Source organism: Variovorax soli (assembly GCF_031454625.1).
In the GTDB taxonomy this organism is placed as follows: domain Bacteria; phylum Pseudomonadota; class Gammaproteobacteria; order Burkholderiales; family Burkholderiaceae_C; genus Variovorax; species Variovorax soli_A.
Map to the genome: position 1 here is coordinate 54175 of NZ_JAVDRF010000009.1, position 56382 is coordinate 110556.

At 66.7% G+C, this 56382-nt stretch carries 53 protein-coding genes and 1 other RNA gene (2 of these 54 cut by a window edge); 29 read left to right on the forward strand and 25 right to left on the reverse strand.

All coding sequences use genetic code 11. The features are described 5' to 3' along the window. The 7 genes from rpsA to gyrA form a co-directional block, all read right to left on the reverse strand. Positions 1-912: the 5' portion of a 30S ribosomal protein S1 gene (gene rpsA, locus J2739_RS19320; protein ID WP_309904576.1), read on the reverse strand. 777 nt of this gene lie to the left of the window's left edge; 912 of the gene's 1689 nt are visible here — the first part of the coding sequence; it begins with the start codon at positions 910-912; the stop codon falls past the left edge of the window. 158 nt (positions 913-1070) lie between these two features. Then, positions 1071-3098, reverse strand: a complete 2028-nt coding sequence (locus J2739_RS19325) for a bifunctional 3-phosphoshikimate 1-carboxyvinyltransferase/cytidylate kinase (RefSeq protein ID WP_309904577.1) — start codon at positions 3096-3098, stop codon at positions 1071-1073. A gap of 3 nt (positions 3099-3101) precedes the next feature. Further along, positions 3102-3980 (reverse strand): prephenate dehydrogenase, encoded by an 879-nt coding sequence (locus tag J2739_RS19330; RefSeq protein WP_309904579.1) that lies wholly within the window; start codon positions 3978-3980, stop codon positions 3102-3104. 9 nt (positions 3981-3989) lie between these two features. Then, positions 3990-5108, reverse strand: coding sequence for a prephenate dehydratase (gene pheA / locus J2739_RS19335; RefSeq protein WP_309904581.1), 1119 nt, complete (start codon positions 5106-5108; stop codon positions 3990-3992). A gap of 20 nt (positions 5109-5128) precedes the next feature. Continuing rightward, complete coding sequence (gene serC, locus J2739_RS19340; RefSeq protein WP_309904878.1) at positions 5129-6196, reverse strand: 3-phosphoserine/phosphohydroxythreonine transaminase; 1068 nt, start codon at positions 6194-6196, stop codon at positions 5129-5131. 50 nt (positions 6197-6246) lie between these two features. After that, positions 6247-6822 (reverse strand): DUF2059 domain-containing protein, encoded by a 576-nt coding sequence (locus J2739_RS19345; protein ID WP_309904583.1) that lies wholly within the window; start codon positions 6820-6822, stop codon positions 6247-6249. Further along, positions 6819-9467: a DNA gyrase subunit A gene (gyrA, locus tag J2739_RS19350; RefSeq protein WP_309904585.1), complete on the reverse strand. Its 2649-nt coding sequence runs from the start codon at positions 9465-9467 to the stop codon at positions 6819-6821. Before gyrA ends, J2739_RS19345 begins: the two co-directional genes overlap by 4 nt. 225 nt (positions 9468-9692) lie before the next feature. Here gyrA and ompA point away from each other — a divergent pair, with 225 nt between their 5' ends. From ompA to ntrC, 18 genes are all read left to right on the forward strand, one after another. After that, a complete protein-coding gene (gene ompA / locus J2739_RS19355) occupies positions 9693-10349 on the forward strand; it encodes an outer membrane protein OmpA (RefSeq protein WP_309904587.1) in 657 nt (218 codons plus the stop codon). 115 nt (positions 10350-10464) lie between these two features. Next, positions 10465-11187, forward strand: a complete 723-nt coding sequence (ubiG, locus tag J2739_RS19360) for a bifunctional 2-polyprenyl-6-hydroxyphenol methylase/3-demethylubiquinol 3-O-methyltransferase UbiG (protein ID WP_309904589.1) — start codon at positions 10465-10467, stop codon at positions 11185-11187. Continuing rightward, positions 11184-11852 (forward strand): HAD-IA family hydrolase, encoded by a 669-nt coding sequence (locus tag J2739_RS19365; RefSeq protein ID WP_309904591.1) that lies wholly within the window; start codon positions 11184-11186, stop codon positions 11850-11852. Before ubiG ends, J2739_RS19365 begins: the two co-directional genes overlap by 4 nt. A gap of 13 nt (positions 11853-11865) precedes the next feature. Continuing rightward, positions 11866-12251: a transfer-messenger RNA gene (gene ssrA / locus J2739_RS19370) on the forward strand. Between the two features lie 168 nt (positions 12252-12419). Next, positions 12420-13232, forward strand: a complete 813-nt coding sequence (locus J2739_RS19375; protein ID WP_309904593.1) for a phytanoyl-CoA dioxygenase family protein — start codon at positions 12420-12422, stop codon at positions 13230-13232. Further along, positions 13192-13368: a hypothetical protein gene (locus tag J2739_RS19380; RefSeq protein ID WP_309904595.1), complete on the forward strand. Its 177-nt coding sequence runs from the start codon at positions 13192-13194 to the stop codon at positions 13366-13368. The genes J2739_RS19375 and J2739_RS19380 overlap by 41 nt, the downstream gene beginning before the upstream one ends. A 162-nt stretch (positions 13369-13530) precedes the next feature. Continuing rightward, a complete protein-coding gene (locus J2739_RS19385) occupies positions 13531-15135 on the forward strand; it encodes a methyltransferase regulatory domain-containing protein (protein ID WP_309904597.1) in 1605 nt (534 codons plus the stop codon). Between the two features lie 73 nt (positions 15136-15208). After that, the gene (gene ggt / locus J2739_RS19390; RefSeq protein WP_309904880.1) at positions 15209-16900 is read left to right on the forward strand and encodes a gamma-glutamyltransferase; all 1692 of its coding nucleotides are present in this window, start codon (positions 15209-15211) and stop codon (positions 16898-16900) included. Next, on the forward strand, positions 16900-17658 hold the full coding sequence (locus tag J2739_RS19395) for a pseudouridine synthase (protein WP_309904600.1): 759 nt from the start codon (positions 16900-16902) through the stop codon (positions 17656-17658). The genes ggt and J2739_RS19395 overlap by 1 nt, the downstream gene beginning before the upstream one ends. Before the next feature lie 29 nt (positions 17659-17687). Beyond that, entirely contained in the window at positions 17688-18674 is a 987-nt protein-coding gene (locus J2739_RS19400; RefSeq protein ID WP_309904602.1) for a YVTN family beta-propeller repeat protein, read from the forward strand. Next, positions 18661-19461 (forward strand): polysaccharide deacetylase family protein, encoded by an 801-nt coding sequence (locus tag J2739_RS19405; protein WP_309904604.1) that lies wholly within the window; start codon positions 18661-18663, stop codon positions 19459-19461. Before J2739_RS19400 ends, J2739_RS19405 begins: the two co-directional genes overlap by 14 nt. Positions 19462-19480: 19 nt before the next feature. Continuing rightward, positions 19481-20452: a sterol desaturase family protein gene (locus tag J2739_RS19410; protein WP_309904606.1), complete on the forward strand. Its 972-nt coding sequence runs from the start codon at positions 19481-19483 to the stop codon at positions 20450-20452. A gap of 65 nt (positions 20453-20517) precedes the next feature. Next, positions 20518-21390, forward strand: a complete 873-nt coding sequence (locus J2739_RS19415; RefSeq protein WP_309904608.1) for an EI24 domain-containing protein — start codon at positions 20518-20520, stop codon at positions 21388-21390. Beyond that, entirely contained in the window at positions 21387-22187 is an 801-nt protein-coding gene (locus tag J2739_RS19420; protein WP_309904610.1) for a competence/damage-inducible protein A, read from the forward strand. Before J2739_RS19415 ends, J2739_RS19420 begins: the two co-directional genes overlap by 4 nt. A 149-nt stretch (positions 22188-22336) precedes the next feature. Continuing rightward, positions 22337-23752: a type I glutamate--ammonia ligase gene (glnA, locus tag J2739_RS19425; protein ID WP_309904612.1), complete on the forward strand. Its 1416-nt coding sequence runs from the start codon at positions 22337-22339 to the stop codon at positions 23750-23752. 141 nt (positions 23753-23893) lie between these two features. Further along, positions 23894-24400 (forward strand): hypothetical protein, encoded by a 507-nt coding sequence (locus tag J2739_RS19430; protein WP_309904614.1) that lies wholly within the window; start codon positions 23894-23896, stop codon positions 24398-24400. Next, a complete protein-coding gene (gene glnL / locus J2739_RS19435) occupies positions 24400-25476 on the forward strand; it encodes a nitrogen regulation protein NR(II) (protein WP_309904615.1) in 1077 nt (358 codons plus the stop codon). Before J2739_RS19430 ends, glnL begins: the two co-directional genes overlap by 1 nt. Before the next feature lie 20 nt (positions 25477-25496). Then, complete coding sequence (gene ntrC, locus J2739_RS19440) at positions 25497-27020, forward strand: nitrogen regulation protein NR(I) (protein ID WP_309904617.1); 1524 nt, start codon at positions 25497-25499, stop codon at positions 27018-27020. Positions 27021-27050: 30 nt separating this feature from the next. Here the strand turns inward: ntrC and J2739_RS19445 are convergent, their stop codons facing one another. The 6 genes from J2739_RS19445 to J2739_RS19470 all read right to left on the reverse strand — a co-directional run bounded on the left by J2739_RS19445 (position 27051) and on the right by J2739_RS19470 (position 31793). Next, complete coding sequence (locus J2739_RS19445) at positions 27051-27569, reverse strand: hypothetical protein (RefSeq protein ID WP_309904619.1); 519 nt, start codon at positions 27567-27569, stop codon at positions 27051-27053. After that, the gene (xth, locus tag J2739_RS19450) at positions 27566-28345 is read right to left on the reverse strand and encodes an exodeoxyribonuclease III (protein WP_309904621.1); all 780 of its coding nucleotides are present in this window, start codon (positions 28343-28345) and stop codon (positions 27566-27568) included. Before xth ends, J2739_RS19445 begins: the two co-directional genes overlap by 4 nt. Positions 28346-28459: 114 nt before the next feature. Continuing rightward, entirely contained in the window at positions 28460-28960 is a 501-nt protein-coding gene (locus tag J2739_RS19455) for a dihydrofolate reductase (protein WP_309904623.1), read from the reverse strand. 12 nt (positions 28961-28972) lie between these two features. Continuing rightward, positions 28973-29806 carry a thymidylate synthase gene (locus J2739_RS19460; RefSeq protein WP_309904624.1) on the reverse strand — a complete coding sequence of 278 codons (834 nt, stop codon included), beginning with the start codon at positions 29804-29806 and terminating at the stop codon, positions 28973-28975. 116 nt (positions 29807-29922) lie between these two features. Next, entirely contained in the window at positions 29923-31347 is a 1425-nt protein-coding gene (locus tag J2739_RS19465; protein ID WP_309904626.1) for an FAD-binding oxidoreductase, read from the reverse strand. Continuing rightward, positions 31344-31793: a DUF2069 domain-containing protein gene (locus J2739_RS19470; protein WP_405053914.1), complete on the reverse strand. Its 450-nt coding sequence runs from the start codon at positions 31791-31793 to the stop codon at positions 31344-31346. Before J2739_RS19470 ends, J2739_RS19465 begins: the two co-directional genes overlap by 4 nt. Between J2739_RS19470 and J2739_RS19475 the strand changes: the two genes are divergently transcribed. Further along, on the forward strand, positions 31792-33009 hold the full coding sequence (locus J2739_RS19475; RefSeq protein ID WP_309904630.1) for a YihY family inner membrane protein: 1218 nt from the start codon (positions 31792-31794) through the stop codon (positions 33007-33009). The genes J2739_RS19470 and J2739_RS19475 overlap by 2 nt on opposite strands. A gap of 36 nt (positions 33010-33045) precedes the next feature. Beyond that, on the forward strand, positions 33046-33429 hold the full coding sequence (locus tag J2739_RS19480; protein WP_309904632.1) for a thioredoxin family protein: 384 nt from the start codon (positions 33046-33048) through the stop codon (positions 33427-33429). Between the two features lie 72 nt (positions 33430-33501). Here the strand turns inward: J2739_RS19480 and J2739_RS19485 are convergent, their stop codons facing one another. Together J2739_RS19485 and J2739_RS19490 are read right to left on the reverse strand one after the other, a co-directional pair. After that, positions 33502-34314, reverse strand: a complete 813-nt coding sequence (locus tag J2739_RS19485) for an alpha/beta fold hydrolase (RefSeq protein WP_309904882.1) — start codon at positions 34312-34314, stop codon at positions 33502-33504. After that, positions 34314-35624, reverse strand: coding sequence for an O-acetylhomoserine aminocarboxypropyltransferase (locus tag J2739_RS19490; RefSeq protein ID WP_309904634.1), 1311 nt, complete (start codon positions 35622-35624; stop codon positions 34314-34316). Before J2739_RS19490 ends, J2739_RS19485 begins: the two co-directional genes overlap by 1 nt. Positions 35625-35765: 141 nt before the next feature. Between J2739_RS19490 and J2739_RS19495 the strand changes: the two genes are divergently transcribed. Next, positions 35766-36215 (forward strand): CBS domain-containing protein, encoded by a 450-nt coding sequence (locus J2739_RS19495; protein ID WP_309904636.1) that lies wholly within the window; start codon positions 35766-35768, stop codon positions 36213-36215. Between the two features lie 88 nt (positions 36216-36303). On the opposite strand, the gene J2739_RS19500 is transcribed toward J2739_RS19495, so the two are convergent. Together J2739_RS19500 and add are read right to left on the reverse strand one after the other, a co-directional pair. After that, positions 36304-37284, reverse strand: coding sequence for a Bug family tripartite tricarboxylate transporter substrate binding protein (locus J2739_RS19500; RefSeq protein ID WP_309904637.1), 981 nt, complete (start codon positions 37282-37284; stop codon positions 36304-36306). Positions 37285-37286: 2 nt separating this feature from the next. Then, positions 37287-38366, reverse strand: a complete 1080-nt coding sequence (add, locus tag J2739_RS19505; RefSeq protein WP_309904640.1) for an adenosine deaminase — start codon at positions 38364-38366, stop codon at positions 37287-37289. 142 nt (positions 38367-38508) lie between these two features. On the opposite strand from add, the gene J2739_RS19510 reads away from it, so the two are divergent. Beyond that, positions 38509-39597 (forward strand): PA0069 family radical SAM protein, encoded by a 1089-nt coding sequence (locus tag J2739_RS19510; protein ID WP_309904641.1) that lies wholly within the window; start codon positions 38509-38511, stop codon positions 39595-39597. On the opposite strand, the gene J2739_RS19515 is transcribed toward J2739_RS19510, so the two are convergent. Genes J2739_RS19515 through J2739_RS19525 form a run of 3 tightly spaced genes read right to left on the reverse strand, consistent with a single transcriptional unit; the run spans position 39548 to position 45466 of the window. Next, the gene (locus J2739_RS19515) at positions 39548-41035 is read right to left on the reverse strand and encodes an efflux transporter outer membrane subunit (RefSeq protein ID WP_309904884.1); all 1488 of its coding nucleotides are present in this window, start codon (positions 41033-41035) and stop codon (positions 39548-39550) included. The two genes, J2739_RS19510 and J2739_RS19515, sit on opposite strands and share 50 nt — an antisense overlap. A gap of 2 nt (positions 41036-41037) precedes the next feature. Then, on the reverse strand, positions 41038-42246 hold the full coding sequence (locus J2739_RS19520; protein ID WP_309904643.1) for an efflux RND transporter periplasmic adaptor subunit: 1209 nt from the start codon (positions 42244-42246) through the stop codon (positions 41038-41040). A 4-nt stretch (positions 42247-42250) separates the two neighbouring features. After that, positions 42251-45466 (reverse strand): efflux RND transporter permease subunit, encoded by a 3216-nt coding sequence (locus tag J2739_RS19525; RefSeq protein ID WP_309904645.1) that lies wholly within the window; start codon positions 45464-45466, stop codon positions 42251-42253. Between the two features lie 62 nt (positions 45467-45528). On the opposite strand from J2739_RS19525, the gene J2739_RS19530 reads away from it, so the two are divergent. Beyond that, positions 45529-46056 (forward strand): gluconokinase, encoded by a 528-nt coding sequence (locus J2739_RS19530; protein ID WP_309904648.1) that lies wholly within the window; start codon positions 45529-45531, stop codon positions 46054-46056. A gap of 24 nt (positions 46057-46080) precedes the next feature. Here J2739_RS19530 and fghA read toward each other — a convergent pair whose 3' ends face one another. Together fghA and J2739_RS19540 are read right to left on the reverse strand one after the other, a co-directional pair. Continuing rightward, entirely contained in the window at positions 46081-46938 is an 858-nt protein-coding gene (gene fghA / locus J2739_RS19535; protein WP_309904649.1) for an S-formylglutathione hydrolase, read from the reverse strand. A gap of 211 nt (positions 46939-47149) precedes the next feature. After that, a complete protein-coding gene (locus J2739_RS19540) occupies positions 47150-48256 on the reverse strand; it encodes an S-(hydroxymethyl)glutathione dehydrogenase/class III alcohol dehydrogenase (protein ID WP_309904651.1) in 1107 nt (368 codons plus the stop codon). Between the two features lie 123 nt (positions 48257-48379). Here J2739_RS19540 and aroQ point away from each other — a divergent pair, with 123 nt between their 5' ends. The 6 genes from aroQ (at position 48380) to J2739_RS19570 (ending at position 51980) form a co-directional block, all read left to right on the forward strand. Continuing rightward, a complete protein-coding gene (aroQ, locus tag J2739_RS19545) occupies positions 48380-48829 on the forward strand; it encodes a type II 3-dehydroquinate dehydratase (RefSeq protein WP_309904653.1) in 450 nt (149 codons plus the stop codon). Between the two features lie 13 nt (positions 48830-48842). After that, the gene (locus tag J2739_RS19550; RefSeq protein WP_309904655.1) at positions 48843-49478 is read left to right on the forward strand and encodes a DNA-3-methyladenine glycosylase I; all 636 of its coding nucleotides are present in this window, start codon (positions 48843-48845) and stop codon (positions 49476-49478) included. A gap of 131 nt (positions 49479-49609) precedes the next feature. After that, a complete protein-coding gene (locus J2739_RS19555; RefSeq protein ID WP_309904657.1) occupies positions 49610-50068 on the forward strand; it encodes a pyridoxamine 5'-phosphate oxidase family protein in 459 nt (152 codons plus the stop codon). A 179-nt stretch (positions 50069-50247) separates the two neighbouring features. Continuing rightward, entirely contained in the window at positions 50248-50517 is a 270-nt protein-coding gene (locus tag J2739_RS19560) for a BON domain-containing protein (protein ID WP_309904659.1), read from the forward strand. Continuing rightward, positions 50514-51485 carry an ATP-dependent 6-phosphofructokinase gene (locus tag J2739_RS19565; protein WP_309904661.1) on the forward strand — a complete coding sequence of 324 codons (972 nt, stop codon included), beginning with the start codon at positions 50514-50516 and terminating at the stop codon, positions 51483-51485. The genes J2739_RS19560 and J2739_RS19565 overlap by 4 nt, the downstream gene beginning before the upstream one ends. A gap of 45 nt (positions 51486-51530) precedes the next feature. Further along, positions 51531-51980 (forward strand): CBS domain-containing protein, encoded by a 450-nt coding sequence (locus tag J2739_RS19570; RefSeq protein WP_309904663.1) that lies wholly within the window; start codon positions 51531-51533, stop codon positions 51978-51980. Positions 51981-52071: 91 nt separating this feature from the next. Here J2739_RS19570 and J2739_RS19575 read toward each other — a convergent pair whose 3' ends face one another. The 3 genes in view from J2739_RS19575 to J2739_RS19585 are tightly spaced (at most 29 nt apart) and all read right to left on the reverse strand, a layout consistent with a single transcriptional unit that may run on beyond the window. After that, positions 52072-53580, reverse strand: coding sequence for a SpoVR family protein (locus J2739_RS19575; protein WP_309904664.1), 1509 nt, complete (start codon positions 53578-53580; stop codon positions 52072-52074). A gap of 5 nt (positions 53581-53585) precedes the next feature. Then, entirely contained in the window at positions 53586-54872 is a 1287-nt protein-coding gene (locus tag J2739_RS19580; RefSeq protein ID WP_309904886.1) for a YeaH/YhbH family protein, read from the reverse strand. 29 nt (positions 54873-54901) lie between these two features. Next, positions 54902-56382: the 3' portion of a PrkA family serine protein kinase gene (locus J2739_RS19585; protein WP_309904666.1), read on the reverse strand. It continues 442 nt past the right edge of the window; 1481 of the gene's 1923 nt are visible here — the last part of the coding sequence; its start codon lies beyond the right edge, outside the window; the stop codon is at positions 54902-54904.

Consider the following 56382-nt stretch of genomic DNA (forward strand, 5'->3'; position numbering starts at 1 on the left):
CACCAGGCCTTCGATGCCGGGCTCGAGCTCGACGAAGGCGCCGTAGTCGGCGATGTTCGTGACCTTGCCGAACAGGCGCGTGCCTTGCGGGTAGCGGCGCGAGACGCCCATCCACGGGTCGTCGCCCATCTGCTTGAGGCCCAGCGAGACGCGGTTCTTCTCGGTGTCGAACTTGAGGATCTTGGCCGTGATTTCCTGGCCGGCCTGGACCACCTCGCTCGGGTGGCGGACACGGCGCCAGGCCATGTCGGTGATGTGCAGCAGGCCGTCGATGCCGCCGAGGTCGACGAACGCACCGTATTCCGTGATGTTCTTGACCACGCCGCGCACGACTGCGCCTTCTTTCAGCGTTTCCATCAGCTTGGCGCGCTCTTCGCCCATGCTGGCTTCGACCACGGCGCGGCGCGAGAGCACCACGTTGTTGCGCTTGCGGTCGAGCTTGATGACCTTGAATTCGAGGGTCTTGTTCTCGTAGGGGGTCAGGTCCTTGATCGGACGGGTGTCGATCAGCGAGCCCGGCAGGAAGGCGCGGATGCCATTGACCAGGACGGTGAGACCGCCCTTGACCTTGCCACTGGTGGTGCCGGTGACGAAGTCGCCGGATTCGAGCGCCTTCTCGAGCGCCAGCCAGGAGGCCAGGCGCTTGGCGGTATCGCGCGAGAGGATGGTGTCGCCGTAGCCGTTCTCGACGCTGCCGATGGCCACGGAAACGAAATCGCCGGCCTGGACTTCGAGTTCGCCCTTGTCGTTCTTGAACTCTTCGATGGGCACGTAGGCTTCGGACTTGAGGCCGGCGTTGACCACGACGTGGTTGTGCTCGACGCGCACGACTTCGGCGGTGATGACCTCGCCGCTGCGCATTTCGGAACGCTTCAGGGATTCTTCGAACAGGTCGGCAAAAGATTCAGACATGTGTGGGTTCCTTCCGTCACGCAGGGTTTGCAGTCGCACCATTGCGGCTGGCTAGGGTCTGGAGACGGCGGTTGAGGGCTCGGGGCCCGGTTGGAGTTGAACAACCAGCAGGCCGGTGCGCTGTCGCGCGGCGGGGACCTGCTGGACCGAAATACCCTTCAGGATGACCCGAAAGGCTGTACTTCCTGCCACCAGGCAAGCACCTGCTCGACCGATTGCTCGACCGAGAGAAGGGAGTTGTCCAGGAGGCGGGCATCAGGCGCCGGTTTCAAAGGGGCGACGCTGCGGGAAGAATCCCGGAGGTCGCGCGCTTCCAGGTCGGCGCGAAGACCGTCGAGTGTAGTCGAAATACCCTTTGAAATCAATTGCTTATGCCGCCTTTCGGCGCGCTGGGCGGCGCTCGCGGTCAAATAAACCTTGAGGGTGGCATCGGGAAAGACCACCGTGCCCATGTCGCGGCCGTCGGCCACGAGGCCCGGCAGACGGCGGAAGCTCTTCTGCAGCGCCAGCAATGCCTTGCGCACGGCGGGCAAGGCGGAGACGCGCGAGGCGTCCATGCCGGCGGCCTCGGTTCGGATGGCGTCGCTCACGTCCTCGCCGGACAGCAGCACCTTGCCTTCGCTGAAGCGCAGCGGCAAGGTGCGGGCGAGCTCGGCGATCTGCATCTCGTGGGCTGCATCGGCTTCGAGGCCGTTGCGCCGCATCGCGAGGCCGGTCACACGGTAGAGCGTGCCCGAATCGAGGTAGTGATAGCCCAACTGATAGGCCACGGCGACGGCCAGGGTGCCTTTGCCCGAGGCGGTGGGACCGTCGATGCAGAGCACCGGCACTTCTGCCGCCTCGGCCACCGAGAACAGGGTCTCGAAATAGTCCGGGAAAGTCTTGGCCACGCAGTGCGGCTCGAGGATGCGCACCGGCAACCCGGCCGGATTGAAAGCCGCCAGCGAGAAGCACATGGCCACTCGGTGGTCGTCGTAGGTGCGAATGCTCGCGGCACGCCAGCCGGCCCGCGCAAGCGGATGCACGCAGATGAAGTCCGGGCCGTCCTCGACGGTGGCGCCCAGCTTGCGCAGTTCCTTCGCCATGGCGTCGATGCGATCGGTTTCCTTGACGCGCCAGCTCGCGATATTGCGCAGCAGGCAAGGGCCGTCGGCGTAGAGCGCCATCACCGCCAGCGTCATCGCTGCGTCGGGAATGTGGTTGGCGTCGAGGTCGATGGCCTTGAGTGGCCAGGCGCCGCGTGAGATTGCCAGCCAGTTGGGGCCGCTGTCGATGTGAGCCCCCATCAGCCGCGCTGCCTCGACGAAGCGGATGTCGCCCTGGATCGAATCCGCGCCCACGCCTTCGATGCGGATGCCCTCGCCCCGGGCGATGGCGCCCAGTGCAATGAAGTAGCTGGCCGAGGAGGCGTCGGCCTCGACGTGGATGTCGCCGGGCGAGCGGTAGCGGCTGCCGGCCGGAATGACGAAACGCTCCCAGCCCTCGCGCCGGACCTCGATGCCGAAGCGCGACAGCAGGTTGAGCGTGATCTCGATGTAAGGCTTGGAAATCAGCTCGCCGATCACCTCGATGGTGATGTCGCGGCCCGACGCCTGGTCGGCCCGCTCCGAGGCAGCCCCCGCGGCCAGTGGCAGCGCCAGCAGCAGGGCGGTCAAGAACTGGCTCGACACGTCGCCCCGCACGCGGATCGGAGCGGCCAGCTGGAGGGAGTCGAGCGGCACCGGATGGATGGCCAGCGGGGGATAGCCGGGATTGCCGAGGTAGTCGATGCGGCAGCCGAGCTGCACCAGCGCATCGACCAGATCGCCGATCGGCCGCTCGTGCATGCGTGGCACACCGGAGAGCTCGAATTCGCCGCCGAGCAGGGCCAAGGCCGCCGTCAGCGGCCGCATTGCGGTGCCGGCATTGCCCAGGAAGAGCTTGGCGCCGGAAGTCCTCAGCCGGCCATCCAGGCCTTCGATGCGCAGCCCGGCGCCAGCGCGGTCGATGCGGCAGCCGAGCGCGGCCAGGGCATCGAGCATCACCCGCGTGTCGTCCGAATCAAGCAGGTCGTGCACGGTGGTCGTGCCGCCGGCCAGCGCTGCCAGCAGCAGCACGCGGTTCGAGATGCTCTTGGAACCCGGAAGGCGCACGGTGCCAGAGGCGCCGGCGAGCGGCGGAAGGTCCAGGAAGGGCGTGGAGAACATGGCTCAGTCGGGGGAAACGCCTGCGCCCGGCTGCCATTGGGCGCGCGCGCGGCTCGCAGCGGCGATCGCGTCCTCGAGGGCCTGCGAATCGCCCGCACGCATCAGGGCCTCCATCTGCGCCAGGGACGCGCGAAATGCCTGCGATTGCTGCAGCACCTGCTCGCGGTTGGCCAGCAATACATCGCGCCACATGGCGGTGTCACCGGCCGCGATGCGCGTGAAGTCGCGGAAGCCCGGGCCGGCCAGTTCCAGGAAGCGCGGCCCCTCGGGCTGGGCCGTCAATGCGTTGGTGAAAGCGAAAGCCAGAAGGTGCGGCAGGTGGCTCACGGCCGCGAAAGCCTTGTCGTGTGCCTCGGGCGTCATGGTCACCACCTTGGCGCCGATCCCGGACCAGACTTGCGTCGCGCGCTGCACGTTGGAGCGCAGCGTGGCCTTGACGGGCGTGAGGACGACCTGGCGTCCGGCATAGAGGCTTGCATCGGCATGCTCGACGCCGGCGACTTCCTTGCCGGCGATCGGATGTGCCGGAACGAAGCTGGCGAACTGGTCGTGCAGGCCGCGCCGCGCGGCCTCGATCACGTCGCCCTTGGTCGAGCCCACGTCCATCACCAGCATCTGCTCGGTGATGCCGTGGCGGATCGCCTTGAAGGTCGCCTCGGAAGCGCCCACCGGCACCGCGATCAGGACCAGGTCGGCGCCCGAGACGGCGAGCAGGGCGGAGGGCGCCGCGACGTCGATGACGCCCAGTTGCCGCGCGCGCTCGGTGGTCGATGGCGACTTGCTGTAGCCGACCACGCGCTTCACCAGCTTGGCGCGCTTGAGCGCCAGCGCAAAGGAACCGCCCATCAGGCCGCAGCCGATCAAGCCGAGCTGTTCGAACATGGGGCAGCCTCAGGCGGTGACGGGGTAGGCGCCGATCACCTTGTAGAACGCGCAGAGCTTGCGCAGTTCGGCGAGGGCGGCGGCCACGTGGGGCTGCGAGGGATGGCCGTCGAGGTCGATGTAGAAGTAGTACTCCCACTGGCCCGTGCGTGCGGGGCGCGACTCGAAGCGGGTCATCGAGACATCGTTGGCCTTGAGCGGCACCAGCAGGTCGTGCACGGCGCCCGGCCGGTTGGGCACGGAGACCACGAGGCTGGTGCAGTCCTTGCCCGAAGCCGGCGGCATGGCCAGGGTCTGGGGCAGGCAGATGACGGCGAAACGCGTGCGGTTGTACGAGTCGTCCTGGATCGCGTGCGAGACGATGTGCAACCCGAAGCGCGTGGCGGCACGCTCGCTCGCCAGGCCTGCCCAGGCCGGGTTGCCGGCGGCGAGCCGGGCGCCTTCGGCGTTGCTGGAAACGGCGCGGCGCTCCGCACGCGGCAGGTGCTTGGAGAGCCAGGTCTGGCACTGAGCGAGCGCCTGGGGGTGCGCCAGCACCGCCTCGATGCCTTCGAGCGAATTGACCGTGCGCAGCAGGTGATGGCGCACGAGCAGGCTGACCTCGCCGACGACATGGGTCGGCGAGTGCAGGAACAGGTCGAGCGAGCGCGTGACCACGCCCTCGGTGGTGTTTTCGACACCGACCACGCCGTACTGTGCGCTGCCGGCCGCCGTGGCATGGAAGACCTCGTCGAAGCTGGCGCAATAGATCAGGTCGGCGGCACCGCCGAAGTACTCGATGGCGGCCTGCTCGCAGAAGGTGCCCTCGGGGCCGAGCACGGCGACGCGCTGTGGCGACTCGAGCGCCAGGCAGGCCGACATGATCTCGCGCCAGATGGCAGCCACATGCAGCGATTTGAGCGGGCCGTGGTTGCTCTGCTGCATCTTCTCGATCACGTGGGCCACGCGGTCGGGACGGAAGTAGGGCGTGCCCTCGCGCTTCTTGACCTCGCCCACCAGCTCCGCCACGTGCGCGCGGCGGTTGAGGAGATCGAGCAGTTGCTGGTCGAGCGAATCGATCTGCGTCCGCAGATCGGCGAGGCTGGCGGAGGGGTCGGAGGCTGGGGACGGTGGGGTGGAGGCGGTCATCGGTCGGATCGCACGCCGTGCTACGCGTGCGACCGCTCGAATTCTCGCATGTAGTCCACCAGCGCCTGCACGCCTTCGAACGGCATCGCGTTGTAGATGCTGGCCCGCATCCCACCCACGGACTTGTGGCCCTTCAGCTGCAGCAGGCCTGCCTCGCGCGCGCCTGCGAGAAAGGCCTCGTTGCGGCTTTCGTTCTTGAGGAAGAAGGGCACGTTCATGCGCGAGCGGCAGTCGTGGGCGACGCGGTTCTCGTAGAAGGGCGAGGCGTCGATGAAGTCGTACAGGAGCCGCGCCTTGGCGGCGTTGCGCTGTTCCATGGCAGCGACGCCGGTGAGCGCGCCTTCGGTCTGCTGCCGCAGCCACTGGAAGGTAAGCCCGGCGATGTAGATGCCCCAGGTCGGCGGCGTGTTGTACATGGACTTGTTGTCCGCCACGATCCGGTAATTGAATGCGCTGGGACAGATGTCGAGCGCATGGCCCAGAAGGTCGTCGCGCACGATCACCAGCGTGAGACCGGCCGGCCCGAGGTTCTTCTGGGCACCGCCGAAGGCAAGGCCGACGCGGGTCCAGTCGACCGGGCGCGAGGCGACGTGGGAAGAGAAATCGATGACCAGCGGGGCCTTGCTCCCTAGCGCGGCCAGGTCCGGCAGCGCCTGGAACTCGACACCGTGAATGGTTTCGTTGGAGCACAGGTGCACGTACGAAGCATCGTCCGACACCTGCCAGGTCGAGGGTGCGGGAATCTGCGTGTGCTGGTTGTCGGCATTCGAGGCCGCGATGTTCGACTGGCAGTAGCGCTGTGCTTCCTTCTGAGACTTTGCGCTCCAGCTCCCGGTGATCACGAAATCGGCCTTGTTGCCGCGAGACAGGTTCATCGGAACGATCGCGTTCTCGCCCAGGCCGCCGCCCTGCATGAAGAGGATGTGGAAGTGCTCGGGCACTGCCAGCAGCGCGCGAAAGTCCGCTTCGGCTTGCGCGCAGATCGCGCCGAACTCCTTGCCGCGGTGACTCATCTCCATCACGCTCATGCCGCTGCCTTGCCAGTCCAGCATTTCGGCGGCAGCACGCTGCAGCACCGCTTCCGGCATCGCAGCCGGGCCGGCGGAGAAGTTGTAGGGGCGTCGACCCGAGGGCGTCGTCACTTCTTGGCGGGCGCCTTGGGCGCTGACTTGGCTGGGGGTGCGCCTTCGGTAGGGGCGCCCAGGGCCTTGGCGACGTTGGCATCGAGCGTACGCATCTTGGGTTCGATGCTGGAGCGGGTCTCGGCCACCAGCTTTTCCGTCAGCGCGGTCTGCATCTTCGGATTGAGCTCCTGGTACTTCTTGCTCAAGGGCGAGTTGATCCAGGCCAGCAACTGGCGCAGCTCGTCTTCGCTGAAGTTGTCGCGCAGGATCGGGCCGAGGGCATCCGGTGCCAAGGCCACGGCCTTGTCGCGCACGATGGGATAAGCGTCGTCGAAGTACTTCTTGAGCTCGGCGTCGGCGGCCTTCGCGGCGGCCTCGCGCTTTTCGGCAGGGACCTGCGTCTGCAGGTATTGCGAGCCGGCCTGCGCGATGGGCGCGCTCGACTGTTCGACCAGTCCGCGTGCCAGCGCCTCGATGCCGGGACGCTGCAGGTCGAGGAACTGCTTGACCATTGCCGCCTTGTCCTGGGCCATGGCCATGGAGCTGCCGGCGAGCGCGACCGCGAGCAGCGCGAACTTGAATTTTTTCACTGAAGATTCTCCGTTGAAGATGATGAGGAAGTGTCGTCGGCGCCGTTGTCGCTCTCCGCATTCGCGTCGTTCTCGACGATGCGCTGCAGGCCGCTGAGCTTGGCGCCTTCGTCGAGACCGATCAGCGTGACGCCTTGCGTGGCGCGGCCGAGTTCGCGGATTTCGGAGACACGGGTGCGCACCAGCACGCCCTTGTCGGTGATGAGCATGATCTCGTCGTCGGCGTGCACCAGGGTGGCAGCCACGACCTTGCCGTTGCGCTCACTTTGCTGAATCGCAATCATGCCTTTGGTTCCCCGCCCATGACGGGTGTACTCGGTAATGCTTGTGCGTTTTCCGTAACCATTCTCGGTCGCGGTCAGCACGCTCTGCTCTTCGTCCTCGGCCACCAGCATGGCGATCACGCCCTGACCGTCTTCCAGGGTCATGCCGCGCACCCCGCGCGCGTTGCGGCCCATCGGGCGGACGTCGTTCTCGTCGAAACGCACCGCCTTGCCGCCGTCGGAGAACAGCATCACGTCGTGCGCCCCATCCGTCAGCGCGGCGCCGATGAGGTAGTCGCCCGGATCCAGGTCGACCGCGATGATGCCGGCCTTGCGCGGGTTGCTGAATTCGTCGAGTGCGGTCTTCTTGACGGTGCCCATGGAGGTCGCCATGAAGACGTACTGGTTGGCCGGGAACGTACGCTTCTCGCCCGTGAGCGGCAGCACGACGTTGATCTTCTCGCCTTCCTGCAGCGGGAACATATTGACGATCGGCCGCCCGCGCGAGCCGCGCGACCCGGCAGGCACCTCCCAGACTTTCAGCCAGTACAGCCGCCCGCGGTTGGAGAAGCACAAGATGTAGTCGTGCGTGTTGGCGATGAAGAGCTGGTCGATCCAGTCGTCTTCCTTGGTCGCGGTCGCCTGTTTGCCGCGCCCGCCGCGCTTCTGCGCCCGGTATTCGCCCAGGGGCTGGCTCTTGATGTAGCCGGCGTGGGAGAGCGTCACGACCATGTCGGTGGGGGTGATCAGGTCTTCCGTCGACAGGTCGAAAGCGCTGTGCTCGACCTGGCTGCGGCGCGCGCCGAGCTTGGTCTGGCCGAACTCCTGCTTGAGAGTGGTGAGCTCGTCGCTGATGATGGTCGACACGCGCTCGGGCTTGGCCAGGATGTCCAGCAGGTCGTCGATCTCCGCCATCACTTCCTTGTACTCGGCGACGATCTTGTCCTGCTCGAGGCCGGTCAAGCGCTGCAGGCGCATCTGCAGGATTTCCTGGGCCTGCGTGTCCGACAGCCTGTAGAGGCCATCGGAGCCCATGCCGTAATCGCGCTCGAGCCCGTCCGGGCGGTAGTCGTCGGCATTGATGACGCCTCCGTCGGCGCGGGTGCGAGTGAGCATCTCGCGAACCAGCTTGCTGTCCCACCGGCGGGTCATCAGCTCGGCCTTGGCGACGGGCGGCGTGGGCGCGTTGCGGATGATGGCGATGAACTCGTCGATGTTGGCCAGCGCGACGGCCAAGCCCTCGAGCACATGGCCGCGTTCGCGCGCCTTGCGCAGATTGAAGACAGTGCGGCGCGTCACCACTTCGCGGCGGTGCTGCAGGAAGACCTCGATCAGGTCCTTGAGGTTGCACAGCTTCGGCTGCCCATTCACCAGTGCCACCATGTTGATGCCGAAGGTGTCCTGAAGCTGGGTCTGCTTGTAGAGGTTGTTGAGCACCACCTCCGGCACCTCGCCGCGCTTGAGTTCGATCACCAGGCGCATGCCCGATTTGTCGGACTCGTCCTGGATATGGCTGATGCCTTCGATCTTCTTTTCGTGCACCAGCTCCGCCATGCGCTCCTGCAAGGTCTTCTTGTTGACCTGGTAGGGCAACTCGTCGACGATGATCGCCTGGCGCTGGCCGCGGTCGATGTCCTCGAAGTGGCACTTGGCCCGCATCACCACCTTGCCGCGGCCGGTCCGGTACCCGTCCTTGATGCCATTGATGCCATAGATGATCCCTGCCGTGGGGAAGTCGGGCGCCGGAATGATCTCCATCAGGTCGTCGATGCTGGCGGCCGGGTGGCGCAGCAGGTGCAGGCAGCCGTCGACGACTTCGTTCAGGTTGTGGGGCGGGATGTTGGTCGCCATGCCGACCGCGATGCCGCCCGAGCCGTTGACCAGCAAGTTGGGCAGCTTGCTCGGCAATACCAGCGGTTCTTTTTCGCTGCCGTCGTAATTGGGACCGAAATCGACGGTCTCCTTGTCAATGTCGGCGAGCATTTCATGCGCAATCTTCGCAAGCCGAATTTCCGTGTAGCGCATTGCGGCTGCGTTGTCGCCATCGACCGATCCGAAATTGCCCTGGCCGTCGACCAGCATGTGGCGCATCGAGAAGTCCTGCGCCAGCCGAACGATGGTGTCGTAGACGGACTGGTCGCCGTGCGGGTGGTACTTGCCGATGACATCCCCGACGATACGGGCCGACTTCTTGTACGGCCGGTTCCAGTCGTTATTGAGTTCGTGCATCGCATACAACACCCGCCGGTGCACGGGCTTGAGGCCGTCCCGAGCGTCTGGAAGGGCGCGTCCCACGATCACGCTCATGGCGTAATCGAGATAGCTGCGGCGCATTTCCTCTTCGAGGCTGATGGGCAGAGTTTCTTTGGCGAACGAGGTCATGAGCAGCAGGCTGGCGGCGGAGAACCCGAAATTTTACGCCGCGGAGGGTGTCGCACCGCCGCAACACAACGCCGGGATTCCGCCTCCGTCCTACGTTTCGGGGGCGCCTCGCGGGCAGTTTGCCAAAGATCCCATGGCACAATCGCCTCAACGTTTTGGGTGGTGGTCACTTAAAGCGTCCTTGATTCGCAGCGCGGCTGCGGCTTTTTCCCCAAGAGGAGAACCATGAAGAAACTGAATAAAGTGGCGATGATGTTTGCAGTCGCTGCGCTCGCCACTGCCGCCGGCGCGCAGACCCGTGTCACCGCCGCTGACGGTGGTCCCGTGATCGACAACTGGCAAAACGGCACCGGCGAATTGGTCTGGAAGAACGGCACGAACGAACTGTGCTGGCGCGATGCGAACTGGACGCCTGCCACCGCCGCCGCCGGCTGCGACGGCGCTCTGGTCCCGCCGCCGCCTCCCGCCGCGGTCGTGACCCCGCCCGCTCCGGCCCCCGCTCCCGCCGCTCCTGCCGTCGCCGCCTCCAAGGTTACCTTCGCTGCCGACGCCTTCTTCGACTTCGACAAGTCCGTGCTGAAGCCCGAAGGCCGCGCCAAGCTTGACGACCTTGTCTCGAAGATCCGCGACGTGAACCTCGAAGTGATCATCGCAGTCGGCCACACCGATTCCATCGGTACTGACGCCTACAACCAACGCCTGTCGGTGCGCCGCGCCGAAGCCGTCAAGGCCTACTTGGTCTCGAAGGGCATTGAACGCAACCGCGTCTACACCGAAGGTAAGGGCGAGAAGCAGCCCGTTGCCGACAACCGCACCAAGGAAGGCCGCGCCAAGAACCGCCGCGTGGAAATCGAAGTGGTCGGTACCCGCGCCAACCGTTGATTCGCAAGAGTCTTCAAATCAAAACCCCGCTTCGGCGGGGTTTTTTAATGGACGAACGCATTGCAGATTCGCCGCAGGTGGTCTAGGACAATTCGCGTCGTTCCATAATCCGCATATGACCGAAACCGTGAATGCCGATCCGGCGGAACTCGCCAAATTCTCTGAACTGGCCCACCGCTGGTGGGATCTGGAAAGCGAATTCCGGCCCCTTCATGAAATTAATCCGCTGCGCCTGGAGTGGATCGAAAGTATTGCGCCTATCGCCGGATGCAGAGTGCTGGACGTCGGTTGCGGCGGCGGGATCCTTGCTGATGCGATGGCGCGACGCGGCGGCGACGTGCTCGGCATCGACCTGGCTGACAAGGCTCTCAAGGTCGCCCAGCTTCACGCGCTGGAGGCTGCGACGCGCGGCGTGAAGTACCGCAACATCAGCGCCGAGGCCCTGGCAGTCGAGCAGCCAGAAAGCTTTGACATCGTCACCTGCATGGAGATGCTCGAGCATGTTCCGCAGCCGGCTTCGGTCGTGCAGGCTTGCGCCCGGCTGGCCAAGCCTGGTGGCTGGGTTTTCTTTTCGACGATCCACCGCAACCTGAAGTCCTTCCTCCTCGCGATCGTCGGTGCCGAGTATGTTCTGGGCATGCTGCCGCGCGGCACGCACGAGTACCGAAAGCTGATCCGGCCGAGCGAGCTGGCCGCCTACTGCCGCGCTGCCGGGCTCGACCTGCGCCAGACCCGCGGCCTTCAGCACAACCCCGTTACCCGTCGCTACTGGCTCAGCGACGACACCAGCGTCAACTACATGTTCGCGACGCGCAAGCCCGCGCCAACCCTGTCATGAGCTTTGCCGATGCCACCCGAGCCATCCTGTTCGACCTGGACGGCACGCTGATCGACAGCGCAGCCGACCTGGGCGCCGCAGCCGATCAGATGCGTACCGACCGCGGCCTGGACTCGCTCCCCATGGAGCGATATCGCCCCATGGCCGGTTCCGGAGCGCGCGGGATGCTAGGCGTTGCCTTCGGCATCACACCCGATGCCCCCGACTTCGCACCCCTGCGCGAGGAGTTCTTCCTCAATTACGAGGCGCGGATGATGCGCACCCGGCAGTTCGAAGGCGTGGCCGAACTCGTCGCAGCGCTTTGCGCGCGAGGCCTGCAGTGGGGCGTGGTCACCAATAAGTCGGTCCGCTTCACCGGCCCACTCACGCGCGCCATGCCGCTGTTCAGTACGGCGCGCGCGATCATCAGCGGCGACACCACGCCATACGCCAAGCCGCACCCGGAACCCCTGTTCGAGGCGGCGCGGCAATTGGGTGTGTCCCCTGCAAGCTGCATCTACGTGGGCGACGACGAGCGCGATATGGCGGCAGGCCGGGCTGCTGGCATGCGGACTGTCGCTGCGACCTATGGCTACATGGGCGCCGAGGCCGATGTGACCCTGTGGGAGGCGGATGCCGCCATCAGATCTCCCCTAGAGCTCTTGCAACTACTGGAATCGGCCTAAAATACTCGGCTCTGGGGCTGCACTGGTTTCGACGTGGGTTCGGAATCGCAGCGGGGCATGTCGAGCTGAATGCGCTCGTAAAACAGATTCAAACAAACTAACTGCAAACGACGAACGTTTCGCACTCGCCGCTTAATTGCCGGTGAGCTTTGCAACAGCACGCCGATGGGCTGGGCAAGGGGGCACGGAGCAATCCGCGCCTCCCGGCTGCAAAGATAATCCACATCGGCTGGCCTCGATCCGGGTACCTTGGATCGGGGCGAGAACCAAGGGTACTGGCGGCCGGTGTAGCGTGCGACTGCGCGACAACGGTGGCGAGACTCAAAACAGATCGCTAAACATGTAGATCTGCGCGAAGAAGGCTTGCGGACGGGGGTTCAAATCCCCCCAGCTCCACCATTCAATCTGCGAAGACTTGCTCTTTGCATTCACGATGTCGCAGGTCCCGCCCGAGCGGATCTGCATCGCGCGTCGTCTCCACCCTTCCTTCGGCTACCATGCCGCCGCGGAGGACAAGCAAGTTGCATCGCCCTTATCGACGCAACATGCAATTTGGGGAGACGCACAATGACAATTGCCGCGACCTCTACGCAGCAGGTCACCTGGGGTGATCTGTGCAATGCCCGTTTCTGGCGCTCGCTCGCGCCGCAGCTTTGCATCGGCGGTGCGCAGTCGGTTGTCACGGCCGTGCCTCGGCAGAGCTATGAACGGCTGGCGCAACGCATGTCGAAGGATGGCTATTTCTGCGACAGCGATGAGGTGATCGAGCGGCTGGCGCCGCTCGTCGGCGAGGCCGTGAAGCGCTGCGTCGCTGTCGGGCTGCCAGCCGTGTTCGCATGGATCTACGACGAGCCGTGGGCTTGCTACGCTCGCCTGCGACCGATCTTCGCGCACTTCCTGGGTGCCGAGTTCAAGCCTTTGCCCGCATTCTGGGCATGGCATGTCGATCCGCAGAGAGGGGAGACCGGCTGGAAGCCTCATCGCGACAATCGCTACAACTCGCTCGGCGCGGACGGTTCGCCGCTGTCGCTCACCTGCTGGGTCCCGCTGTCCGACGCGGACCCTCTCAACAGCTGTATGTACATCGTGCCCAAGCACATGGATGCCGCGTACGGCGCGCCCCCTGGGCGTGCCGGAGCCGTCGACGCCCTTGTTTGCCGCGCGTGCACTGCCGGCGAAGCCTGGCGATTACCTGGTCTGGGACCAATGCGTCTTGCATTGGGGTGGCCCGACCAGCGAGTTTGCCGAGCACCCCCGCATGAGCATGGCACTCGAGTTTCAGCGCGGCGACGTCCTCCCGATCATGCAGCCGTTCGGGCGCGGGGAACATCTCCCGGCTATGCCACCCGTGCTGGAGCAGGAGCTCCATCCCGCCTTTGAAGTTCGCCTGCAACTCGTCGCGCGACAGATCCTGCAGTACCAGCACATGTATGGTTTGTCGCAAAGCCTCGCCGATCTCGCTGCATATTTGCTGACGGCGGCGGCGGCGGCGGCGGCGGCGGCGCGCGACGACTAGCAGCGCGGTGCCGCTGGCGCACCAATTCTGATTCTTTCTTTCTCATTCCTCGCGCGTTGTCGCACGCGGGCTATAGTCCGCTCGCTCGCGCCTCCAGCCGGACAGGGTCGGCCTTCCGGCAGGTGCCGGAGGCACCGGTGAATGGCGCGCTGGAGGACACACATGGAATCATCGACGACGCCCGCGACCTCGACCACCTCGAATTACTACGACGTCGTTCCGTACGAGTCCCATCCTTTCCCGCAATCGACCATCGAGCATCTCGAGGCGCTGGCCTTCCTCTTCGGCCTGGCCACACCACCGCTCAAGCGGGCGCGCGTGCTCGAACTCGGCTGCGCGGCGGGCGGTAACCTGATTCCGATCGCCGCACGGCATCCGGAAGCGAGGATGGTGGGCGTGGATCTGTCTTCGGTGCAGATCCGGCAGGGCCAGGCGGCCATCGACCAAGCGCGACTCCAGAACATCGAGCTGCGGGCCCTGGACCTCACGGAGCTCGATGCTTCTTTTGGCCAGTTCGACTACATCATCTGCCATGGTGTCTACAGCTGGGTACCGGCGCCGGTGCAGGATGCGATCCTGCGCATCTGTTCCCAAAACCTCGCTCCGGAGGGCGTCGCCTTCGTGAGCTACAACGTGTACCCGGGTTGGAAGGCGCGCGAGATCGTGCGGGACGCGATGATCCTGCGCGGCGCGCCGCGCGACGAACCCGACGAGAAGCTCTCCTACGCTCGCGGCATGCTCGAATTCCTGGAGCAATCGGCGCGGCCGGACAGCGTTCTCAAGAAGACGCTGGAAGAGAACATGCCGATCGTGCGGAACTCGGGGGCGTCCTACCTCCTGCACGAGTTCCTCGAGCCGCACAACGCCCCTTGCTACTTCAAGGAGTTCGCTGCGCGCGCCGGAGCCCACGGACTCAGCTACCTGGCGGACGCCGAGCCTTCGACCATGTTCGTGCAGAACTACGGCGAGAAAGTGCGAGATCCGCTGCTGCGCGAGTGCGGCGGCAGCCAGATCATGATGGAGCAGTACCTGGACTTCCTCGTGAACAGGACCTTCAGGCAGACGCTGCTGGTCAAGCAGGAGCGTGCCACCGACATCCGTTATCGGCTCGATGCGACGCGCATCCGTGCGCTCGAATACGCAGGGGTGTTCTCGGCCGAGGACGGCGAGGTGCTCACGCTCGATGCGCGCGAGCAGGTCTGCCGCGCGATACGCAACCTCAAGGTCACGCTGCGGCTGCCGGTGCACAAGGCTGTGGCCCAGGTGCTCGACGAGCGATACCCCGCGAGTACGCCGACCGATGCGCTGATTGCCGCAGTCTCGGCGCGAACCGGCGAGCCGCGCGCCGCGGTCGACCCGCTGGTCATTGCGATGCTGGAGGAACTGCTCATTCTCGGCGCGGTGCGCATCCGGCGCACGCCGTCGCAGGCCAGTGTCACGGTTCCGGCTTTCCCTCGGGCACCGGCCGCGACGCGCAAGGCTCCAGGTCTGGCGCTGAGCGCTGGCCCGACGGCTGTGGCTTGCAACCAATGGCATGAACTGGTAGGGCTCTCCCTGCTCGAGCGCTGCCTGCTTCCCCTCCTCGACGGCAAGCATTCGCATGAAGCCCTCGCGCAGCATCTGGCCAACGAGGCCTGCGCCGGTCGACTGCGCTTCATCAAGGACGAGAAGCCGCTGACCGACGAAGCAGCGTTGCGCGCATTCACGCAGCGGCAGGTGGCGCTGGCCCTGCGCGACCTTCGTCGAAAGGCGCTGATAGAGGCATGATGCTCTCCTTTGCAAAAAGGAGATTGCAGTGAAAAAACTCATGTGGCGCACGACTGCGCGCAGCGCGGTCGTGATGGCGCTCGCGCTGGCCGGCGCAGCCCAGTTGCACGCAGCCTCGCAGGCGCCCGCGGCGGCAGAAAACGGCATGGTGGTGAGTGCCCAGCACTTGGCGACGAAGGTGGGCGTCGAGGTGCTCAAGCGCGGCGGAAACGCCATCGATTCGGCGGTGGCGGTGGGCTACGCGCTCGCGGTGGTGTACCCGGCCGCCGGCAACCTGGGCGGCGGCGGCTTCATGACCGTGCAGTTGGCAGACGGCCGCAAGACCTTCCTCGATTTCCGAGAGAAGGCTCCTCTGGCTGCGACGGCGAACATGTACCTCGACAAGGAGGGCAACGTCATCAAGGGCCTGAGCACGAACGGCCACCTCGCCGTCGGCGTGCCGGGTACCGTTTCCGGCCTCGAACTGGCACGGGAGAAGTACGGCACCATGCAACGTGCCGCACTGATCGCTCCGGCGATCACGCTGGCTGAACGCGGCTTTGCGTTGGAGCAGGGCGATATCGACATGCTGGCCACCGCGACCGCCGATTTCAAGAAGGACCGGGCCAGCGGCGCCATCTTTCTCAACAAGGGCGAGCCCTTCTCGGTCGGCCAGAAGCTGGTGCAGAAGGACTTGGCAAAGACGCTCAAGACCATCAGCCAGAAGGGCCCCGATGGTTTCTACAAGGGTCCGGTGGGCTCTGCCATCGTGAAGTCGAGCCAGGAGGGCAGGGGCATCATCACCCAGGCCGATCTCGACCAGTACAAGACGCGCGAGCTGGCGCCGATCGAATGCGACTACCGCGGCTACCACGTGATCTCGGCGCCGCCGCCAAGCTCGGGTGGAGTGGTGATCTGCGAGATGCTGAATATCCTCGAGGGCTATCCGCTCAAGGACCTGGGCTTCCGCTCGGCCGAGGCGGTGCACTACCAGATCGAGGCAATGCGCCACGCCTATGTGGATCGCAACAGCTACCTCGGCGATCCGGACTTCGTGAAGAACCCGCTGGACCGCCTGCTCGACAAGGGCTATGCCGAAAAAATTCGCGCCGTGATCGACCCGAAGAAGGCCGGCGTCTCCAAGGACATCAAGCCAGGCGTTGCCCCGCACGAGGGCAGCAACACCACCCATTACTCGATCGTCGACCAGTGGGGCAATGCAGTCTCGGTGACTTACACGCTCAACGATTGGTTCGGCGCCAAGGTCATGGCCGCCGGCACCGGGGTGTTGCTCAACAACGAAATGGACGATTTCACCTCCAAGGTGGGCGTGCCCAACCTCTATGGCCTGGTGCAAGGCGAGGCCAACGCCATCGCCCCCGGCAAGCGACCGCTGTCTTCGATGAGCCCGACCATCATGACCAAGGACGGTAAGACTGTCTTCGTGGTCGGCACGCCGGGCGGCAGCCGCATCATCACGGCCGTGCTGCACACCCTGCTCAACGTGGTGGACTACGGCATGAACGTCCAGGAGGCCGTGGATGCGCCCCGCTTTCACCAGCAGTGGCTGCCCGACGTGACCAATGTCGAGACTTTCGCGCTCAGCCCCGACACACGCAAGATCCTGATCGACATGGGCCACAACCTCGGCGTGCCACAGCCTGCCAACCATATGGCGGCGATCATCGTCGGCGCCCCTGCGCTGGGCGGCAAGCCGGTGGGCAAGAACCGTTTCTACGGCGCCAACGACCCGCGACGCAATACCGGCCTGGCGCTCGGGTACTGATGCGACTCGAGGAGATCCTCTTCACCCAGGGCTTCGGCACCCGGCGCGTTTGTGCCGGGCTGATCCAGCAGGGCTTCGTTCGGGTGGACGGGGCCATCGTCGACGACCCCGGCCAGGCGTTCGCGACGCAGGGCCTGCGTTTCACGGTCCAGGGCGTGGAGTGGGCCTACCACGAGAAGGCTTACCTGATGCTCCACAAGCCGGCCGGCACCGAGTGCTCGCAGAAGCCCTCGACCTACCCGAGCATCTACACCTTGCTGCCAGCGCCCCTGCGCCAGCGGCCCAACAAGGGCGCGGTGCAGGGCGTGCAGGCCATCGGCCGCCTCGATCAGGACACCACAGGCCTGCTTCTGCTGACCGACGACGGCCAGTTCATCCACCGCATGGGTTCGCCTAAGCACCATGTGCCCAAGGTCTACGAGGTGGGCATGAAGCATCCGATCGATTCGAATCAGGTCGACCGGCTGCTGGCCGGCGTGGTGCTCGACGACGACCCCAAGCCGGTGCGGGCAGCGGCCTGCGAGGCGGTCGGCCCGCTGCAACTTCGGCTGACGCTGACCGAAGGCAAATACCACCAGGTCAAGCGCATGCTCGCGGCCGTGGGCAACCGGGTCGAGACCTTGCATCGTTCGCGCATCGGGCCGCTGGCGCTGCCGGAAGATCTTGCGCCCGGCCAGTGGCGGTGGCTGGAGGCGGCCGAGGTCGATGCCCTACGGAACCGGAGCGCCGGTCAGCCAACGTACAGGGTCGATCGTTAGAATCAGAATCTTCTTTCGGAACGTCTCTCTTGCGCTTCAAGTTCTCCATCCCAGGCCGCCTCGCGGCCTTTTTGTTTGCCTGCGCGGCGCTGCCTTCGCCGGCAGCCGAGCCGCCCCCAGTCTTCGTGCTCAATTCGCTCGACGCCACGGTGAGCGTGATCGATCCGGCCAACTGGAGCGAAAAGCAGCGCATCCCCACGGGCAAGGAGCCGCACCACCTCTACCTCTCGCCCGACGAGAGTTCGCTGATCGTCGCCAACTCGGCCGGCGACTCGCTGACGTTCCTCAATCCGCGCACGGCCGAGGTCCAGCGCGTGGTCTACGGCATCATCGATCCGTACCACCTGCGCTTCTCGCCCGACATGAAGTGGTTCGTCACCGCAGGCAACCGGCTCAACCACGTGGATGTCTACCGCTGGGACGGCAAGGAGCCCAAGCTGGCCAAGCGGATTCCGACGGGCAAGACGCCGAGTCACATCTGGATCGACGGCAAGAGCACCACCGCCTACGTGAGCATGCAGGACAGCGACGAACTGGTCGCCGTTGACCTGGCCACCCAGACCATCCGCTGGCGGGTTCCCACGGGGCCGATGCCCGCGGACATCTTCGGCATCCACGACGGCAAGACCTTGCTGGTGGGGCTCACGGGCAGCGATGGCGTGCAGGTCTTCGATGTCGCCGGTGCACAGCCCAAGCCGATCGGCCAGATCATGACCGGCAAGGGTGCCCATGCCTTCCGTTCGGCAGGCGACGGCCGCAGCGTCTTCGTCAGCAACCGCGTGGCCAACAGCATCAGCCGCATCGACCTGCAGACCCTGCAGGTCGTCGACACCTACCCGGTGCCCGGCGGTCCCGACTGCATGGACGTCTCTGCCGACGGCAAGACGCTCTACGTGACCTCGCGCTGGGCCAAGAAGCTCAGCGTGATCGACCTGGCGGCGCACAAGGTGACGCAGCAGGTGCCCGTCGGCCGTTCGCCGCACGGTGTCTGGACGCTGGACCATGCCCGGCGCTAAGGCTGCGGCCGCTTCCTTCCTGCTCCTCGCAGCGGGCGCCCTGTCGACGGGCGCGCTCGCGCAGGGCAGTTGCGCCAAGCCGATCTATCTGACCTTCGACACAGGCCACATGGGCGTGGCTCCCCTGATCGCGGAGGTGCTCAAGCGCCAGGACGTGCGGGTCACCTTCTTCGCCGCCGCCGAGCCCACCCAGACCGGCGGCGACAGCCTGGACAGCCAGTGGGCCCCGTGGTGGAAGGTGAGGGCGGCCGAGGGCCACGAATTCGCCTCCCACACGTACGACCACGCCTACTGGCGCGGCGACATCAAGGGCATGGCGCCGCGCTTCCGCATCCAGCCCTCGGCCGGGGCCTTCGCGGGGCGGCAATTCACCTGGGACGCGGAGCAGTACTGCGCCAACATCGCCAAGGCCTCGGACCGCCTGCAGCACATCACCGGAAAGAAGCCGCTGCCGCTGTTCCGGGCCCCGGGCGGCAAAACCTCGCCCAAGCTGCTAGCCACGGCCAAGGCCTGCGGCTATGAGCACGTGGGCTGGGCGCCGGCCGGCTTCCTCGGCGACGAACTGCCGAGCGAGAAGTTCAGCAACGAGAAGCTGTTGCAGCAAGCCCTCGAGCGCATCCAGCCGGGCGACATCCTGGTGGCGCACCTGGGCATCTGGTCGCGCAAGGACCCGTGGGCGCCGGCGGTGCTGGAGCCCTTGATCGTCGGGCTCAAGGCCAAGGGCTTCTGCTTCGAGACACTGCGCCAGCATCCGGCGTATCGTGCCTGGATCGCATCGCATTCCTGAACCGGGTGGTGGTGTCCCGATGGACTGGTTGACCGATATCTTCGCCAACGTGCAGCAATGGCTGTTCGAGGCTGCCGTGCAGCCGCTGGTCTACGCCGTCGGCCTCGGCGGCTGGGTCGAAGACGCCTTCGACGCCACCGGCTGGCTGCTGGTCGGACTGATCCAGATTGCGGTCCTGGTCGCCCTCATCGGCCCGCTGCAGCGCTGGCGGCCGGTCGAGCCGGTGGTCGATCGGCCGGCCATCCGCATCGACATCCTCTACACCCTGATCCACCGGCTGGGCCTGTTCCGCCTGGCCATGTTCTTCGCACTCGATCCGCTGTTCGACCAGGCGTTGGGCACGGTGCGGGGAGCCGGCTGGGGCTCCCTCCACCTGGACGAGCTCTGGCCCGGCGTGACCGACGTTCCCTGGATCGCCTTCGCGATCTACCTGGTGGTGCTGGACTTCGTCGAGTACCTCATCCATCGCGGACAGCACAAGTTCAACTGGTGGTGGGCACTCCATTCGCTGCACCACTCGCAGCGCCAGATGACCATGTGGAGCGACAACCGCAACCACCTGCTCGACGACGTCATCCACGACGCGATCATCGTGGTGGTCGCCCAGCTGATCGGCGTGGCGCCGGGGCAGTTCATTGCCATCGTCGCCTTCACCCAGATCAGCGAGAGCCTGCAGCATGCCAACCTGCGTCTCGGCTTCGGCGCTATCGGTGAGCGGCTCTGGATCAGCCCGCGCTTTCATCGCTTGCACCACAGCATCGGCATCGGGCACGAATCGAAGGGGCCCCGCACCCTCGGCGGCCACAACTTCGGTGTGCTGCTGCCGTGGTGGGACATGCTGTTTCGCACCGTCAACTTCGAAGACCGCTACGACCCGACCGGCATCCGCGACCAGGTCGAGCCCGATGCGCGCGGCCAGCTGCGCGAGTACGGGCGCGGCTTCTGGGCGCAGCAGTGGCTGGGGCTCAAGCGGCTGGCTGGCCGCGGCTGAGATGGCCAGCACGTCCTCGCCCGGCTGAGCCCGCATTCAGCTGCTGGCGTTATCCTCGGCCCCCGATGCGTCTTCTCCTCGATTCCTTCTGGCGTTCCGTCGCCTATTGCATGCACCCGAGGGTGATCGTGCTGTCCCTGCTTCCGCTCGGGCTCATGGTGCTGCTGGCGGCACTGTTCGGCTACTTCTACTGGGACGCCACGGTAGCCTGGACCCGCGAGGCGCTCGACGCATGGCCGTTGCTGGCCAGCTTCTGGGCCTGGATCGGCCGGCTGTTCTCCGGCGATGTCACGGCGGTCGTGGCGCCCATGGTGGTGGTGATCGCTGCCACGCCGCTGATCGTGGTGGTGTCGTTGCTGGTCGTCTCGGGCCTGATGGCGCCGGCGCTCACGCGCCTGGTGGCCGAGCGGCGCTTTCCGGCGCTGGAGCACAAGAAGGGCGCCTCCTTCCTGGGCAGCGTTTTCCGTGCGCTGGGGCTCACGGTGCTGGCGTTGCTCGCGCTGGTGGTGTCGATGCCGCTCTGGCTGATCCCGCCGCTGGTGCTGATCCTGCCGCCGCTCATCTGGGGCTGGCTGACCTACCGCGTGATGAGCTTCGACGCCCTGTCCGAGCATGCGAATGCCGAGGAGCGCGCGGCCCTGCTGCGCGCCCACCGCCTGCCGTTGCTGGGCATCGGCGTGCTGTGCGGCTACCTGGGCGCGGCGCCCAGTATCGTCTGGGCCTCGGGGCTTCTCTTCGCGGCGGCCTTCCTGGTGCTGGCGCCGCTCGCGATCTGGATCTACACGCTCGTGTTCGCGTTCTCGGCGCTCTGGTTTTCCCATTACTGCCTGGACGCCCTGGCGCAGCTGCGGGCGCAGCGCGCAGCGGCGGCCTTTCCAACCACGACGGCCGAAACGGCGGATGCCCGTGCGGTCGCAACCCAATGGGGTGCTCCATGACCCGTTCCATCGGCCTGCTCGTCGTCGGCGACGAGATCCTGTCGGGCAAGCGCGCCGACAAGCACATGCCCAAGCTCATCGAGCTGCTCGGCGCCCGCGGCATGCAGCTGGCCTGGGCCGAGTACGTCGGCGACGAGCCGACCCGCATCACGGCCGCGCTGGGGCGCGCCTTCGCCTCGGGCGACATCGTGTTCTCCACCGGCGGCATCGGCGCCACGCCCGACGACCACACGCGCCAATGTGCGGCCGCGGCACTCGGCGTGCCGCTGGCCCTTCATCCCGAGGCCGAGATGCTGATCCGCGAGCGCATGCAGGACACGGCACGCGAGCAGGGCAAGGTCTACGAGCCGGATCACCCTGACAACGTGCACCGGCTGAACATGGGCGTATTCCCGCTCGGAGCCAGGATCATCCGCAACCCCTATAACAAGATCCCCGGCTTCAGCGTGGCCGATGTGCATTTCGTCCCCGGTTTCCCGGTCATGGCGTGGCCGATGATCGAGGCGGTGCTGGACGAACGCTACGGGCACTTGTTCGCGCGCGGTCGATCGGTCGAGAAGTCGGTGATCGTTTACGGCACCATGGAGGCCACGCTCACGCCCCTGATGGAAGCGGTCGAGCGCACGCATCCCGGCATCAAGGTCTTCAGCCTGCCGAGCGTCGACCATGCCGAGCACGGCCGCCACATCGAGCTCGGCGTCAAGGGCGACACCGAACGGATCGATGCCGCCTACGCACAGCTCCTAGAAGGCTTGCACACCTTTGATGCCCGCTTGGGCCCTGAATTGGTGCGTTGATTGCACGAGCACCAATTTGGTTACAACTTGCCTGTTTTTGGGGTCCCGGCAGCGGGCCGGACGCCCCTTCGTGCCCCTGACAATGGCACAGAAACTGCATTCCCGATCCCGCTGCATTTCCCACCCCTACCATTCCAAGGAGAAGCCTGATGGCTAAGACCGTCGCCGATGTACTCAAACTCGTCAAGGAAAACGAGGTCAAGTTCGTCGACTTTCGATTCACCGACACCCGCGGCAAGGAACAGCACGTGACCGTGCCGGTCTCCGCCTTCGACGAGGGCAAGTTCAACGACGGTCATGCCTTCGACGGCTCGTCGATTGCCGGCTGGAAGGGCATCGAGGCCTCGGACATGCTGCTCATGCCCGACCCGAACACGGCCAACATCGACCCCTTCTTCGAAGAAACCACCCTGATCCTGACCTGCGACGTGGTCGATCCGACCGACGGCAAGCCCTACGAGCGCGATCCCCGTTCTCTGGCCAAGCGTGCAGAAGCCTACATGAAGGCCTCCGGCCTGGGCGACACGGCCTTCTTCGGGCCGGAGCCCGAGTTCTTCGTGTTCGACGGCGTGCGCTGGCAGAACGACATGTCCGGCTGCTTCGTCAAGATCGAGTCCGAAGAGGCCTCGTGGAACAGCAGCAAGGAATTCGAGCACGGCAACACGGGCCACCGCCCGGCCGTCAAGGGCGGCTACTTCCCGGTCCCGCCGGTCGACAGCTTCCAGGACATGCGTTCCGAGATGTGCCTCGTGCTCGAATCCCTGGGCATTCCGGTCGAGGTGCATCACCACGAAGTTGCGAATGCCGGCCAGATGGAACTGGGCACCAAGTTCAGCACGCTGATCCAGCGCGCCGACTGGGTCCAGCTGCAGAAGTACGTGATCCACAACGTGGCCCACGCCTACGGCAAGACCGCGACCTTCATGCCCAAGCCCATCGTCGGCGACAACGGCTCCGGCATGCACGTGCACCAGTCGGTCTGGAAAGACGGCAAGAACCTGTTCGCCGGCGACGGCTATGCAGGCCTCAGCGACTTCGCGCTGCACTACATCGGCGGCATCATCAAGCATGCCCGTGCGCTCAACGCCATCACCAACCCCGGCACCAACAGCTACAAGCGCCTCGTCCCCGGCTTCGAGGCCCCGGTGAAGCTGGCCTACTCGGCCAAGAACCGCTCGGCTTCGATCCGCATCCCGTTCGTGGCCAACCCGAAGGGCCGCCGCGTCGAGGCGCGCTTCCCCGATCCGATGATGAACCCCTACCTCGGCTTCGCCGCCATGCTGATGGCCGGCCTGGACGGCGTGGAGAACAAGATCCATCCGGGCGAAGCCGCCAGCAAGGACCTCTACCACCTGCCGCCCGAAGAAGACGCGCTGATCCCGACCGTGTGCCACAGCCTCGACCAGGCGCTCGACTACCTGGACAAGGACCGCGCCTTCCTGACCAAGGGCGGCGTGTTCACCGATGCCTACATCGACGCCTACATCGACCTGAAGATGCAGGAAGTCACGCGCTTCCGCATGGCCACCCACCCGGTCGAGTTCGACATGTACTACAGCCTGTAAGGCCATCGCGCCCCCCGGGGCGCCTTTCAGTGAAATAAAGGACGGCTTGCCGTCCTTTTTTCTTGGGCGGATCGCACCCCGTGGCGGCGCCATCGAATTGCATGAAAATGCCATCCGGTTGCCCACTTTCATATGACGATCATGAAGACTTCTTTCGTTTACCTGCTGGCGGCCATGGCAGCGGCCGGCGTCCACATGCAGGCCCAGGCGCAGCAGGAGCGCGTCTGGCGCTGCGGCAACGAATACACCAACAACGCGACCCTGGCCCAGCAGCGCGGGTGCAAGGTCATGGAGGGCGGCAATGTCACCGTCGTCCAGGGCAGCCGGCCCGTTGCCGCGGCGGCCGCCAGCAGCACGTCTGCCGTACGAGCCCCGGCGGGCAGCCCGCGCGTCGAGGGCGCCGACCAGCGTGCCCGTGACGGCGAAGCCCGCACGGTGCTCGAGTCCGAGCTCAAGAAAGCCGAGGAGCGCCAGGCCCAGCTGCTCAAGGACTACAACAACGGCGAGCCCGAGAAGCAGGGCGGTGAAGCCCGCAACTACCAGAAGTACCTCGACCGAGTGGCCGAGATGAAGGCCGAGATCGCCCGCAACGAGAGCGACATCGCCGGCATCCGCCGCGAGATCGGTCGCCTGCCGGCCACGCGCTGATGGCCTTTGGCAAGGGTGCTGCCGCTGCCAAGCGCTTCCAGCCTTTCGACCTCCTCTCCACGCTGATCGCGGTGGTGCGCACCGACGGCTCGGTGCTGTTCGCCAACGCCGGCCTCGAAGACGCATTGGGCACCTCGCGCCGCACGCTCGAAGGCTCGCAGTTCGGCGCCTGTTTCCACGAGCCCCAGGTGCTGCGCACCGCCATCGACGGCGCACGCAGCAACGACTTCGCCACGCTGCGCTACGAGGCCTTCCTGCGCCGCGTCAATCACGAACTGATGCCGGTGCAGGTGACGCTCGCGCAGGGGGACCGGGCGGGGGAGCTGATCATCGAGATGTCGCCGCTGGAGCAGCAGGTGCGGCAGGACCGCGAGGAGCGCCTGCTCGACCAGGCACAGGCCAACAAGGAGCTGATCCGCAATCTCGCGCACGAAATCAAGAACCCGCTGGGCGGCATTCGCGGTGCGGCGCAGCTGCTGCAGATGGAGGTGGAGTCGCGCGACCAGGTGGAGTACACGCAGGTCATCATCCACGAGGCCGATCGCCTGCAGACCCTGGTCGACCGCCTGCTGGCGCCGCACCGCCGCCCGCACGTGGTGGGCGACGTCAACATCCACGAGGTCTGCGAGCGCGTGCGCTCGGTGATCCTCGCGGAGTTCCCGCGCGACCTGCACATCGAGCGCGACTTCGACGTCTCGATCCCGGAATTCCGCGGCGATCGCGAGCAGCTGATCCAGGCCACGCTCAACATCGTCCACAACGCGGCGCAGGCGCTCGCCGAGCGGCGCGCGGCGGGCGATGCGCGCATCACCTTCAAGACCCGCGTCGCCCGTCAGGTGATCTTCAACAAGCAGTGGTATCGACTGGCACTGGAATTGCATGTCATCGACAATGGACCGGGCGTGCCGGACGCGATCAAGGACCGCATCTTCTACCCGCTGGTGTCGGGCAGGGAAGGCGGGACCGGCCTCGGGTTGACGCTGGCACAAACTTTCGTGCAACAGCACCATGGCGTGATCGAGTGCGACAGTGTTCCGGGCCGGACCGATTTCAAGATATTGATACCGTTGCCTTAGAACAGGGAAGAAGGAACTGCATGAAGCCGATCTGGATAGTGGATGACGACCAATCGATCCGTTTCGTGCTCGAAAAAGCGCTCCTGCGCGAAGACCTGCCCACCCGCAGCTTCACCAGTGCTCGCGAGGTGCTTGCCGCGCTCGAAGCCGCGGCCGATGACGAGATGCTCGGCCCCCAGGTGCTGGTGAGCGACATCCGCATGCCGGGCGGCTCGGGCCTGGACCTGCTCGACAAGGTCAAGGCCAAGCATCCGGGCCTCCCGGTCATCATCATGACCGCCTTCTCCGACCTCGACAGTGCCGTCTCGGCGTTCCAGGGCGGCGCTTTCGAATACCTGCCCAAGCCCTTCGACCTGCCCCGTGCGGTAGAGCTGATCCGCCGCGCCGTCGACGAGAGCCAACGCGAAGAGGTGGCCGAGGAGCGCATGGCCGCCACCCCCGAGATGCTGGGACAGGCGCCGGCCATGCAGGACGTGTTCCGCGCCATCGGGCGCCTGTCGCAGAGCAACGTGACGGTGCTGATCACCGGCGAGTCCGGCAGCGGCAAGGAGCTGGTCGCGCGCGCACTGCACAAGCATTCGCCGCGCGCCAACGGGCCTTTCGTGGCGATCAACACCGCTGCGATTCCCAAGGACCTGCTCGAGAGCGAACTCTTCGGCCACGAGCGCGGCGCCTTCACCGGCGCCCAGACCATGCGGCGCGGGCGCTTCGAACAGGCCGAGGGCGGCACGCTCTTCCTCGACGAAATCGGCGACATGCCCTTCGACCTGCAGACGCGCCTGCTGCGCGTGCTGAGCGACGGGCATTTCTATCGCGTGGGCGGCCACAACTCGGTCAAGGCCAACGTGCGCGTGATTGCCGCGACGCACCAGGACCTGGAGCAGCGCGTGAAGCAGGGCGGCTTCAGGGAGGACCTGTTCCACCGACTCAACGTGATCCGGCTGCGCCTGCCGGCCCTGCGCGAACGCGGCGAGGACGTGCCCGCGCTCACCCGGCACTTCCTGCAGCAGAGCGCGAAGCAGCTCGGCGTCGAGCCCAAGCGCATCTCGGACGCGGCGCTGGCGCGCTTGTCGACCTTCTCCTTCCCCGGCAACGTCCGCCAGCTCGAAAACATCTGCCATTGGCTGACCGTGATGGCGCCTGCGCAGCTGATCGAGGCCAAGGACCTGCCGCCCGAGGTGATGGCGGGTGCCGCCCCCGAGGCGCCGCTCGCCGCGGGTGGCACCGCGCCTGCGTCACCGGCGGTCGCCGAACGCGACGCGTCCGCTCCCCTGGTCGTGCCCGCCGCGACTGCGGTGCCGGCCGTCGCGGCCGCGGCCGGCGCCCAGGTTGCCGGTTGGGAAAGCGGCCTCGAGCAAGAGGCCCAGAGCCTGCTGGCGGCTGGCCGTCACGACGTCTGGGACGCGCTGACGCGCCGTTTCGAGTCGCGCCTGATCCTCACCGCCCTGGCCAACACGCGAGGCCGCCGCATCGAAGCGGCGCAGAAGCTCGGCATTGGCCGCAACACCATCACCCGCAAGATCCAGGAGCTGGGCCTGGAGTAGGCGTGGAGGAGCGCCGAACGCCGAGTACGTTCAGCGGCTGCGCTGGCCCTGCGTCAGCGTGTCGAGCTGGAACTGGCCGCTCTTGTCCCACAGCCAGGTCTCGACATAGGTGTGGGCGCCGATCTTGCCCGGGTTCGGCAGCGGCGAGGCCTCGCGGATCAGCTCGGCGATCTTGCCGCTGACCTCCGGCGCGTGGCTCGGCGTGCGGCTGAAGTGCACGTCCGTCACGCGCCCATTGGCATCGACGTCGGTTTCGGTCACCACGACGGCATACACCAGCGGCGGGATCTTTCCCTTGTAGATGCGCTTCGGATAGGCGTCGTAGATGTGCCGCGCTCCGAGCTTCCGGTAGGCGCGCACGGCCGGCGTTTGTGGGGTGATGAGGCGCACGCCCGGTATTTCGGCCGAGGGCGTGGGCACTTCGTCCGCGGGCTTGCCGGTATCGCGCGAAGGCGCGGGGGGTGCTGCCTCGGGCTTGAAGATCGAGCAGGCGGAGAGGCTCAGTGCGGCCGCGAGCAGCGCGGCCTTGAACGACAAGGTGGTCTTCATGGGTCGATCTCCAGGATGACGGGTGCATGGTCGCTGGGCTTGTCCCACTTGCGCGGCACGCGATCGATGACGCACCCCTTGGCTTGCGGGACCAGCGTTTCGCTCACCAGGATGTGGTCGATGCGCAATCCACGGTTCTTCTGGTAGCCCAGCATGCGGTAGTCCCACCACGAGTAGCTCTTCTCGGGCTGCTCGAACAGGCGGAAGCTGTCGACCAGGCCGAGTTGCAGCAGCGACTTGAAGTGCTCGCGTTCCTCGGTCGTGTGATGGATGGTCTCGGCCAGGCCCACCGGGTCGAAGCTGTCGCGGTCCTCCGGCGCGATGTTGAAGTCACCCAGCAGCGTGAGCCGTGGATGCGCCGCCAGCTCCTCGCGCAGCCAGTCGCGCAGCGCACGCAGCCAGCTCATCTTGTAGGCAAACTTCTCGGTGCCGGGCGCCTGCCCGTTGACGAAGTAGCCGTTGACGATGCGCAGCGGACCTGAGCGCGTATCGATCGTGGCGCTGATCACGCGGGAATGGTCGTCGGCGAAGCCGCCGATGTTCTTCCCGATATCGCGGATCGGCGCGAGGCTCAGGATGGCGACGCCGTTGTAGGTCCTCTGGCCGAACACCGCGGCGTTGTAGCCGGCCGACTGCAGCACATCCAGCGGGAACTTGTCGTCGCTCATCTTGAGCTCCTGCAGGCACAGCACGTCGACCGGGTTGGCGATCAGCCAGTCCAGCACATGCTGGAGCCGGGCGGTGAGGGAGTTGACGTTCCAGGTGGCAATTTTCATGGGATCAAAGCGTACCCGAGTCGGGCGGCCCCTTCCCTGCAATGGGCAGCGCTCGCTGACGCGCAGGTTCCGAGCGGCACACGCGGCCCGCGCAGGCCCGCGCCGCCGGCGCCTTCACTCGGGCCGTTCGAGCGTGATGAAGCTGTACGGCAGGCCCTTGGCCGAGACATGCGACTCGCGCGACGTCTCGCGCCAGGACACGTCGAAGCGCGGCGCCCAGGCATCGCCTTCGAAGTCGCGCCCGATCTCGGTCACCAGCGCCCGGTGCGCGAGCGGCTCCGCCTCGGCATAGATCTGCGCGCCGCCGATCACCCACACCTCGGGCTCCTGCGCCTCCTCACAGCGGGCCAGGGCCTCGTGCAGGCTGGCGGCGCGCTCGGCGCCTTCGGCCTGCCAGTCGGGCTGGCGGGTGATCACGATGTTGCGGCGGCCCGAGAGCGGGCGGAAGCGCAGGGGCAGCGAGTCCCAGGTCCTGCGGCCCATGATCACCGGCGCGCCGGCGGTCTGCTGCTTGAAGTGCGCCAGGTCCTCGGGCAGGTGCCAGGGCATGAGACCCTCGTGGCCGATCACGCCGTTGGCGGCCCGGGCGAGTATGAGGTTGATGCGGGTGGCCATGCGCTCTGGCTCCTAGACCGCGACGGGCGCCTTGATGGCCTCGTGGTGCCGGTAGTCCACCACCTCGAAATCGTCGTACGCATAGTCGAAGATCGAGGTGGGCCTGCGCTTGATGACCAGCGTGGGGTAGGGGTAGGGCGTGCGGCTGAGCTGCAGCGCCACCTGCTCGGCGTGGTTGCTGTAGATGTGACAGTCGCCGCCGGTCCAGATGAAGTCGCCCACGTCGAGGTCGCACTGCTGCGCGACCATGTGCGTGAGCAGCGCGTAGCTCGCAATGTTGAAGGGCACGCCCAGGAAGATGTCGGCGCTGCGCTGGTAGAGCTGGCAGCTCAGCTTTCCCCGCTCTGCTTCGCCCTGGGGCGGGGCCACGTAGAACTGGAAGAACGCATGGCAGGGCATGAGCGCCATCTTCGACAGCTCGGCCACGTTCCACGCACTGACGATGATGCGGCGCGAGTCGGGGTTGCTCCGCAAGGTGTCGATCACCTGCTGGATCTGGTCGATGTGGCCGCCGTCAGGCGTCGGCCAGCTGCGCCACTGCACGCCGTAGACGGGGCCGAGGTCGCCGTCCTCGCGCGCCCATTCGTCCCAGATGGTGACACCGCGCTCCTTGAGCCAGTTGTTGTTGCTGGAGCCAGTCAGGAACCACAGCAACTCCTGGATGATGGACCTGAGGTGCACCTTCTTGGTGGTGATCAGCGGAAAGCCTTCGGCGAGGTCGAAGCGCATCTGGTAGCCGAACACGCTCTTGGTGCCGGTACCGGTGCGGTCGCTCTTGTGCACGCCGTGCGTGTCGACGTGGCGCATGAAGTCTTCGTATTGGGAGCGGGCGGGGCGGGGTGGCATGGGTCAGAGCTTGTCAGTAAGAGCCGAAGAGGGCGTCCAGCGCTGCCCGGATTTGATGCTGTTCGCCGCGCAGCAGGCAACGGGGCTCCAGGCGCATCCCAGTTTACGTGCATGCATCATGTCAGTCGAATGACACGCCCCGGATTCAGAAGATTCTGCGGATCAAGCCCGCGTTTGATCGCCCGCATCATCTCCAGCGCCACCGGCGACTTGTGCTTTTCCAGTGTCTCGACCTTGAGCGATCCCACGCCGTGCTCGGCCGAGAAAGAACCTTCGAACTGGCGGACCGCCTCGTAGACCAGGGTGTTGATGCGGTCCTCGTGCTCGCGCAGGAAGTCTCCGTTGTGGGCACCGGCCGGCGCCTGCACGTTGTAGTGCAGGTTGCCGTCGCCGAGATGGCCGAAGTTGACCAGCCGCACGCCTGGAAGCTCGTCTTCCAGCAGGGCGTCGGTCTGTTCCACGAAAGCCGGGATGCGCGAAACAGGGATGGAGATGTCGTGCTTGATGTTGAGCCCTTCCTCGGCCTGCGCCAGCGGAATGCTCTCGCGCACATGCCAGAGCTGGTGCGCCTGCGTCAGGCTCTCGGCCACCACCGCGTCGCTGACGCAGCCGGCCTCGAAGGCGGTCTCGAGCAGCGCCTCGAAGCGCGCGCGTGCATGGTCCTCCGACTCGTTGTCGGAGTTCTCCAGGAGCACGCAGTAGGGCACGCCATCGTCCTCGATGAAGGGTACGCGCAGCGCCGGAAAGTGCTTGGCCACTAGGCTGAGCGCGAAGCGGCCCATCACCTCGAAGCCCGTCAGCCCCGCGCCCAGTCGCTTGTGGGCCAGGCCCAGCAGCTCGACCGCCTGCTCCAGCGTGGGCACGGCCGCCCAGGCGGTGAGCCGCGCGGCCGGCAGCGGATACAGCTTCAGCGTGGCCGCCGTGATGATGCCCAGCGTGCCCTCGCTGCCGATCATCAGGTCGCGCAGGTCGTAGCCGGTGTTGTCCTTGCGCAGGCCGCTGGTGCCTTCCCAGATGCCGCCCTGCGGCGTCACCACCTCCAGCCCGAGGCACAGCTCGCGCGCATTGCCGTAGCGCAGCACCTGGGTGCCGCCGGCATTGGTCGCGAGGTTGCCGCCGATGGTGCAGCTGCCCTCGGCCGCCAGGCTCAGCGGAAACAGGAAGCCGGCCTTCTCGGCCGTCTCCTGCAGGGTCTGCAGCACGCAGCCGGCCTCCACCGTCATCGTGAGATTGGCAGCGTCGACGCCGCGGATGGCGTTCATGCGCTGCAGGCTCAGCACGATCTGGGTGCCGCTCTCGTCGGGAATCGAGCCGACCGCGAGGCCCGTGTTGCCGCCCTGCGGCACGATCGCCCGCCCGGCCGCGGCGCACGCCTTCACCACCTCGGCGACCTGCTGCGTGCTGCCCGGCCGCACCACCGCCAGCGCCTTGCCGCGGGAGCGCTTGCGCCAGTCCTGTTCCCAGGCCCCGAGGTCGCCCTCGGTCAGCACGTTGGCGTCGCCGACCAGGGCGCGCAGCTTGTCGATCAACACGCCACTCATAGCGCCACTCCTTCCATTCGTTTCGCCCGCGCAAGGCGCAGGCGCACATGCCAGGCGCAGGCCGCGAACAGCACCAGGCACAGCACGACCTCGACCAGTGCCAGCAGGCGGCCCGTGCCGTCGATGTCGCTCCAGGCGCGCACCACGCCTTCGGTGAAATAAATCCAGACCAGCAGGCTCACCCAGCGGTAGGTGTACATCCGGTTCTTCAGCAGCCCCGCCAGCGGGATCGCCAGCGGCAGCACCTTGAGCGCCAGCCAGGAGCCGCCCGGACGCAGCGGTGCCAGCCACAGCTCCCAGGCCAGCCCGAGCACGATCAGCCCGACCACGCTGCCGACGGCGAGCCAGCGCGTGGTGGAAACGGAGGAGGGGATGGCGGGAGCGGTCACGGGGAAGGCAAGGATCGGGGGCGGTCGTCGCCGGGCTGGCGCGGGACCCGATGGCATGATAGCCGCCATGAATCGCCGGCAACTCTGGAGGGATCTCTCGCATTTTCCCTGGGGCAACACGGCCGCGGTGCTGGGCGAGCGCTTCCGCGAAGACCGCCTCGGCCTGACCGCCAGCAGCCTGACCTTCACCACCACCATCGCGATGGTGCCCTTCTTCACCGTGGCGTTGGCGCTGTTCACGGTCTTTCCCATGTTCTCGACCATGCAGGGCCGGGTGCAGCGCTGGCTGATCGAGAGCCTGATCCCGGACAACATCGCGCGCCAGGTGCTGGGCTACCTCAACCAGTTCGCCAGCAAGGCCAGCGGGCTGGGCGTCGCAGGCCTGCTGGTGCTGCTGGCCACCGCCATCGCGCTGATCCTCACGATCGACAAGACGCTCAACAACATCTGGCGCGTGCGCAGGCCGCGGCCCTTCGCGCAGCGGGTGCTGATCTACTGGGCCGCCATCACGCTCGGGCCGCTGGTGCTGGCGCTGAGCCTGAGCACCACCTCCTACGTCTTCTCTGCCTCGCGCGAATGGGTGGGCCGCGGCATGCTCAAGCTGGTGTTCGACACCTTCGAATTCGTGCTGCTGGCAGGCGGCATGGCCTCGCTCTACCACTACGTGCCCAACACGCACGTGAAATGGGGCCATGCCTGGGCCGGCGGCTTCTTCGTGGCGGCCACGATCGAGATCGCCAAGCGGGTGCTGGGCTACTACCTGAGCCTGGTGCCGACCTACTCGGTGCTCTACGGCGCCTTCGCCACCGTGCCGATCCTGCTGATCTGGATCTATGTCGCCTGGGTGATCGTGCTGCTGGGCGCGGTGATCGCGGCGTACCTGCCCAGCCTGCTGACCGGCGTGGCGCGGCGCGGCGGCTTCGCCGGTTGGCCGCTGCAGCTCGCCGTCGAGGCGCTGCAGCAGCTGGCGCAGGCGAAGGCCACGCCCGTCAAAGGATTGGGCGCGGCGCAGCTGGTGGCGCGCTTGCGCGTCGATGCGCTGCAACTGGCGCCGGTGCTGGCCACGCTGGTCACGCTCGACTGGATCGGTCCGCTGGCCGAGGAACCGGACAACGAGGACCCGCGCTACGTGCTGCTGGCCGACCCGGGCCGCACCTCGCTCGAACCATTGCTCAGGGAGCTGCTGCTGCCCCGGGCCCCGCCGCTCGATAACCTGTGGCAACGCGGTCCCTTGCGCACGCTGCTGCTGCAGGATGTGCTGCCTTGCCGATAATGGCGGCGGCTTCCGTCCCACTTCATTCAGTCAGCCTTGAACGATTCCGTCACCCCCGCAACCCTCCAAGCTCCTGGCGATGCCCTGTGGGTCGTCTGCCTCTGCGCCGAATGGTGCGGTGCCTGCCGCGAGTATCGGCCGCTGTTCGAGCAGGTGGCGCGCGCGCATCCGCACTTGCGCTTCGCCTGGGTCGACATCGAGGACCATGCCGAACTGGCCGACGACTTCGATGTCGAGACCTTCCCTACGCTGCTGGTGGCGGGCGCGTCCGGCACCCGCTTCCTCGGGCCCCTGCTACCGCATGCCGAGACGCTCTCGCGCCTGCTCGACGCCTTGCAGCCGGCACAGGCCGCGAGCCCGGAGGTCAAGACATTGCTTGGCGCCCTGGCGCGCGAGCCCGGCAGCTTCGAAGTCGCCTAGAGCGCCACGCTCACCTCATCAACGTCTTGGCCGCCGACAGGCGCAGCGCGTCGCGGGTGGGGATGCCGGACATCAACGCGCTTCGCTGAGGAAGTCCCGCAGCGCGAACAGCACTTCGTCCGGTGCCTCGCTCATCAGCGCGTGGCCGGCCGCCACCTGCATCACCCGGGCGCCTTGCGCCTTGGCGCGCAGCGCCTGAGTGGCGCGCGGCGGCGTCATCTGGTCGGACTTGCCCAGCACGAACAGGACGGGGCACTGCACCGCGCTCATCGCCGCCTCGCCGCCGGCGTAATCGTTGCAGGCCTTGAAGCCGAGGTGGAACACATTCGTCTCGCGGTTGCTCGCGAGCACGCGGCGCATCAGGGCCCGCGAGCCGCCGTAGAGCCACGTGCCCGGCCCCAACGTGGAGGGCGGCGGCGCCAGCATCGAATGCGAGAAGCTGTTGACCATGTCGATGGCGCGCTGCGGATCGTTCAGCGCGCCCTCGAGCAGTGCCGGCGAGACCTTCATCGGGTAGGCGGTGCCGACCAGCGCCAGCCGCGTAATGCGCTGCGGCGCGCGTGCCGCGGCCTCGAGCGCGATCAGCGAACCGAAGCTGTGGCCGACCAGGGCCGCCTTCTCGATACCGGCCGCGTCGAGCAGCGCGAGCACGAACTGCGCTGCCTCCTCCACGCTTGCGGGCGGCGGGCCCTCGCTCCTGCAATGGCCCGGCAGGTCGAGCGCCAGCACGTTCCAGCCGTGGTGGGCGAACCAGCGGCTCTGCAGGATCCACACGCTGTGGTCGTTGAGCACGCCGTGGATGAAGACCACGCTCGGCTTGGCGGCATCGAAGGCCTTGCCGCCGGTGTAGCAGTAGGCCTTGTGGCCGTTGACCAGGACGTCCATCACGCACCTGCCTTCTCTGCGGCCTTCAGTGCGCGCTTGAGATCGTCGATCAGGTCCGCCGGGTCCTCCAGCCCGATCGACAACCGGATGGTGCCCTGCGAGATGCCGGCCGCAGCCAGTGCGTCGTCCGTCATGCGGAAGTGCGTGGTGCTTGCGGGATGGATCACCAGGCTGCGGCAGTCGCCGACATTGGCGAGGTGGCTGAAGAGCTTGAGCGCCTCGATGAAGACCTTTCCCTGCTGCCGATCGCCCTTGAGGTCGAAGCTGAAGACCGCGCCCGCGCCCTTGGCGCCGTGGCGCAGCAGCTTGCCGGCGAGGGCGTGGCTGGGATGCGTTGCGAGCAGCGGATGGCCCACGTGCGCGACGAACGGATGCGAGGCCAGGAACTCCACCACCTTCTGCGTGTTGTCGATGTGGCGCTCCATGCGCAGCGGCAGGGTCTCGATGCCCTGCAGGATCAGCCAGGCCGTGTGCGGGCTCATCGAGGCGCCGAAGTCGCGCAGCCCTTCGCGGCGGGCGCGCAGCAGGAAGGCGCCCACCGTGCTCTCCTCGCTGAACACCATGTTGTGGAAGCCTTCGTAGGCCTGGGTCAGCTCGGAGAAGCGGCCCGAGCGTTCCCAGTCGAAGCTGCCGCCGTCGACCACGACGCCGCCGATCACCGTGCCATGGCCCGAGAGGAACTTGGTCGCCGAGTGGTAGACCAGGTCGGCCCCCCAGTCGAAAGGCTTGATGAGGTAGGGCGAGGTCAGCGTGGAGTCCACCAGCAGCGGCACGCCGGCCGCATGTGCGATCTCGCTGACGGCGGGGATGTCGAGCACGTCGAGACCGGGGTTGCCCACGGTTTCGCCGAAAAGCAGCCGGGTCTCGGGCCGGATCGCGGCACGCCAGCCGTCGAGGTCGCCGGGCTTGACGAAGGTGGTCTGGATGCCGAAGCGCCGCAGCGTGTAATGCAGAAGATTCTGCGAGCCCCCGTAGAGCGCCGTGCTCGCGACGATGTGCGCGCCTGCGCCCATCAGCGTCGCGATCGACAGGTGCAGCGCGGCCTGCCCGCTCGCCGTGGCGATCGCGCCGATGCCGCCCTCGAGCGCCGCCACGCGCTGCTCGAGCACCGCGTTGGTCGGATTGCTGATGCGCGAGTACACGTGGCCCGCGCGCTCGAGGTTGAAGAGCGCGGCCGCGTGGTCGCTCGATTCGAAGACGAAGGAGGTGCTCAGGTGAATGGGCACCGCGCGTGCGCCGGTGGCGGGATCGGGCGCAGCGCCGGCATGCAGTGCCAGCGTGTCGAAGCCAGGGTCGGAATAGCCGGGCATGGAAGCCTTTCGAAGCAGGATCGTTTCTGCAATGCCCCGTTGCGCGCAATGCCTGCGCCGGTGACGTGGGCCTGTGGATGGGCGGCCATTGTGGGCTATATTCAATTTCGGCAGCACGCCGAGCAAGCGAGGAGCAACACGATGAAAGTCAGCGACATCCTGCGCGTGAAGGGCAACACGCTCTATACCATCACGCCCGACGAACCCCTGGCCGAAGCCGCCAACACCATGGCGGACAAGGACATCGGCTCGCTGGTGGTGATGGAGCATGGCGACCTCGTGGGCATGCTCACCTTCCGCGAAGTGATCGTCGCCATCGTGGGCAACGGCGGCCAGGTCGGCGGCACGCTGGTGCGCAAGGCCATGGACGACCATCCCGTCACCTGCACCCTGGAGACCGACCTCGACGAGATCCGCCGCATCATGCTCGAGCGCCATGCCCGCTACATGCCCGTGATGGACAAGCGCATGCTGATGGGCGTGATCAGCTTCTACGACGTTGCCAAGGCGGTGGTCGACAGCCAGAACTTCGAGAACAAGATGCTCAAGGCGTACATCCGCGACTGGCCGGCCGAGGACGAGTCCTCCTGAGCTTCCGCGAGGCGCGGCTTGCATTCAAGGCTCGGGGTACGCGAAGACCTGCTGCATTTCGACTTTCCCGAACAGGCTGTCCCACGCATCACTCCTTGATGTTCGCCGCCTGCACGATCTTCTGGTTGCGCGCGTACTCGGACTGGACGAACTTGCCGAGTTCCTCGGCCGTGCCGCTGCCCGGCAGCGCGCCTTGCTCTTGCAGCTTGCTGCGCACTTCGGGGTCTTTCAGCACCGCGTTGAGCTCTTCATTGAGGCGCTTCACCGTCGCGCTCGGCGTGGCCGCAGGCGCGAAGATGCCGGTCCAGCTGACCATCGAATAGCCTTTCAGTCCGGGCATCTCGTCGAAGGCCGGAACATTGGGCAGGGCATCCAGCCGCTTGCTGCCCGTCACGCCCAGTGCCTTCAGGCGGCCGCCGTTCACATGCGGAATGGCGCTGGTGCTGACCAGCATCGCCAGATCGACCTGGTTGCCGATCACGTCGGTGGCGATCTGCGCGCCGCCGCGGTAGGGCACGTGGGCCACGAAGATGCCGCTGCGCTCCTTGAGCAGCTCCATCGCCAGCTGCAGCACCGTGCCCACGCCGGAGGTCGCGTAGTTGTACTTGCCGGGCGCTGCCTTGGCGAGCTTGACGAAATCGGCGTAGTTCTGCACGGGCAGCCCGGGCCGCGCCACCAGCACCATCGGCGCGGTGTTGAGCATGCCGACCGGCGCCAGGTCTTTCAGCGGATCGAACTTGAAGGCCGCGGGATTGATCAGCCTGCCGATCGCGATCGCGCTGTCCGGCCCTGCCACCAGCGTGTAGCCGTCAGGGGCCGCGCTGACCGCCTTGCCCACCCCGATGGCGCCGCCGGCGCCGGTGACGTTCTCGATCACCACCGACTGCTTGAGCCGCTCGCCGAGCTTGGTGGCGACCAGGCGCGCGTTGAAGTCCACGCTGCCGCCAGCCGAGTAGGGGACGATCAGCGTGATGGGCTTGGCGGCGGGCCAGGCAGGCTGGGCGAAGGCCGCGCCGGGGAGCGCGGCGGCAAGCAGAGAGGCGAGAAGCAGGGGCTTGAACGAAGGCATGGTCAGGTTCCGGAGGTGGGGATGTCGGGGGCGAGCCGGGCGCGCAGCGCGTCGAACTCGGCGCTCCATGTCGCGCGCCAGTCGCGGCGTGTGCTGTCGTCGATCCAGGCGCCATCGAGGCCGTTGAGCATGAAGCCGCGCAGGTCGTCCAGCCCGAAGCCGAAGTCACGGACCATCATGGCCCAGGCCTGCGTGGGGGTGACCTTGTGCAGCGTGGGATCGTCGGTGTTGGGGTGGATGCGCAGGCCCAGGCCGGGCATGCGGCGGATCGGGTGGTCCAGCGCCCAGCGCTCGGGCGGCAGCGTGCGCAGGTAGTAGGAGTTGGTCGGCACCACGGTGAAGAGCACGCCGCGCTCGGCGCATTCGCGCGCGAAGGCGGGCTGGTCCACCACCGTGTAGCCGTGGTCGATGCGGTCGACCTGCAGCAGCTCGAGCGCGGTGCGCACGTTCGTCCAGGGCATGCCGAACTCGCCCGCGTGGGCGGTGGTCCGGAGGCCGGCACGCCTGGCGTCGCGGTACGCCTGCACGAAGAGCTCGGGCGGGCGATCGACCTCGCGGTAGTCGATGCCGATGCCGATCACTTCCTCGCAGCGGTTCGCCGTGACCCATTCGACCATCTGGACTGCGGCCTCGGGGCTCGCCTCGCGGTCGATGGCCGCGATCAGCCGGCCGGTGATGCCGCAATCGCGATGGGCGTCGTGGATGGCGCGCACGATCGCCTCCTGCGCTGCGCGGTAGGCGATACCCGAGGCATGCACCGTCCCGGTCGGGTTCCAGAAGAATTCGCTATAGCGCACGTGGTGGGCCGCGGCGTCTTCCAGGTACTCGAAGGCCAGGCGGTGCAGGTCGTCGGGCGTGCGCACCAGGTGGGCATCGAGCGCGCGCAGCACGCGCAGCACGCCGACGGGCTTCTCGCCGCGCGTGTAGAAGTCCTCGACCTCCTGCTCGGCCAGCGGTGCTCCGGCGCGGCGATTGAGCGCCGCGAAGGTGCCGTGGCGAACGGTGCCGAACAGGTGGCAGTGCAGCTCGGCCTTGGGAATTGCGTGCAGGAAGGCGTCGAGCGAGGTGGGTGCGGGCATCATCCGGGGCAGTCTACCGAGCGCGTGCGCAAGTCCGACATTCTGAGCCTCCGCGGTCGGACCTCCCTTGGCCAAACGGCCCATCGTGCACGAAGCGTGGATTGGTGGAATACTGGATATTTATCCAGTACAGAGGTGAAAGACCATGCCCGATGCTTTCATTCCCCTCCACGCGATCAAGGGCCGCGGTGCCGCGACCCGGCTGCCCCACCGCTTCGAGCGCGACGCGCGCGATCCCTTCGACGACGGCTGGGGCACGCTCGAAGAGGGGGCCGGCGAGCCGCTGCCGCCCTTGCAGACCGAGGTGCGCTTCGAAGACGTGAAGTCGGTGCTGAGCGAGAACGACTCGCCCGACGTCCATTTCGACCGCTCGATCAATCCTTATCGCGGTTGCGAGCACGGCTGCATCTACTGCTTCGCGCGGCCGACCCACAGCTACCTCAACCTCTCGCCCGGCCTGGACTTCGAGACCAAGCTGATCGCCAAGCGCAACATCGTGGAGGTGCTGCGCGCTGAGCTGGGCCGGCGAAGCTACAGGCCACAGCATCTGGCGATCGGCACCGCGACCGATTGCTACCAGCCGATCGAGCGGGAGCTGCGCCTCACGCGATCGGTGATCGAGCTGCTCCAGGAAGTGCGTCATCCTTTCGGCCTGGTCACCAAGTCCAGCGCCGTCGAACGGGACCTCGACGTGATCGCGCCGATGGCAGCGGAGCACCTGGCTGCGGTGTACGTGACCATCACCACGCTCGACGGCGAGCTGGCGCGCAAGCTCGAGCCGCGCGCTGCCGCGCCGCACCGGCGGCTGCGCACGGTGCGCACGCTGGCCGAGGCAGGCGTGCCGGTAGGCGTGAGCGTAGCGCCGCAGATTCCCTTCGTCACCGAGGACATGGAGAAGGTGCTCGAAGCCGCGTGGGAGGCCGGCGCGCGCAGCGCCTTCTACACCGTGATCCGCCTGCCCTGGGAGGTGGCGCCCCTCTTCAAGCAGTGGCTGGAGCTCCACTACCCGCAGCGCGCCGGCCGCATCATGGCGCGCATCCACGAGATGCGCGGCGGCAAGGACTATGACGCCAACTTCGGTACCCGCATGGTCGGCACCGGCCTGTGGGCCGAGCTGATCCGCCAGCGCTTCGAGAAGGCGACGCAGCGCCTGGGCTTCAACCGCGAGCGCATCGCGCTCGACCTCAGCGCGTTCCGGCCACCCGGCGCAGCGGGGCAGGGCAGCCTGTTCTAGCGTCGGCTTCGGCCGCTGCGCTGCGTGACGCGACCCCGCACCAGTCGCCGCCCAGGGCCTTCACGAGGAAGACCGAAGTCTGCAGGCGCTGGCCCTGCAACTGCGCGGCCTGTCGCTCGGCCGACAGCAGCGACTGCTGCGCACTGATCACGTCGAGGTAGGTCGAGGCGCCGCCCTCGTAGCGGCTGGTTGCCATGTCGAGCACGCGGCGCGCCGAATCGACGGCGGCGAGCGACTGCGTCACCGCGCGGTCCAGCGCGGCCAGGCCGGAGATGCCGTCCTCCGCCTCCTGCATGGCCGTCAGCACCACGCGCCGGTAGTTGGCCACGGTGGCGTCGTAGCCGCCCTGCGCGAAGTCGACGTTGGCGCGCAGGCGTCCGCCGTCGAACAGCACCTGCGTGGCCGAGACGCCCACCGACCACAGCAGGCTGGGCGCATCGAACAAGCGCTCGACCATGCGGCTGTCCACGCCCACCATCGGCACCAGCATGACGCTGGGGTAGAAGGCCGCGGTCGCCACGCCGATCTGCGCATTGGCCGCGGCCATCGCGCGCTCCGCCGAGGCGACATCGGGCCGGCGCTCCAGCGCTTCCGAGGGCACGCCGAGCGGGATGGCCGGCGGCACGATGGGGCGCAGGTCGGGCGCCAGCGCAAAGGTGGGTGCCGGCGTGCCGCTCAGCGTGGCGAGCGCATGCTCGTACTGCGCGCGCTGCTTCTTCAGCAGGTCGACCTGCGCCAGCGTGCTGTCGAGCAGGGCCTGCTGCTGCGCCACGTCCAGCCCGGAGACGGCACCGAGATCGTGGCGCGCCGTCACCAGCTCCAGCGCGCGGCGCTGCAGCGCGATGGAGCGCGACAGCACGTCGAGCTCGGTGTCGGTGGCGCGCAGGTTGAAGTAGGCCGAGGCCAGGTCGGTGGTGAGCAGCAGGCGCGTGTTCTCCAGGTCGGCCGCCAACTGCGCCGCGGATGCGGTTGCGCCCTCGACCGAGCGCTGCACGCGGCCGGCGAGGTCGAGCTCGTAGCTGGCGTTGAGCGAGAGCGCGAAGTCGTTCTGCACCGTCGCGAAGTTCTGCGTCGCGTAGTTGGTGAGCGGGCGGTTGGCGGAGATCCTGAGCCGCGAGGCACGCGCGCCCAGGCCCAGCTGCGGAGAGCGCGCAGCATCGGCCGCCGACAGCATGGCGCGCGCCTGGGCGAGCCGCGCGCTGGCCAGCGTCAGGTTGGGGCTGTTGCGCAGCGCCTGCTGTTGCAGGCCATCGAGCTGGGAATCGCCGAAGCGCTGCCACCAGGGGCCCTTGTCGAGCGCATCGCCGGGCACGGCCTCTCGCCAGGGTTCCTCGAGCTGCCATCGCACCGGCAGCTCCAACGCGGGCGGTTTGTAGTCGGGGCCGGCCGCGCAGGCAGCGAGGAACAGCGCGGCGGCGGCCGTGCCCGCGAGACGCATCTTCACGCGGGTTCCTTGGCCACGGCCACCACATCGCCGTCGGCCAATGAGTCCGGGGGATTCAGGATCAGCCGGTCGCTGGCCGTGATGCCGCCCAGCACCTCGACGGTCTCTCCGTAATTGCGCCCGAGATTGACCGTGCGCAGGTGCACGTGCCCTTCGGCATCGACCGTGGCGACGCGCGTGCCCTCGGCGCGGAACAGCAGCGCATTGGCCGGGATGCTGAGCGCGCGGCTGGCCGCCAGCGGCAGCGAAACCTGGACGTAGGCGCCCGGCAGAAGCAAGCCCTCGGGGTTCGGCAGCGCGACCTCGACCTGCATCATCCGCGTGGCGGTGTCGATCGCGCCCGAGGTGCGCGCCACCTCGCCCTTGAAGCTCTGGCCGCGCAGCTCCGCCTGCGTCACGAGCACCGCCTGGCCGGTCTTGACCAGCTGCGCATAGGCCTGCGGCACGTTGATGTACACGCGCAGCGGATCGGTCTGCGCAAGCAGGAACAGCGGCCGGCTGCCGCCCGCGTCGATCAGGTCGCCGACGTCGACGTTGCGCCGCGTGATCACGCCGGCAAAGGGGGCGACGATCCGCTTGAAGCCTTCGGTCTGGCGCAGCCGCTGCACGTTGGCATCCGCCGCCGCCACGTTGGCCGTGGCCTGCGCGAGGCCGCTGCGCCGCTCGTCCAGGTCCTGCTGCGAGACCACGTCTTTCTTGCGCAGGTTCTCCCAGCGCGCGACGGTGCTCTTCGCCAGCTCCAGGCTGGAGGCGGCCTGCTGCCGCGCGGCGATCGCCTGCGACAGCTGCTGGTCGATCTCCGGCGTCTCGATTTCCGCCAGCAGATCGCCTTTCTGCACCTGGCTGCCGATGTCCCGGGTCCAGCGCTTGAGATAACCGCTGGCGCGCGCCGAGATGGGCGCCTGCACGAAGCCCTGCAACGTGCCCGGCAGCGCGAGCGTCTGGCCGGCGGCGGCCGTCTGCGGCAGCGCGGTCTTCACGTACTGCTTCGCGAGTTCCGTGGAGGAGGCTTCGAGCGCGCGGGCGTTGGCCATGCGCACGAACACCGTGCGCGCGGCGCCGATGGCCAGCAGCACCAGCACGATCAGGACGGCGATGCGCGTGCGCCGCACGATCTGGCGCCGCCGCAACAGCTCGTGATGCTCGCCTTGCTCGTCGGCGGCGATGGCGTGGATGGCCAATGCCGCATGGCGTTGCTCGGTCATGGTCTCAACTCTCCTGCGGCGTTGCGCTCTGCAACGGCGATGCGGTGGCTTCGGCTTCGCGTGCCGCCTTGCGATGGGCCCGGCGGCTGTGGATGCCGGCATAGACGGCCGGCACGAAGAAGAGGGTGGACACGGTCGCGAACAGCAGGCCGCCGATCACGGCGCGGCCCAGCGGCGCGTTCTGCTCCGCGCCTTCGCCCAGGCCCAGCGCCATCGGGATCATGCCGATGATCATCGCCAGCGCCGTCATCAGCACCGGCCGAATGCGGGTGGCGCCCGCTTCGAGCGCGGCCGACAGCGGCGGCACGCCGGCCGACAGCCGCTCGCGCGCGAAGGACACCAGCAGGATGCTGTTGGCCGTGGCCACGCCCATGGTCATGATCGCGCCGGTCAGCGCCGGCACGCTGAGCGTGGTGCCGGTGAGGAACAGCATCCAGGCAATGCCGGCCAGCGCCGCGGGCAGCGCGGTGATGATGATCGCGGCATCCAGCCAGGACTGGAAGGTGACCACGATCAGCAGGTACACCAGCACCACGGCCATCGCGAGCCCCACCCCCAGCCCGAGGAAGGAGGTCTGCATCGTCTGCACCTGGCCGCGGATCGTGACCTGGCTGCCGCGCGACAGCTTGGGCCGCACCTCGTCGACGAGCTTCCTGACCTCGGCCGCGACGCTCGCGAGATCGGTGCCCTGCACGCTGACGTACACGTCGACCACCGGCGCGATGTTGTAGCGCGAGACCACGGAGGGTTGTCGCGCCGCCTCGGCCTCGACCAGGTTGCCCAGCAACTGCGGCGGCCCGGCATTGGCGCCCGAGCCGGAAACGGGGATGTTGAGCAGCGCGTCGAGCGAGTCGACCTTGTACTGCGGCGTCTGCACCGCGACGTTGTAGACCACGCCGTTCTGCGGATTGAGCCAGAAGGCGGGCGCCGTCTGCGAGCTGCCCGACAGTGCGATCAGTACGTTCTGGCCCACGTTCTGTGCGGTCAGCCCGACCTGCTGCAGCCGCGTGCGGTCCATCTGCAGGCTGAGGCTGGGCGCGTCCAGGCGCTGGTGCACGTGGGCGTCGACCGCGCCGGGGATCTTGCGGATGGCCTTGACCAGCTCCGCGGCGCGCTGCGAATTGCCGGCCAGGTCGTTGCCGCTGAACTGCACGTCGATGGCTGCCGGCAGGCCGAAGTTGAGGATCTGCGTGACGATGTCTGCCGGCTGGAAGAAGAACTCGATGCCGGGGAAGCGCCTGGGCAGCTCCGCGCGCAGCAGCGAGACGAATTCCTCCGTGGGCCGGTGCCCCTCCCGCAGCGAGAGCAGGATCTCGCCGTCCAATGTGCCGATGGTGCCGGCATTGCTGTACGAGAGATTGATGCCGCTGTTGGGCACGCCGAGGTTGTCGAGGATGGTCTCGAGTTGGTCCTTCGGCACCAGCTCGCGGATCGCCGCTTCCACTTGGTCGGCGAGCCGCGCGGTTTCCTCGATGCGGGTGCCGGTGGGCGCGCGCATGTGCAGGCGGATCTGGCCGGCGTCCACGCTGGGGAAGAAGTCGCGGCCCAGCACCGGGTACAGCAGGCAGGACAGCAGGCAGAAGCCGAGAAAGAGCGCGATGAACGGCCCGCGCCTGGACAGCAGCGCCGACAGCACCAGTGTGTAGGCGCGGCGCACGCGCTCGAAGCGCCGGTCGAAGCTGCCGTAGAGCCGCTGCAGCAGGCTCGGCGTGGCACGGCCGGCAGCGGGGCCATGGGCCTGCACGCGTCCCATCAGCAGCATCACCAGCGTCGGCACCAGCGTGCGCGACAGGATGTAGGAGGCCAGCATCGCGAACACCACGGCCTCGGCCAGCGGCACGAACAGGAAGCGCGCCACGCCCGAAAGGAAGAACATCGGCACGAAGACGATGCAGATGCACAGCGTGGAGACGAAGGCCGCCGTGCCGATCTCCCCGGCGCCGACCATGATCGCCTCATGGAGCGGCGTGCCCATGTGCAGGTGGCGCTCGATGTTCTCGATGGTCACGATCGCCTGGTCGACCAAGATGCCGACCGACAGCGCGAGCCCACCCAGCGTCATCAGGTTGAGCGTCTCGCCGAGCGCGTAGAGCACTAGGATAGACGCCAGGATCGACAGCGGGATGGTGGCCGCAATGATCAGCGTGCTGCGCCAGTTGCCAAGGAAGATCAGCACCATCGCGGCCGTCAGCAGTGCGGCGATGACGGCTTCGAGCACCACGCCCTGCACGGCCGCCTTCACGAAGAGCGACTGGTCGAACAGCGGCGTGACCTTGATGTCGGCCGGCATGCCCTGCTGCGCCACCGGCAGCAGTGTGCGCAGGTTGGAGACGATGTCCAGCGTGGAGGCGGCGCCGTTCTTGATCACCGACAGCAGCACGCCGCGCACGCCGTCCTGCCGCACGATGTTGGTCTGCGGCTGGAAGCCGTCGCGCACGTAGGCCACGTCGCGCAGGTACGTGGTGGCGCCGCCCGCGGTGCGCACCGGCAGGTCGTTGAGGCCGGCCAGCACCTCGGGCGAGCCGTTCATCCTCACGCTGTACTCGGTGGCGCCGAACTTGGCGGTGCCCGAAGGCAGGATCAGGTTCTGCGCGTTGACTGCGTTCACCACCTCGGCCGGCGAGAGCCCGCGCGCCTGCAGGGCCTGGGTATCGAGGTCCACCGAGATCACCCGGTTCTTGCCGCCATAGGGAAAGGGGATGGCCACGCCGGGAATGGTGATGAGCTGCGGCCGCAACTGGTTGATGGCCGAGTCGAAGAGCGCGTTCTCCGGCCGCTCGCTGCTCGACAGCGCCAGCTGGATCACCGGGATGCTGGAGGCCGAGTACTTGATCACCAGCGGCGGCGTGATCCCCGGCGGCAGCTGGCGCACCTGGGTCTGCACCGAGGCGACCGTCTGGGCGATCGCGGTCTCGATGTTGGCCGTGGGCTGGAAGAAGATCTTGATGACGCTCACGCCGGCCAACGACTGCGATTCGATGTGCTCGATGTCGCTCACCGTGGTGGTGAGGCCGCGCTCGGTCTGGCCGGCAATGCGCTGTCCCATCTCCTGGGCCGGCAGGCCGCCGTAGTTCCAGATGATGCTCAGGACCGGGATGTTGATGTCCGGGAAGATGTCCGTGGCCATGCGCGCCAGCACGAAAGGCGTGGCCAGCACGATCAGCATCGCCATCACGATGAAGGTGTAGGGGCGGCGCAGAGCCAGCGAAACCATGGACACGGCTTGTTACTTCCGGCGAGAACGGCGCCATCATAAAGAGAGATGGCAAGACAATAGTTCCAATGACCGAGCTTTACCTATCTTCATCGCAGAACCCTTCACGCTGGCTCGTGGTGATGGGCGTTTCGGGCTGCGGCAAGTCCAGCCTCGGGGCCGCGCTGGCCCGCGAGCTGGGCCTGCCGCTGATCGAAGGCGACGACTTTCATTCGCCCGAGAACGTGAGCAAGATGCGTGCGGGCATCGCGCTCACCGACGAAGACCGCGCAGGCTGGCTGAACACCCTGGCCGCGACGCTCGCCGCGCATCCTCGAGGCGCGGTGCTGAGCTGCTCGGCGCTCAAGCGGGCCTACCGCGAGCGGCTGCGTGCCGCAGTGTCGGAGCTGCTGTTCGTCTTCATGGACCTGTCGCGCGAAGAGGCCGAGCGCCGGGTCGCCGCGCGCGGCGCCGGGCACTTTTTTTCGCCCAGCCTGGTTGCGGACCAGTTCGCCACCCTCGAGCCGCCAACGGGAGAGGTGGGCGTCCTGACCGTGGATGCGAGCGCGCCGCTGCCCGAGCTGGTGAAAGAGGCCAGGTCCTGGCTGACAGCCTGATCTCCTGGCAGGGCCGGCCGCGCCTCAGGCCCGCAGGGTCCGGGCGTGGTGCGCCAGGTGGTCCGCCACGAAGCTCTGCACGAAGTAGTAGCCGTGGTCGTAGCCCTCGTGCCGGCGCAACGTCAGCGGCTGGCCGACGGCGCGGCAGGCGGCTTCGAGCCGGTGCGGGTGCAACTGGTCGGCCAGGAATTTGTCGGCCAGGCCCTGGTCGACGAGGATGCCGGCGGGATAAGGTGCAGCTGTCTGCGACTGCATCAGCGCGCTCGCATCGTGCGCCAGCCATTGCTCGCGGTCGGGGCCGAGGTAGCCGCCGAAGGCCTTCTCGCCCCACGGGCACTCGGTGGGCGCGCAGATCGGCGCGAAGGCCGAGAGCGAGGCGAAGCGGCCCGGATGGCGCAGCGCCAGCGTCAGAGCGCCGTGCCCGCCCATCGAATGGCCGAAGATGCCCAGCCGATGGATATCGATGGGGAAATGCCCGCCCAGCAGCGGCAGCAACTCGTGGACGATCCAGCTTTCCATGCGCCAGTGCGTGGCCCATGGCGCCTGCGTGGCGTCGAGGTAGAAGCCGGCGCCGACGCCGAAGTCCCAGTTGTCGCTCTCGCCGGCCACATGGGCGCCGCGCGGGCTGGTGTCGGATGCGATCAGGGCCAGGCCGAGCTCGGCCGCCAGCCGCTGGGCGCCGGCCTTGACCATGAAGGTCTCCTCGTTGCAGGTCAGCCCCGCGAGGTACATGAGGGCCGGCACCGGGCCTTGTCGCGCCTGCGGCGGCAGGAAGACCGAGAAGCGCATCGGCAGGCCGATCTCGCGTGCGTCGTGTTCGTGAAAGCCTTGTGTGCCACCGAAGCAGCGGTGTTCGGAAAGCGTGCGGATGCCTGGGCTCATGGTCTTGCCGGTTCGAGGACGGCGCGGGCGAGGTCCTGCGGTTCTTCTTGTGGCAGGCTGTGGCCGCCGACTGGTATCACTTGGTGCCGGTGCGGGCCGCCGAACGGGCGGGCGTGCGAGTACCGGTGCCAACAGCGCCGCTCGTTTCCAGGGGCGATCGGTTTCGACCGGACTTGGCGACGCGGTGTCCTCGTCGTCATCGCGAGCGCGGTCAGTACAGCACCACGCCGCGGATCGACTCGCCGCGCTTCATCAGGTCGAAGCCCTTGTTGATGTCTTCCAACGGCATGGTGTGGGTGATCAGGTCATCGATGTTGATCTTGTTCTCCATGTACCAGTCGACGATTTTCGGCACGTCGGTGCGTCCGCGCGCCCCGCCGAAAGCCGAGCCCTCCCACTTGCGGCCGGTCACCAGCTGGAAGGGGCGGGTGCTGATTTCGGCGCCGGCCTCGGCCACGCCGATGATGATGCTGCGGCCCCAGCCCTTGTGCGTGCACTCCAGCGCCTGTCGCATCACCTGCGTGTTGCCGATGCATTCGAAGCTGTAGTCCGCGCCGCCATCGGTCAGCTGCACGATGGCGTCGACGATGTTGGCGTGTTCCTTCGGGTTCAGGAAGTGCGTCATGCCGAACTTGCGCGCCATGGCTTCGCGCGCAGGGTTCAGGTCGACGCCGATGATCTTGTCGGCACCCACCATCTTCGCGCCCTGGATCACGTTCAGGCCGATGCCGCCCAGGCCGAACACCACCACGTTGGCGCCGGCCTCCACCTTGGCGGTGAAGATCACCGCGCCGATGCCGGTGGTGACGCCGCAGCCGATGTAGCAGACCTTGTCGAAAGGGGCGTCCTCGCGGATCTTGGCCATCGAGATCTCGGGCGCCACGGTGTAGTTGCTGAACGTGCTCGTGCCCATGTAATGGAAGATGGGCTTGCCGTCGAGGCTGAAGCGGCTGGTCGCATCGGGCATCAGCCCCTTGCCTTGCGTGCCGCGGATCAGCTGGCAGAGGTTGGTCTTGCGCGAGAGGCAGAACTTGCACTGCCGGCATTCGGGCGTATACAGCGGAATGACGTGGTCGCCCTTCTTCAGCGAGGTCACGCCGGGGCCGACGTCGACCACGATGCCGGCGCCTTCGTGCCCGAGGATGGCGGGGAAGATGCCTTCGGGGTCGGCGCCGGAGAGGGTGTAGTAGTCGGTGTGGCAGATGCCGGTGGCCTTGATCTCGACCAGCACCTCGCCGAACCTTGGGCCGTCGAGGTCGACGGTTTCGATGCTGAGCGGTTGACCTGATTTCCAGGCGACGGCGGCTTTGGTTTTCATGGGCAGGGGCAAGAGTGAGGAGATATCGGGAGGGGTTCGCGCATCACTTTATGCCATAGAACGCTGACGCATTCGCACCAGGAGCGCTACCCCGGGGCCGCCAACACCTGCTACAAACGGCCCATGAAAAAGATCCTCGTCCTCAATGGTCCCAATCTCAACCTGCTCGGCACCCGCGAACCTGGGCAGTACGGCTACGAAACCTTGGCCGACGTCGAGCGCCTGTGTGCGGAGGCGGGCGCGAAGCTGGGCGTAGACATCGAGTGCCGCCAGTCGAACCACGAGGGCCAGCTGATCGACTGGATCCACGAGGCGGGCCGCGAAGTGGCCGCCGCCCGCATGCTGGGCGTGGTGATGAACCCGGGCGCGTACACGCACACCTCGATCGCGCTTCACGATGCGATCAAGGGCGCGAGCGTGCCGCTGGTCGAGCTGCACATCTCGAACGTGCATGCGCGCGAGGAGTTCCGCCACCACTCCTACATCTCCCCGGCGGCGCGCGGGATCATCGTCGGCTTCGGCGTCAAGGGCTACGGGTTGGCGATCGAGGCGCTGGTGCGGGTGAGCGAGTGAGAAAGGGGAGTCGATGAGCCCGGACCGTCAGGGGCTGTTCACTGGAGAAGATGGTGCGCTGCGCTGCCGCTGGTGCGAATCCACCACGGCCTACCAGCACTACCACGACAACGAATGGGGATTCCCGGTCACCGACGACCGGCGCCTGTTCGAGAAGCTCTGCCTCGAAGGCTTCCAGGCCGGCCTGAGCTGGCTCACCATCCTCAACAAGCGCGAAGCCTTCCGGAGTGCCTTCGCGCAGTTCGATGCCGAGCGCGTGGCCCGCTTCGGACCGAAGGACGTCGAGCGCCTGCTCGGCGATGCGGGCATCGTGCGGCATCGCGGAAAGATCGAGTCGGCCATCAACAATGCGCAGCGGGTGCTGGCGTTGCGCGAGCAATTCGGTTCGCTGGCCGTCTATGCCTGGCGCTTCGAGCCCGATCCGGCCTCCCGGCCCAGGCGCATGACCCACGAGGCGCTCAGGACCATGACCACTTCGCCGGAGTCGGTGGCGATGTCCAAGGACCTGAAGAAGAGGGGCTGGAGCTTCGTCGGTCCGACCACGGTCTACGCCTTCATGCAGGCGATGGGCCTGGTCAACGACCACATCGAGGATTGCCATGCGCGCGAACGCGCACTGGCGGCGCGCTCCAGCCTGAAGCTGCCCTAGCTGGTGTCCTGTCGCAAATCACAAGCCGTTGCACAACGTGCTGCGCGTCCCCCTCGCCGCTTGATCCGCATCAAATGGCCGTCCTCCCGCCACCGCTAGACTGGTCCGGCGACAACACGCTTGGAGGTCCCGTGGACGACACAACCAAACGCAAGATCCAGGGTCTGCTGGACGCTCACCGGATCATGACCATCGCGACGCTGCGGCCGGACGGCTGGCCGCAGGCAACCACGGTCGGCTACGTGAACGAGGACCTCACGCTATGGTTCCTTTGCGGCCTGGAGAGCCAGAAAGCCAGGAACATCGCGCAGGACAACCGCGTCTCGATCACCATCGATCACGACACGCCAGACATCATGTCGATCACCGGCCTGTCGATGGCGGCGAGAGCCCACCGAGTCAGCGATCGGGCAGAAGCCGAGAAGGTGCTGCGCATGCTGCCCTTGAAGTATCCGGATGCCCCGCCTTCGATGACGCAAATGAAGATGCCGACGCCGGAGCAGGTCGCCCTTTTCCGCATCGTTCCGGAAGTCGTCTCCGTTCTCGACTACACGAAGGGATTCGGGCATACCGACCTCGTGGTTTGGTAGTCGGCATCGGTCGCGGCGCTCGATGAGCGGATTCGGCAGGCGTCCGCCCGGTTCGGTGCATGCTTTCGCACTCGCACGCCGGCAGTGGGGCCGGAATGCGTAGGGATTGATCCATCGCAAGCGAGCTCGCCGTTTATCGTCCTAGAGTGGGCCATTGATCAAAACGTGGAGAGATTCCCATGAATCCCGACGTCGAATTGAGGCACGAGATTTTTGAAGCGCTGAACTGGGATCCGATAGCCTGTACCGCATCGATCGATGTGCGCGTGGAAGGTGGAGTGGTCACGCTCACTGGTGAACTGGCCGACGCTGCGCAGAAGGCAGCGGTGGAGTGTGCGGTGCGGCGCGTCTCGGCGGCCGCCGACTTCATCGATAAGTTGCACGTGCGCGCGGGGGGCGAGGGACGCGTCGCGCCCGCCAAGAACTCCGCTTCGGATTTGCGCCCATGAAGCGGCTGGCCGTGCTGACGAGCGGCGGTGACGCGCCTGGGATGAACGCAGCGATCCGCGCCGTTGTACGCGCGGGGATCTCGAGGGGATTCCAGACCTTCGGCGTCAGGCACGGCTACACGGGCCTCATGGCCGGCGATCTCGTCCCGTTGGGCTCTCGAGATGTCGGTGGCATCATGGAGCGCGGCGGCACGATACTGGGCACCACTCGATGCCAGGAGCTCAAGACCGGCCAGGGTCAGCAGGCGGCCCTGCGCCAGCTGCGGGAACGGGGCATCGAGCACCTCGTCGTGATTGGCGGCGGTGGCTCCCAGGCGGGTGCCGCCGCCTTGTCGGGCAACGGCCAGTCGGTCGTGGGGCTCACCTCCACCATCGACAACGATATCGCCGGATTCGACGTCACCATAGGCGCCACTACCGCCGTGGACGTGGCTCTGGAATCCGTCGACCGTCTGCGCGTCACCGCTGCTTCCCACGGACGCGTGTTCCTGGTCGAGGTCATGGGGCGCGATGGGGGCTTTATTGCTCTCAATGTGGGCATTGCGAGCGGAGCCGAGTTCATCGTCGTGCCTGAGGTCGAGACAAGCCCCGTACAGGTGGCCGCAGAGATTCGGGCGACATGGGCACGCGGGAAGAGCCATGCCATCGTGGTCGTCGCCGAAGGAGCGAAGTACAACGTCGACGCGTTGGCTTCCTGTCTCGGGCGATCGGATACGCCATTGGGTTTCGACCTGCGTCTATGCCGGCTCGGACATGTGCAGCGCGGCGGCGCTCCGGGCATGACGGACCGTCTGCTGGCCACTCGGCTGGGCGCCGCGGCGGTCATGCACCTGGCAGAGGGGCGGACCGGTGTCCTGGTCGGCATCCGTGCGGGGTGCATCGTTGCCGAGCCGCTGGCTGAGTCCGTTGGACGCAAGAAGCCGCTCGAGCCGGACCTGCTCGACCTCGCCCGCACGCTCTCGCTTTGAACGTCCAAAACGGCCTGCCTATCCACGCACACCAAAGGAGCCAAGATGCTTGTCAAGGACATTTGCACACTGGATGTTGCCGCCTGCGGCAGGAATGCCAGCATCTTCGAAGCCGCCTGCACGATGCGCAAGCATCACACAGGTGACGTGGTCGTCGTCGATGATCCAACCGGCGAACGAACGCCCGCCGGCATCGTCACGGACCGTGACATCGTGCTCGAGGCCTTGGTCAACGAAGTCGACATGGGCAAAACCCCGGTATCGACCATCATGAGTTCGCATCTCGTGATCGCCAACGCCGACGAAGATGTGCTCGATGCCATGGACCGCATGCGCCTGCATGGTGTGAGGCGCCTTCCAGTGGTCGACCATGGCGGAAGGCTCGTCGGGATCGTCACGCTTGACGACATCCTGAGCATGCATGCCGACCAGTTCGCCGTCCTGGCCGGGATCGTCTCCAAGGAAATCAATCGCGAGCAGCGAACGCGTCGCTAGCACGCATGCAGCGCACCAGGCACCGTTGCGGATCTGCGGTGGGCGGCTGCGACACGTCCAGATTGCCCGGCGCGCTGCTCTTGGCTCAACACTAGGCCGCTTGCGGCCCAGCCACCTTGCGGTGGCTCACCCGGCCCTGGCTGTCGACGCTCTCGAGGTGCACATCGAAGCCCCAGAGCCGGGCGACGTGCTTGAGCACTTCCTGGGCGTCGTCGTGCAGCGGGCGGTCATTGTGCTGGGTGTGGCGCAAGGTCAGGGCGCGGTCGCCGCGCAGGTTGACGCTCCAGACCTGGATGTTGGGCTCGCGGTGGTTGAGGTCGTACTGGCGCGACAGCGACTCCCGCAGTTGCTTGTAGCCGCTGTCATCGTGAATGGCCGACACCTCGAGTTCCGGCTCGCTTTCCTTGTCGCGGATCGAGAAGAAGCGGAAGTCGCGCATGAGCTTTGGCGAGAGGAACTGGCCGACGAAGCTCTCGTCCTTGAAGTTGCGCATCGCGTAGTCCAGCGATTGCAGCCAGGGCGAGCCGGCCAGGTCGGGGAACCACCGCCGGTCTTCCTCGGTGGGGTTCTCGCAGATGCGCCGCAGGTCGGTGTACATGGCGAAGCCCAGCGCATAGGGATTGATGCCGCTGTAGGCGCGGTGGCCGACCGGCGGCTGGAACACCACGTTGGTGTGCGACTGCAGCCACTCCATCATGAAGCCGTCGGCCAGCAGGCCCTCGTCGTACAAGGTGTTGAGCAGGGTGTAGTGCCAGAAGGTGGCCCAGCCTTCGTTCATGACCTGGGTCTGGCGCTGCGGATAGAAGTACTGCCCGATCTTGCGCACGATACGCACCACTTCGCGCTGCCAGGGCTCCAGCAATGGTGCATTCTTCTCGATGAAGTAGAGCAGGTTCTCCTGCGGCTCGGAGGGGAAGCGCTTGGACGCCTCTTCTTCATCCGCGGTGCGGCCGGCGCGCCGCGGCAGGGTGCGCCAGAGGTCGTTGACCTGCTGCTGCAGGTGGTGCTCGCGATCCTCGCGGCGTGCCTGCTCCTGGCTCAGGGACAGGCGCTGCGGACGGCGGTAGCGGTCGACGCCGTGATTCATCAGTGCGTGGCAGGAATCCAGCAGGTCTTCGACGGCCGACAGGCCGTGCCGCTCCTCGCACTCGCTGATGTAGTTCCGGGCGTAGACCAGGTAGTCGATGATGGACGAGGCATCCGTCCACATCTTGAACAGGTAGTTGCCCTTGAAGAAGCTGTTGTGCCCGTAGGCCGCGTGGGCGATCACCAGGGCCTGCATCGCCATGGTGTTCTCTTCCATCAGGTAGGCGATGCAGGGGTCGGAATTGATGACGATCTCGTAGGCCAGGCCCATGTGCCCGCGCCGGTAGTTCTTCTCGGTCGAGATGAACTGCTTGCCGTAGGACCAGTGGCGGTAGATCACCGGCATGCCCACCGAGGCATAGGCATCCATCATCTGCTCGGCCGTGATGATCTCGAGCTGGTTGGCGTAGGTGTCCAGCTTGTAGCCGCGCGCCACGCGGGCGATCTCGCTGTGGTAGCGCTCGATGAGGTCGAAGGTCCAGTCCGAGGGGCTCGGCAGCGGTTCTCGTTTCATGGCGTTCACGCGGTCCCCCTCTCTTTCTTGAACAGGTCGCGGAACACCGGGTAGATGTCCGCCGCATCGGCGACCTTGCGCATCGCGAAGTTCTTGTGAGATTCGACCAGCTGGCTGTACTCCTCCCACATGTTCTGCTCGGCGTCCGCCACCTGCACGTAAGCGTAGTAGCGCACCAGCGGGAGCAACTGGTCGGCCAGCAGCTCGCGGCAGCGGCCGCTGTCCTGGTGCCAGTTGTCGCCGTCGCTGGCCTGAGCGCCGTAGATGTTCCACTCGTTGCTGGGAAAGCGCGCGCGGACGATCTCGTGCATCAGCGTGAGCGCACTGGAGACCACGGTGCCGCCGGTCTCGGTGGCGTGGAAGAACTCTTCCTCGCTCACTTCGCTGGCCTGGGTGTGGTGGCGAATGAAGACCAGCTCGATCTTCTCGTAGTGCCGTGTCAGGAACAGATACAGCAGCATGAAGAAGCGCTTGGACATGTCCTTGCGCGCCTCGTCCATCGAACCGGAGACGTCCATCAGGCAGAACATCACGGCCTTGGCCGAGGGGATCGGCACCTTGACGCGATTGCGGTAGCGCAGGTCGATCGGGTCCAGATAGGGGATGTGCTTGGCCTTGGCCTTGAGTTCCTCGATCTTGGCCTCGGTGTCGCGGATCTCGCGCTGCACCAGTGCATCGGCGGCGCGCGGGCTGCGCTTCAGGTGCAGGAGGTGGGCCTCGAGTTCGCGGATCTCGCGCCGCGAGTCGCCTCCCAGGGCGATGCGCCGCGCCAGCGCGCCGCGCATGGAGCGCACGACGTGCAGGTTGGTGGGCATGCCATCCTGGGTGAAGCCGGCGCGCTGGCTCTTCCATTCGGGCACTTCGGCCAGCTGGGTGCGGACCAGGTGGGGCAGCGCGAGGTCCTCGAAGAAGACCCGCATGAACTCTTCCTTGGTGAGGCGGAAGACGAAGTCGTCCTCGCCGCCTTCCCCGTCGCCGGCCTGCGAGCCGCTTCCCTTGCCGCCGCCGCCGCCCTGCGGCCGCTCGATGCGGTCGCCCTTGACGTATTCGCGGTTGCCCGGGTGCACATACTCGCGGTCGCCGCCGGGGCCGTGGCCGAACACCGGTTCGGACACATCTCGCTTGGGCAGCGTGATGTCCTCGCCCTGCTCGAGGTCGCGGATGTTGCGGCCGCTGACGGCGCGGCGCACGGCCTCGCCGATCTGCTCGCGGTAGCGCCGCAGGAAACGCTCGCGGTTGCCGATGGATTTGTTCTTCCCCGACAGCCGGCGGTCGATGATCTGCTGCAGCATGGCCACGGCCGGAACTCCTTGTCAGCTCATCATGAGCTCTTGCGCACGCGCAGGTACCACTCGCACAGCAGGCGCACCTGCTTGGCGGTGTAGCCCTTCTGCACCATGCGGTTGACGAAATCCTCGTGCTTCTTCATCTCGTCGGCGCTGCTCTTGGCGTTGAAGCTGATGACGGGCAGCAACTCCTCGGTGTTCGAGAACATCTTCTTCTCGATCACCGTGCGCAGCTTCTCGTAGCTGGTCCACAGCGGGTTCTTGCCCGCGTTGCCGGCGCGCGCGCGCAGCACGAAGTTCACGATCTCATTGCGGAAGTCCTTGGGATTGCTGATGCCCGCGGGCTTCTCGATCTTCTCGAGCTCGGCGTTCAGCGAGCCCCGGTCGAACACCTCGCCGGTGTCCTGGTCGCGGTACTCCTGGTCCTGGATCCAGTAGTCGGCGTAGGTCACGTAGCGATCGAAGATGTTCTGGCCATACTCGGAGTAGCTCTCGAGGTAGGCGGTCTGGATCTCCTTGCCGATGAACTCCGCATAGCGCGGTGCCATCAGCTCCTTGATGTACGACAGGTACTTCTGCTCGGTCTCCGGCGCGAACTGCTCGCGCTCGATCTGCTGCTCGAGCACGTACATCAGGTGCACCGGGTTCGCGGCGACCTCGCCGCTGTCGAAGTTGAAGACCTTGGAGATGATCTTGAATGCGAAGCGGGTGGACACGCCGGCCATGCCTTCATCGACGCCAGCATAGTCGCGGTACTCCTGGATCGACTTGGCCTTCGGATCGGTGTCCTTCAGGTTGTCGCCGTCGTAGACCTGCATCTTGCTGAAGATGCTGGAGTTCTCCGGCTCCTTCAGACGCGTCAGCACGGAGAACTGGGCCATCATGCGCAGCGTGCCGGGCGCACAGGGTGCCAGCGCGAGCGACGAGTTGCGCACCAGCTTCTCGTAGATCTTGATCTCTTCGGACACGCGCAGGCAGTAGGGCACCTTGACGATGTAGATCCGGTCGAGGAAGGCCTCGTTGTTCTTGTTGTTGCGGAAGGCCTTCCACTCGCTCTCGTTGCTGTGCGCGAGCACGATGCCGTCGAAGGGGATGGCCCCGAAGCCTTCGGTGCCCTTGAAGTTGCCTTCCTGCGTGGCCGTGAGCAGCGGGTGCAGCACCTTGATCGGCGCCTTGAACATCTCGACGAACTCCAGCAGGCCCTGGTTGGCCAGGCACAGGCCGCCGGAGTAGGCGTAGGCGTCGGGATCGTCCTGGGCGTAGGTCTCGAGCTTGCGGATGTCGATCTTGCCGACCAGCGAGGAGATGTCCTGGTTGTTCTCGTCGCCGGGCTCGGTCTTGGCGACCGCGATCTGGCGCAGCACCGACGGGTAGCGCTTGACGACCTGGAACTGGCGGATGTCGCCACCGTACTCCTCGAGACGCTTGACGGCCCAGGGCGACAGGATGCGGTTGAGGTAGCGAAGCGGTATGCCGTATTCCTTCTCGAGGATCTCGCCGTCTTCGGTCGCATTGA

Bases quoted from the DNA above. Each gene is read 5' to 3' on its own strand.
- J2739_RS19325 (WP_309904577.1), bottom strand. From the start codon at position 3,098: ATGTTCTCCACGCCCTTCCTGGACCTTCCGCCGCTCGCCGGCGCCTCT.
- J2739_RS19330 (WP_309904579.1), bottom strand. From the start codon at position 3,980: ATGTTCGAACAGCTCGGCTTGATCGGCTGCGGCCTGATGGGCGGTTCC.
- pheA (WP_309904581.1), bottom strand. From the start codon at position 5,108: ATGACCGCCTCCACCCCACCGTCCCCAGCCTCCGACCCCTCCGCCAGC.
- serC (WP_309904878.1), bottom strand. From the start codon at position 6,196: ATGCCGGAAGCGGTGCTGCAGCGTGCTGCCGCCGAAATGCTGGACTGG.
- gyrA (WP_309904585.1), bottom strand. From the start codon at position 9,467: ATGACCTCGTTCGCCAAAGAAACTCTGCCCATCAGCCTCGAAGAGGAA.
- ompA (WP_309904587.1), top strand. From the start codon at position 9,693: ATGAAGAAACTGAATAAAGTGGCGATGATGTTTGCAGTCGCTGCGCTC.
- ubiG (WP_309904589.1), top strand. From the start codon at position 10,465: ATGACCGAAACCGTGAATGCCGATCCGGCGGAACTCGCCAAATTCTCT.
- J2739_RS19365 (WP_309904591.1), top strand. From the start codon at position 11,184: ATGAGCTTTGCCGATGCCACCCGAGCCATCCTGTTCGACCTGGACGGC.
- J2739_RS19375 (WP_309904593.1), top strand. From the start codon at position 12,420: ATGACAATTGCCGCGACCTCTACGCAGCAGGTCACCTGGGGTGATCTG.
- J2739_RS19380 (WP_309904595.1), top strand. From the start codon at position 13,192: ATGCCACCCGTGCTGGAGCAGGAGCTCCATCCCGCCTTTGAAGTTCGC.
- J2739_RS19385 (WP_309904597.1), top strand. From the start codon at position 13,531: ATGGAATCATCGACGACGCCCGCGACCTCGACCACCTCGAATTACTAC.
- ggt (WP_309904880.1), top strand. From the start codon at position 15,209: ATGGCGCTCGCGCTGGCCGGCGCAGCCCAGTTGCACGCAGCCTCGCAG.
- J2739_RS19395 (WP_309904600.1), top strand. From the start codon at position 16,900: ATGCGACTCGAGGAGATCCTCTTCACCCAGGGCTTCGGCACCCGGCGC.
- J2739_RS19405 (WP_309904604.1), top strand. From the start codon at position 18,661: ATGCCCGGCGCTAAGGCTGCGGCCGCTTCCTTCCTGCTCCTCGCAGCG.
- J2739_RS19410 (WP_309904606.1), top strand. From the start codon at position 19,481: ATGGACTGGTTGACCGATATCTTCGCCAACGTGCAGCAATGGCTGTTC.
- J2739_RS19415 (WP_309904608.1), top strand. From the start codon at position 20,518: ATGCGTCTTCTCCTCGATTCCTTCTGGCGTTCCGTCGCCTATTGCATG.
- J2739_RS19420 (WP_309904610.1), top strand. From the start codon at position 21,387: ATGACCCGTTCCATCGGCCTGCTCGTCGTCGGCGACGAGATCCTGTCG.
- glnA (WP_309904612.1), top strand. From the start codon at position 22,337: ATGGCTAAGACCGTCGCCGATGTACTCAAACTCGTCAAGGAAAACGAG.
- J2739_RS19430 (WP_309904614.1), top strand. From the start codon at position 23,894: ATGAAGACTTCTTTCGTTTACCTGCTGGCGGCCATGGCAGCGGCCGGC.
- glnL (WP_309904615.1), top strand. From the start codon at position 24,400: ATGGCCTTTGGCAAGGGTGCTGCCGCTGCCAAGCGCTTCCAGCCTTTC.
- ntrC (WP_309904617.1), top strand. From the start codon at position 25,497: ATGAAGCCGATCTGGATAGTGGATGACGACCAATCGATCCGTTTCGTG.
- J2739_RS19445 (WP_309904619.1), bottom strand. From the start codon at position 27,569: ATGAAGACCACCTTGTCGTTCAAGGCCGCGCTGCTCGCGGCCGCACTG.
- xth (WP_309904621.1), bottom strand. From the start codon at position 28,345: ATGAAAATTGCCACCTGGAACGTCAACTCCCTCACCGCCCGGCTCCAG.
- J2739_RS19455 (WP_309904623.1), bottom strand. From the start codon at position 28,960: ATGGCCACCCGCATCAACCTCATACTCGCCCGGGCCGCCAACGGCGTG.
- J2739_RS19460 (WP_309904624.1), bottom strand. From the start codon at position 29,806: ATGCCACCCCGCCCCGCCCGCTCCCAATACGAAGACTTCATGCGCCAC.
- J2739_RS19465 (WP_309904626.1), bottom strand. From the start codon at position 31,347: ATGAGTGGCGTGTTGATCGACAAGCTGCGCGCCCTGGTCGGCGACGCC.
- J2739_RS19475 (WP_309904630.1), top strand. From the start codon at position 31,792: ATGATAGCCGCCATGAATCGCCGGCAACTCTGGAGGGATCTCTCGCAT.
- J2739_RS19470 (WP_405053914.1), bottom strand. From the start codon at position 31,793: ATGCCATCGGGTCCCGCGCCAGCCCGGCGACGACCGCCCCCGATCCTT.
- J2739_RS19485 (WP_309904882.1), bottom strand. From the start codon at position 34,314: ATGGACGTCCTGGTCAACGGCCACAAGGCCTACTGCTACACCGGCGGC.
- J2739_RS19490 (WP_309904634.1), bottom strand. From the start codon at position 35,624: ATGCCCGGCTATTCCGACCCTGGCTTCGACACGCTGGCACTGCATGCC.
- J2739_RS19495 (WP_309904636.1), top strand. From the start codon at position 35,766: ATGAAAGTCAGCGACATCCTGCGCGTGAAGGGCAACACGCTCTATACC.
- J2739_RS19500 (WP_309904637.1), bottom strand. From the start codon at position 37,284: ATGCCTTCGTTCAAGCCCCTGCTTCTCGCCTCTCTGCTTGCCGCCGCG.
- add (WP_309904640.1), bottom strand. From the start codon at position 38,366: ATGATGCCCGCACCCACCTCGCTCGACGCCTTCCTGCACGCAATTCCC.
- J2739_RS19510 (WP_309904641.1), top strand. From the start codon at position 38,509: ATGCCCGATGCTTTCATTCCCCTCCACGCGATCAAGGGCCGCGGTGCC.
- J2739_RS19515 (WP_309904884.1), bottom strand. From the start codon at position 41,035: ATGCGTCTCGCGGGCACGGCCGCCGCCGCGCTGTTCCTCGCTGCCTGC.
- J2739_RS19520 (WP_309904643.1), bottom strand. From the start codon at position 42,246: ATGACCGAGCAACGCCATGCGGCATTGGCCATCCACGCCATCGCCGCC.
- J2739_RS19530 (WP_309904648.1), top strand. From the start codon at position 45,529: ATGACCGAGCTTTACCTATCTTCATCGCAGAACCCTTCACGCTGGCTC.
- fghA (WP_309904649.1), bottom strand. From the start codon at position 46,938: ATGAGCCCAGGCATCCGCACGCTTTCCGAACACCGCTGCTTCGGTGGC.
- J2739_RS19540 (WP_309904651.1), bottom strand. From the start codon at position 48,256: ATGAAAACCAAAGCCGCCGTCGCCTGGAAATCAGGTCAACCGCTCAGC.
- aroQ (WP_309904653.1), top strand. From the start codon at position 48,380: ATGAAAAAGATCCTCGTCCTCAATGGTCCCAATCTCAACCTGCTCGGC.
- J2739_RS19550 (WP_309904655.1), top strand. From the start codon at position 48,843: ATGAGCCCGGACCGTCAGGGGCTGTTCACTGGAGAAGATGGTGCGCTG.
- J2739_RS19560 (WP_309904659.1), top strand. From the start codon at position 50,248: ATGAATCCCGACGTCGAATTGAGGCACGAGATTTTTGAAGCGCTGAAC.
- J2739_RS19565 (WP_309904661.1), top strand. From the start codon at position 50,514: ATGAAGCGGCTGGCCGTGCTGACGAGCGGCGGTGACGCGCCTGGGATG.
- J2739_RS19570 (WP_309904663.1), top strand. From the start codon at position 51,531: ATGCTTGTCAAGGACATTTGCACACTGGATGTTGCCGCCTGCGGCAGG.
- J2739_RS19575 (WP_309904664.1), bottom strand. From the start codon at position 53,580: ATGAAACGAGAACCGCTGCCGAGCCCCTCGGACTGGACCTTCGACCTC.
- J2739_RS19580 (WP_309904886.1), bottom strand. From the start codon at position 54,872: ATGCTGCAGCAGATCATCGACCGCCGGCTGTCGGGGAAGAACAAATCC.